Origin of the sequence: Streptomyces sp. NPDC058697, assembly GCF_042715345.1 — a bacterium.
Lineage (GTDB): Bacteria > Actinomycetota > Actinomycetes > Streptomycetales > Streptomycetaceae > Streptomyces > Streptomyces liliifuscus.
Window position 1 is genome coordinate 1 of sequence record NZ_JBHXSU010000004.1, and the last position, 55,755, is coordinate 55,755.

Annotated in this window: 52 protein-coding genes and 1 pseudogene; 24 read left to right on the forward strand and 29 right to left on the reverse strand. The window is 70.8% G+C overall.

Going from position 1 to position 55,755, the window contains the following annotated elements; translation table 11 throughout:
• Positions 1–93: 93 nt before the first annotated feature.
• The 4 genes from ACFWXQ_RS10855 to ACFWXQ_RS10870 are packed head-to-tail and all read right to left on the reverse strand — an operon-like array spanning position 94 to position 5,295.
• The gene (locus ACFWXQ_RS10855) at positions 94–1,857 is read right to left on the reverse strand and encodes an ATP-binding cassette domain-containing protein (RefSeq protein ID WP_386267996.1); all 1,764 of its coding nucleotides are present in this window, start codon (positions 1,855–1,857) and stop codon (positions 94–96) included.
• Positions 1,857–2,756: an ABC transporter permease gene (locus ACFWXQ_RS10860; protein WP_383954930.1), complete on the reverse strand. Its 900-nt coding sequence runs from the start codon at positions 2,754–2,756 to the stop codon at positions 1,857–1,859. The genes ACFWXQ_RS10855 and ACFWXQ_RS10860 overlap by 1 nt, the downstream gene beginning before the upstream one ends.
• The gene (locus tag ACFWXQ_RS10865; RefSeq protein WP_383954932.1) at positions 2,753–3,709 is read right to left on the reverse strand and encodes an ABC transporter permease; all 957 of its coding nucleotides are present in this window, start codon (positions 3,707–3,709) and stop codon (positions 2,753–2,755) included. Before ACFWXQ_RS10865 ends, ACFWXQ_RS10860 begins: the two co-directional genes overlap by 4 nt.
• A 2-nt stretch (positions 3,710–3,711) precedes the next feature.
• On the reverse strand, positions 3,712–5,295 hold the full coding sequence (locus ACFWXQ_RS10870) for an ABC transporter substrate-binding protein (RefSeq protein ID WP_383954934.1): 1,584 nt from the start codon (positions 5,293–5,295) through the stop codon (positions 3,712–3,714).
• 225 nt (positions 5,296–5,520) lie between these two features.
• Between ACFWXQ_RS10870 and ACFWXQ_RS10875 the strand changes: the two genes are divergently transcribed.
• Complete coding sequence (locus ACFWXQ_RS10875; protein ID WP_383954936.1) at positions 5,521–7,293, forward strand: ABC transporter ATP-binding protein; 1,773 nt, start codon at positions 5,521–5,523, stop codon at positions 7,291–7,293.
• Between the two features lie 122 nt (positions 7,294–7,415).
• Here the strand turns inward: ACFWXQ_RS10875 and ACFWXQ_RS10880 are convergent, their stop codons facing one another.
• Positions 7,416–7,898 (reverse strand): VOC family protein, encoded by a 483-nt coding sequence (locus ACFWXQ_RS10880; RefSeq protein ID WP_383954938.1) that lies wholly within the window; start codon positions 7,896–7,898, stop codon positions 7,416–7,418.
• A gap of 483 nt (positions 7,899–8,381) precedes the next feature.
• Here ACFWXQ_RS10880 and ACFWXQ_RS10885 point away from each other — a divergent pair, with 483 nt between their 5' ends.
• Positions 8,382–9,620, forward strand: a complete 1,239-nt coding sequence (locus tag ACFWXQ_RS10885) for an epoxide hydrolase family protein (RefSeq protein ID WP_386268000.1) — start codon at positions 8,382–8,384, stop codon at positions 9,618–9,620.
• Positions 9,617–10,417 (forward strand): class I SAM-dependent methyltransferase, encoded by an 801-nt coding sequence (locus ACFWXQ_RS10890; RefSeq protein ID WP_383950051.1) that lies wholly within the window; start codon positions 9,617–9,619, stop codon positions 10,415–10,417. Before ACFWXQ_RS10885 ends, ACFWXQ_RS10890 begins: the two co-directional genes overlap by 4 nt.
• A 79-nt stretch (positions 10,418–10,496) precedes the next feature.
• On the opposite strand, the gene ACFWXQ_RS10895 is transcribed toward ACFWXQ_RS10890, so the two are convergent.
• Positions 10,497–11,813, reverse strand: coding sequence for a DUF6777 domain-containing protein (locus tag ACFWXQ_RS10895; RefSeq protein ID WP_383950054.1), 1,317 nt, complete (start codon positions 11,811–11,813; stop codon positions 10,497–10,499).
• 164 nt (positions 11,814–11,977) lie between these two features.
• On the opposite strand from ACFWXQ_RS10895, the gene ACFWXQ_RS10900 reads away from it, so the two are divergent.
• Positions 11,978–13,255, forward strand: a complete 1,278-nt coding sequence (locus ACFWXQ_RS10900) for a streptophobe family protein (protein WP_383950056.1) — start codon at positions 11,978–11,980, stop codon at positions 13,253–13,255.
• 30 nt (positions 13,256–13,285) lie between these two features.
• A complete protein-coding gene (locus tag ACFWXQ_RS10905; protein WP_386268003.1) occupies positions 13,286–13,933 on the forward strand; it encodes a class I SAM-dependent methyltransferase in 648 nt (215 codons plus the stop codon).
• Between the two features lie 109 nt (positions 13,934–14,042).
• Here ACFWXQ_RS10905 and ACFWXQ_RS10910 read toward each other — a convergent pair whose 3' ends face one another.
• From ACFWXQ_RS10910 to ACFWXQ_RS10925, 4 genes are all read right to left on the reverse strand, one after another.
• Positions 14,043–15,044: a serine/threonine-protein kinase gene (locus ACFWXQ_RS10910; protein WP_383950062.1), complete on the reverse strand. Its 1,002-nt coding sequence runs from the start codon at positions 15,042–15,044 to the stop codon at positions 14,043–14,045.
• Positions 15,044–15,754: a hypothetical protein gene (locus ACFWXQ_RS10915; protein ID WP_383950065.1), complete on the reverse strand. Its 711-nt coding sequence runs from the start codon at positions 15,752–15,754 to the stop codon at positions 15,044–15,046. The genes ACFWXQ_RS10910 and ACFWXQ_RS10915 overlap by 1 nt, the downstream gene beginning before the upstream one ends.
• Before the next feature lie 19 nt (positions 15,755–15,773).
• On the reverse strand, positions 15,774–18,110 hold the full coding sequence (locus ACFWXQ_RS10920) for an FHA domain-containing protein (protein ID WP_383950068.1): 2,337 nt from the start codon (positions 18,108–18,110) through the stop codon (positions 15,774–15,776).
• 89 nt (positions 18,111–18,199) lie between these two features.
• Positions 18,200–18,610, reverse strand: coding sequence for a hypothetical protein (locus ACFWXQ_RS10925; RefSeq protein ID WP_143633933.1), 411 nt, complete (start codon positions 18,608–18,610; stop codon positions 18,200–18,202).
• 427 nt (positions 18,611–19,037) lie between these two features.
• Between ACFWXQ_RS10925 and ACFWXQ_RS10930 the strand changes: the two genes are divergently transcribed.
• Complete coding sequence (locus ACFWXQ_RS10930) at positions 19,038–19,421, forward strand: nuclear transport factor 2 family protein (RefSeq protein ID WP_383950071.1); 384 nt, start codon at positions 19,038–19,040, stop codon at positions 19,419–19,421.
• 93 nt (positions 19,422–19,514) lie between these two features.
• Complete coding sequence (locus ACFWXQ_RS10935) at positions 19,515–19,802, forward strand: DUF1905 domain-containing protein (RefSeq protein WP_383950074.1); 288 nt, start codon at positions 19,515–19,517, stop codon at positions 19,800–19,802.
• Positions 19,803–19,851: 49 nt separating this feature from the next.
• Here the strand turns inward: ACFWXQ_RS10935 and mgrA are convergent, their stop codons facing one another.
• Positions 19,852–20,856 (reverse strand): L-glyceraldehyde 3-phosphate reductase, encoded by a 1,005-nt coding sequence (mgrA, locus tag ACFWXQ_RS10940; RefSeq protein ID WP_383950077.1) that lies wholly within the window; start codon positions 20,854–20,856, stop codon positions 19,852–19,854.
• 113 nt (positions 20,857–20,969) lie between these two features.
• Here mgrA and ACFWXQ_RS10945 point away from each other — a divergent pair, with 113 nt between their 5' ends.
• Both ACFWXQ_RS10945 and ACFWXQ_RS10950 read left to right on the forward strand, forming a co-directional pair.
• A complete protein-coding gene (locus ACFWXQ_RS10945) occupies positions 20,970–21,881 on the forward strand; it encodes a LysR family transcriptional regulator (RefSeq protein WP_383950080.1) in 912 nt (303 codons plus the stop codon).
• A gap of 69 nt (positions 21,882–21,950) precedes the next feature.
• Positions 21,951–23,447, forward strand: a complete 1,497-nt coding sequence (locus ACFWXQ_RS10950) for a carotenoid oxygenase family protein (RefSeq protein WP_383950083.1) — start codon at positions 21,951–21,953, stop codon at positions 23,445–23,447.
• A 55-nt stretch (positions 23,448–23,502) separates the two neighbouring features.
• Here ACFWXQ_RS10950 and ACFWXQ_RS10955 read toward each other — a convergent pair whose 3' ends face one another.
• Positions 23,503–24,567 carry an adenosine deaminase gene (locus ACFWXQ_RS10955; RefSeq protein WP_383950085.1) on the reverse strand — a complete coding sequence of 355 codons (1,065 nt, stop codon included), beginning with the start codon at positions 24,565–24,567 and terminating at the stop codon, positions 23,503–23,505.
• Between the two features lie 43 nt (positions 24,568–24,610).
• Positions 24,611–25,042, reverse strand: coding sequence for a VOC family protein (locus ACFWXQ_RS10960; protein ID WP_383950088.1), 432 nt, complete (start codon positions 25,040–25,042; stop codon positions 24,611–24,613).
• A 175-nt stretch (positions 25,043–25,217) separates the two neighbouring features.
• On the opposite strand from ACFWXQ_RS10960, the gene ACFWXQ_RS10965 reads away from it, so the two are divergent.
• On the forward strand, positions 25,218–25,928 hold the full coding sequence (locus ACFWXQ_RS10965; protein ID WP_383950092.1) for a dienelactone hydrolase family protein: 711 nt from the start codon (positions 25,218–25,220) through the stop codon (positions 25,926–25,928).
• 109 nt (positions 25,929–26,037) lie between these two features.
• Here the strand turns inward: ACFWXQ_RS10965 and ACFWXQ_RS10970 are convergent, their stop codons facing one another.
• Together ACFWXQ_RS10970 and ACFWXQ_RS10975 are read right to left on the reverse strand one after the other, a co-directional pair.
• On the reverse strand, positions 26,038–27,135 hold the full coding sequence (locus ACFWXQ_RS10970) for a winged helix DNA-binding domain-containing protein (protein ID WP_386268009.1): 1,098 nt from the start codon (positions 27,133–27,135) through the stop codon (positions 26,038–26,040).
• Positions 27,136–27,254: 119 nt separating this feature from the next.
• On the reverse strand, positions 27,255–27,824 hold the full coding sequence (locus tag ACFWXQ_RS10975) for a DinB family protein (protein WP_383950100.1): 570 nt from the start codon (positions 27,822–27,824) through the stop codon (positions 27,255–27,257).
• 110 nt (positions 27,825–27,934) lie between these two features.
• On the opposite strand from ACFWXQ_RS10975, the gene ACFWXQ_RS10980 reads away from it, so the two are divergent.
• Entirely contained in the window at positions 27,935–28,951 is a 1,017-nt protein-coding gene (locus ACFWXQ_RS10980; protein ID WP_383950103.1) for a helix-turn-helix transcriptional regulator, read from the forward strand.
• On the opposite strand, the gene ACFWXQ_RS10985 is transcribed toward ACFWXQ_RS10980, so the two are convergent.
• The 4 genes from ACFWXQ_RS10985 to ACFWXQ_RS11000 form a co-directional block, all read right to left on the reverse strand.
• Positions 28,945–30,309, reverse strand: a complete 1,365-nt coding sequence (locus ACFWXQ_RS10985; RefSeq protein WP_383950106.1) for a phospholipase — start codon at positions 30,307–30,309, stop codon at positions 28,945–28,947. The two genes, ACFWXQ_RS10980 and ACFWXQ_RS10985, sit on opposite strands and share 7 nt — an antisense overlap.
• A 177-nt stretch (positions 30,310–30,486) precedes the next feature.
• The gene (locus tag ACFWXQ_RS10990; RefSeq protein ID WP_384079484.1) at positions 30,487–31,371 is read right to left on the reverse strand and encodes a glycoside hydrolase family 19 protein; all 885 of its coding nucleotides are present in this window, start codon (positions 31,369–31,371) and stop codon (positions 30,487–30,489) included.
• Between the two features lie 196 nt (positions 31,372–31,567).
• Positions 31,568–32,947, reverse strand: coding sequence for an aldehyde dehydrogenase family protein (locus ACFWXQ_RS10995; RefSeq protein ID WP_383954735.1), 1,380 nt, complete (start codon positions 32,945–32,947; stop codon positions 31,568–31,570).
• Between the two features lie 131 nt (positions 32,948–33,078).
• On the reverse strand, positions 33,079–33,525 hold the full coding sequence (locus tag ACFWXQ_RS11000) for a MarR family winged helix-turn-helix transcriptional regulator (protein ID WP_383954737.1): 447 nt from the start codon (positions 33,523–33,525) through the stop codon (positions 33,079–33,081).
• Between the two features lie 203 nt (positions 33,526–33,728).
• Between ACFWXQ_RS11000 and ACFWXQ_RS11005 the strand changes: the two genes are divergently transcribed.
• The 6 genes from ACFWXQ_RS11005 to urtE all read left to right on the forward strand — a co-directional run bounded on the left by ACFWXQ_RS11005 (position 33,729) and on the right by urtE (position 40,011).
• On the forward strand, positions 33,729–34,841 hold the full coding sequence (locus ACFWXQ_RS11005; RefSeq protein ID WP_383954739.1) for a substrate-binding domain-containing protein: 1,113 nt from the start codon (positions 33,729–33,731) through the stop codon (positions 34,839–34,841).
• Positions 34,842–35,147: 306 nt separating this feature from the next.
• Positions 35,148–36,371 carry an urea ABC transporter substrate-binding protein gene (urtA, locus tag ACFWXQ_RS11010; RefSeq protein ID WP_383954741.1) on the forward strand — a complete coding sequence of 408 codons (1,224 nt, stop codon included), beginning with the start codon at positions 35,148–35,150 and terminating at the stop codon, positions 36,369–36,371.
• A gap of 72 nt (positions 36,372–36,443) precedes the next feature.
• Complete coding sequence (gene urtB, locus ACFWXQ_RS11015) at positions 36,444–37,340, forward strand: urea ABC transporter permease subunit UrtB (protein WP_383954743.1); 897 nt, start codon at positions 36,444–36,446, stop codon at positions 37,338–37,340.
• The gene (gene urtC / locus ACFWXQ_RS11020) at positions 37,337–38,464 is read left to right on the forward strand and encodes an urea ABC transporter permease subunit UrtC (protein WP_383954745.1); all 1,128 of its coding nucleotides are present in this window, start codon (positions 37,337–37,339) and stop codon (positions 38,462–38,464) included. Before urtB ends, urtC begins: the two co-directional genes overlap by 4 nt.
• A 19-nt stretch (positions 38,465–38,483) precedes the next feature.
• Positions 38,484–39,308 carry an urea ABC transporter ATP-binding protein UrtD gene (gene urtD, locus ACFWXQ_RS11025; protein ID WP_383954747.1) on the forward strand — a complete coding sequence of 275 codons (825 nt, stop codon included), beginning with the start codon at positions 38,484–38,486 and terminating at the stop codon, positions 39,306–39,308.
• A gap of 7 nt (positions 39,309–39,315) precedes the next feature.
• Positions 39,316–40,011 carry an urea ABC transporter ATP-binding subunit UrtE gene (gene urtE, locus ACFWXQ_RS11030; RefSeq protein WP_383954749.1) on the forward strand — a complete coding sequence of 232 codons (696 nt, stop codon included), beginning with the start codon at positions 39,316–39,318 and terminating at the stop codon, positions 40,009–40,011.
• 30 nt (positions 40,012–40,041) lie between these two features.
• On the opposite strand, the gene ACFWXQ_RS11035 is transcribed toward urtE, so the two are convergent.
• The 7 genes from ACFWXQ_RS11035 to ACFWXQ_RS11065 all read right to left on the reverse strand — a co-directional run bounded on the left by ACFWXQ_RS11035 (position 40,042) and on the right by ACFWXQ_RS11065 (position 45,832).
• Positions 40,042–40,263 carry a hypothetical protein gene (locus ACFWXQ_RS11035; RefSeq protein ID WP_386268015.1) on the reverse strand — a complete coding sequence of 74 codons (222 nt, stop codon included), beginning with the start codon at positions 40,261–40,263 and terminating at the stop codon, positions 40,042–40,044.
• A gap of 205 nt (positions 40,264–40,468) precedes the next feature.
• A complete protein-coding gene (locus tag ACFWXQ_RS11040; protein WP_383947564.1) occupies positions 40,469–41,188 on the reverse strand; it encodes a DNA polymerase beta superfamily protein in 720 nt (239 codons plus the stop codon).
• Between the two features lie 176 nt (positions 41,189–41,364).
• Positions 41,365–42,546: an LLM class flavin-dependent oxidoreductase gene (locus tag ACFWXQ_RS11045; protein ID WP_383947567.1), complete on the reverse strand. Its 1,182-nt coding sequence runs from the start codon at positions 42,544–42,546 to the stop codon at positions 41,365–41,367.
• A 107-nt stretch (positions 42,547–42,653) separates the two neighbouring features.
• Positions 42,654–43,838, reverse strand: coding sequence for an SfnB family sulfur acquisition oxidoreductase (locus ACFWXQ_RS11050; protein ID WP_383947570.1), 1,185 nt, complete (start codon positions 43,836–43,838; stop codon positions 42,654–42,656).
• Between the two features lie 2 nt (positions 43,839–43,840).
• Positions 43,841–44,395, reverse strand: coding sequence for an NADPH-dependent FMN reductase (gene ssuE, locus ACFWXQ_RS11055; protein ID WP_383947572.1), 555 nt, complete (start codon positions 44,393–44,395; stop codon positions 43,841–43,843).
• Positions 44,396–44,460: 65 nt separating this feature from the next.
• Entirely contained in the window at positions 44,461–45,597 is a 1,137-nt protein-coding gene (sfnG, locus tag ACFWXQ_RS11060) for a dimethylsulfone monooxygenase SfnG (RefSeq protein ID WP_307528882.1), read from the reverse strand.
• Positions 45,598–45,748: 151 nt separating this feature from the next.
• Positions 45,749–45,832: a putative leader peptide gene (locus ACFWXQ_RS11065; RefSeq protein WP_359844138.1), complete on the reverse strand. Its 84-nt coding sequence runs from the start codon at positions 45,830–45,832 to the stop codon at positions 45,749–45,751.
• 137 nt (positions 45,833–45,969) lie between these two features.
• Here ACFWXQ_RS11065 and ACFWXQ_RS11070 point away from each other — a divergent pair, with 137 nt between their 5' ends.
• Positions 45,970–46,890 carry a LysR family transcriptional regulator gene (locus ACFWXQ_RS11070; RefSeq protein WP_383947576.1) on the forward strand — a complete coding sequence of 307 codons (921 nt, stop codon included), beginning with the start codon at positions 45,970–45,972 and terminating at the stop codon, positions 46,888–46,890.
• A gap of 49 nt (positions 46,891–46,939) precedes the next feature.
• Here the strand turns inward: ACFWXQ_RS11070 and ACFWXQ_RS11075 are convergent, their stop codons facing one another.
• Positions 46,940–47,128: a hypothetical protein gene (locus tag ACFWXQ_RS11075; protein ID WP_200400627.1), complete on the reverse strand. Its 189-nt coding sequence runs from the start codon at positions 47,126–47,128 to the stop codon at positions 46,940–46,942.
• 164 nt (positions 47,129–47,292) lie between these two features.
• Between ACFWXQ_RS11075 and ACFWXQ_RS11080 the strand changes: the two genes are divergently transcribed.
• Positions 47,293–48,822, forward strand: coding sequence for an SDR family oxidoreductase (locus ACFWXQ_RS11080; RefSeq protein ID WP_383947579.1), 1,530 nt, complete (start codon positions 47,293–47,295; stop codon positions 48,820–48,822).
• A 99-nt stretch (positions 48,823–48,921) separates the two neighbouring features.
• Positions 48,922–50,295, forward strand: coding sequence for a cryptochrome/photolyase family protein (locus ACFWXQ_RS11085; protein ID WP_383947582.1), 1,374 nt, complete (start codon positions 48,922–48,924; stop codon positions 50,293–50,295).
• A 47-nt stretch (positions 50,296–50,342) separates the two neighbouring features.
• Here ACFWXQ_RS11085 and ACFWXQ_RS11090 read toward each other — a convergent pair whose 3' ends face one another.
• Entirely contained in the window at positions 50,343–51,494 is a 1,152-nt protein-coding gene (locus ACFWXQ_RS11090) for a MerR family transcriptional regulator (protein WP_383947585.1), read from the reverse strand.
• A 112-nt stretch (positions 51,495–51,606) separates the two neighbouring features.
• Here ACFWXQ_RS11090 and ACFWXQ_RS11095 point away from each other — a divergent pair.
• A pseudogene (locus ACFWXQ_RS11095) lies at positions 51,607–52,221 on the forward strand (sigma-70 family RNA polymerase sigma factor); the annotation flags it as partial.
• A gap of 133 nt (positions 52,222–52,354) precedes the next feature.
• Positions 52,355–52,795: an SPW repeat protein gene (locus ACFWXQ_RS11100; protein WP_383947587.1), complete on the forward strand. Its 441-nt coding sequence runs from the start codon at positions 52,355–52,357 to the stop codon at positions 52,793–52,795.
• A gap of 94 nt (positions 52,796–52,889) precedes the next feature.
• Here ACFWXQ_RS11100 and ACFWXQ_RS11105 read toward each other — a convergent pair whose 3' ends face one another.
• Positions 52,890–53,675 carry an ArsR/SmtB family transcription factor gene (locus tag ACFWXQ_RS11105; protein ID WP_383947589.1) on the reverse strand — a complete coding sequence of 262 codons (786 nt, stop codon included), beginning with the start codon at positions 53,673–53,675 and terminating at the stop codon, positions 52,890–52,892.
• Between the two features lie 221 nt (positions 53,676–53,896).
• Here ACFWXQ_RS11105 and ACFWXQ_RS11110 point away from each other — a divergent pair, with 221 nt between their 5' ends.
• Together ACFWXQ_RS11110 and ACFWXQ_RS11115 are read left to right on the forward strand one after the other, a co-directional pair.
• Entirely contained in the window at positions 53,897–55,132 is a 1,236-nt protein-coding gene (locus tag ACFWXQ_RS11110; RefSeq protein WP_383947592.1) for an aminoglycoside phosphotransferase family protein, read from the forward strand.
• Positions 55,133–55,185: 53 nt separating this feature from the next.
• Positions 55,186–55,746 (forward strand): GNAT family N-acetyltransferase, encoded by a 561-nt coding sequence (locus ACFWXQ_RS11115; RefSeq protein WP_383947594.1) that lies wholly within the window; start codon positions 55,186–55,188, stop codon positions 55,744–55,746.
• Positions 55,747–55,755: the final 9 nt, after the last annotated feature.

Consider the following 55,755-nt stretch of genomic DNA (forward strand, 5'->3'; position numbering starts at 1 on the left):
AACCCGCCCCCCAACAAAAAACCCCCCCCCGGGGGGGGGGGGGCGCCCCCCCCCAAGGACGGGAATGGGTAGGGGCGGCGGGGGCGAAAATCCCTACCCCACCCCCTCCCACCGCCGAACCCGATGCCCATCCCCCCGGTCGATCCAGGGATCGTCCGGCTCCGCGGCGTCAGCCCAGTCCTCGACCCCGTCGACAACGGACCCCACCCCCGGCAAAGGCTCAAGCACGGCAGCCATCAGCTGCCGCGTATACGGATGCCCGGGCGCGGAGAACACCGCATCCGTAGGCCCCTCCTCCACCACAACCCCGTGCCGCAGCACAACAACCCGATCGGCAAGCCCCCGCACGACCGCCAGGTCGTGACTGATGAACAGACAGGCCAACTCCCGCTCCCGCCGCAGATCATCGAGCAGCCGCAGCACATCGGCCTGCACGGACACGTCCAACGCCGTCGTGATCTCGTCCGCGATCAGCACATCCGGCTCACCCGCAAGCGCCCGCGCGATCCCGATCCGCTGCCGCTGCCCGCCGGAGAGCTGCGCGGGCAACCGCTCGGCGAGAGCAGGCTCGAGACGCACGTCGGAGATGAGCTGCCGAGCCCGGTCGACGGCCTCCGCCCGGGAACCCACCGTGCCGAAGAACCGCAACGGCCGACGAACGGCATCACCCACCGAACGACGCGGATTGAGCGACGTATCGGCGTTCTGGAACACGAGCTGAACCCGCCGCCGGAGCGCCAACGGCCGCTTCCCGGCGGGCCGGGCGAGGTCACCCGACTCACGGCCGCCCGACTCACGGTCACCGGACTCGTGATCGCCGGCGCCGTCGCCGCCCGACTCATGAGTCATCGTGCCGCCGGACGGCGTCCGCAACCCCGCGAGAGCCCAGGCCAGCGTGGACTTGCCACTGCCCGACTCCCCCACCAGCGCGAGGACTTCACCGCGCCGGACATCGAAGGAGACACCGTCCACGGCACGAGCGGACCCGTAGTCGATCGTGACGTCCCGCGCGGACACGGCGACGGGAGCATCGCCGGACACGACGGCCCTCGGCCGCACCTCCCGCTCCCCCGCCACCCCCACGAGCGCGAGCCCCTCGTCGTCGAGCCGCGGCACACTCGCCAACAGCCGCCTGGTGTACGGGTCTTGGGGCGCCGCGAACAGCCGACCGGTAGGCGCGGCTTCCACAACCCGGCCGGACCGCAACACCGTCACCTCGTCGGCCATGTGCGCGACGACGCCGAGGTCGTGGCTCACCAACACAGCGGCGAGGCCGAGTTCGTCGCGAAGCGCTCCGATGAGGTCGAGGACCCCGCGCTGGGTGATGACGTCGAGCCCGGTCGTCGGCTCGTCGAGGACGAGGACCTTCGGACGGGCGGCGATCGCCATGGCGATGGCGACGCGCTGCTGCTGACCGCCGGAGAGCTCGTGCGGGTAGCGGCGGGCGAGTTCGGCGGGGCGGGGCAGCCGGACCTGTTCGAGGAGGTCCACGACGGGGACGTCGCCGCCCGCCTCCGCGATCTGCCGTCCGATCCGCATGGAAGGGGTGAGCGCGTGCCCCGCGTTCTGCGCGACCATCGCGACGGTCCGGCCCCGCAGGCGCCTCAACTCCCGTGCGGGCAGGGCGAACACGTCGGCTCCGCCAACGCACACGGAGCCGCCCGTCACGCGCGACCCGTGCCGCAGATGCCCCAGCAGCGTCGCCGCGACGGTCGACTTGCCACTGCCGGACTCGCCGACCAGCGCGTGGGTCTGCCCGGGCAGCACGTCGAGGGACACTTCACGCACCACGGGCACATCGCGCCCGCCCGAACGGTAGGCCACGGACAGTCCGTCCACCGACACGATCGCGGTCATCACGACCCCTCCCTGATCCGGTCGACGCCCCACGCCTTGGAGAGGCCGTCGGCCGCGAGATTGAGCCCCACCACGAGTGTGGCCAGGGCGATGATCGGTGCGAGGCTCGCCATCGGGACGACGGTGATGGCGGTGCGGTTCTCGGCGACCATCAGGCCCCAGTCAGGGGTGGGCGGATCGGCGCCGAAGCCGAGGAAGGACAGCGAGGAGATCAGCAGCACGACCCACGAGGCCCGCATCGCGAACTCGACGCACACCACGTCGGTGATGTTCGGCAGGATCTCTCGCCGCAGGATCGCCCAGGTGGACTCACCCCTGGCCCGCGCCGCGGTCACATAGTCCGCGGGCACGACCGCCAGCGCCGCGCCACGCACGACACGTACGACCTGGGGGACGTACACGACGGCGATCGCCAGGACGATGACCGAGGGCCCGGTGCCGAGAGCCGTGACGATGACCAGCAGCGCCAGGACCGACGGGACGGACAGCACCGCGTCCAGGACCCTGCCAAGCACGTCGTCGAACCAGCCGCCGCGCAGGGCTGCCGCACATCCCACGACCGTGCCGATCAGCAGCGTCACGAGGGTGGCTGCGACGGAGACCCCGAGGGCGTAGCGGCCGCCGTACAGGACGCGGGCCAGGACGTCGCGGCCGTACTGGTCGGTGCCCGCCCAGTGTTCCCCGCTCGGTCCGAGCAGCGCCTGGTCGGCGTTGTTGGCGATGGGGTCGTAGGAGGTCAACACCGGTGCGAGGAGCGCGATCAGGACGTGCACGGCGACGATCGCGAGGCCGATCGTGGCCGCCCGCGAGGAGCGCACCGTGCGCCAGGCGCGGGCCACGGCGGAGGGTGGTGCGACGGGGACGGCTGGTGCCGGCGCCGGGGTGTCGAGGGTGGTCATCGGGTCCTCCCGCGCGTACGGAGCTTGGGGTTGAGGGCCATGGCGCCCAGGTCGGCGGCGAGGTTGCAGATGACGTACACGACCGCGCTGATCAGTGCGATGGCCTGGATGACGGGCAGGTCCCGGTTCTGCACGGAGGCGAGCATCAGCTTGCCGATGCCGGGGTAGTTGAAGACGTTCTCGACGACCGCGACCCCGCCGGCCAGCCAGGCGACGTTCAGTGCGATGACGTGCAGCGTCGGGAGCAGGGCGCTGGGCAGTGCGTGCCGGGTGACGACCCGCCAGGTCGACAGGCCCTTGAGGCGGGCCGTGGTGACGTACTCGCTCGCCATGACGTCGATGACGGACGTGCGGGCCATCCGGACGATGTACGCGGCCATGACGACGGCGAGCGCGAGGGCGGGAAGCCAGACGGCGGGCATGAGTTGGCCGACGCTCGCCTCGGGGCCGTACAGGACGACCGCCGGGAACCACGGCAGTGCGACCGAGAAGCAGAGCACCAGGACGGTGGCGACGACGAACTCGGGGACGCTCATCCCGATCAGGCTGACCGTGGAGATGAGGTGGTCCGGCCAGCGGTCGCGGTACAGGCCCGCGAGGATGCCGAGGACGATCGAGCCGGTGACGGCGAAGAGGACGGTCACCAGGGCGATGAGCGCGGAGTTGCCGAGGTACAGGCCGACTTCGCCGCCGACCGCCTTGCCGGACACGAGGGAGAGGCCGAAGTCGCCGTGCAGGGCGCCGCCGATCCAGTCGGTGTACCGCTCCCAGGCGGGCTGGTCGAGTTTCAGTTTCTCGCGGAGGGCGGAGACGGCGTCCGGGGTCGCGTCCTTGCCGAGGACCTGGGTGGCGACATCGCCAGGCAGCGCCTGCACCGCGAGGAAGACGAGAACGGAGGAGAGGAACAGCGTGCCGATGGCGGCGCCCGCTCTGCGGGCTATGAAGGAGAACATGCTCAGGCCCCCTTCAGACCGATGCCGAGGTAGTCGAACTCGAAGCCGTGCTCGGCGTATCCGCGTACCTTGCGCGAGATGCCGACGAGCCGGTCGGCGAACATCGGGGTCATCGCGCCGCCCTTCTCGATGACGAAGGTCTGCGCCTCGCCGTACAGTTCGCGCCGCCGCTCGTCGTCGGTCTCCTGCCGGGCCCGGTCGAGCAGCGCGTCGAACGCCTTGTCCGACCAGGCGGTCTCGTTGTACGAGGAACCGCTGCGGAAGACCTGGGTGAAGAGCTGGTCTACGGGTCTGCCGGTGTACCAGTAGGTGGCCATGAGCGGCTTCTTCATCCAGATCTGCGTGTAGTACGAGTCCGCCGAGGCCGTCTTCACCCGGATCCGGATCCCGGCGCGCCGCGCCGAGTCCTGGTAGGCGAGGGCCATGGGCGTGAAGACCGGGTCGTAGGAGGACGTGTAGAGGTCGACGGTGAGGCCCTCGTGGCCCGCCTTCTTCAGCAGGTGCCGGGCCTGTTCCGGGTCGTGCTTCGGGTGGGCGGTGATGTGGGCGGGGTCGCTCGGCGGTACCGGGTTGTCCCAGCCGGCCGTGCCCGCGCCCTGCAGGGCGACCTTCACGACGTGCTCGGGGTCGTAGGCGAGTTTCATCGCCTGCCGGACGCGTACGTCGGTGAAGGGCTTCTCCGTGGTCAGCATCGGCAGCACGTACCACTGGGCGTTCTCGACGCGGGCGATCGTGGCGCGGTCGGAGGCTGCGACGACGCGGGCGGTCGCGAAGTCCAGGTTGGTCTGCGAGAGGAGGTCGACCTGCCCGGCGAGCAGGGCGTTCGAGCGGGCCGACATATCGGCGACGGAGTAGAAGTCGATGGCGTCCAGGACCGGGCGCCCGCCCCAGTGGTCCTCGTACGCAATGATCCGCCCCGGGCCCGCGGGCGTGAACGACTCCAGTTTGAAGGGGCCGGTGCCGACGCCCGTGCGGCCGATGCCTCGGGCACTGCCGTCGGGGATGACATAGCAGTTGTAGTGCGTGAGGAGGCTCGGGAACTCCGCGTTGGGGGTCTTCAGCGGCACGACGAGCGTGCGGGCATCGGGAGTTCGCAGCTTCTTTGTGTCGATGAGCGGGGCGAGGACCGCCGCCTGCGGGGACGCGGTCTCCTTGGTGAGGATGTGGCGCAGCGTGTACGCGGCGTCGGCGGAGGTGAGTTTCCTGCCGTCGTGGAAGGTGACGCCCGCGCGGATGCGGAAGGTCCAGGTGCGGGCCTTGGCGTCCGGTTCCCATGACTCGGCGAGGTCGGGGACCAGGTCGCCGTTCGCGCCGACGCGGACCAGGCGGTTGTAGAGGGCGCCCAGATACTCGTACGCGGACAGGGCGCTCGCCGGGTCGAGGGTCTCGGCGTCGGAGGCGGGCGGCCGGGCGATGCGGAGGGTGCCGCCGCGGTCAGGGGTGCCCGCCTTCGCGTCCGTGGGCAGCACGGGGGCGGCCGAGGCCCCCGTACAGCCGGTGAGCAGCCAGGACGCACCGAGCGACGCGGCGCCCGCCGTGGCCGCGGCGAGGACGGAGCGCCGTCCCGGGTGGTGGATGTCGGGCATGGACCGACCGTCCTTCTCGCTATTCGTTCAGCGGAACGATTGAGTGAAGTGCGTGAACGATAACCAGGCGACGGCTCCGCGCCAACCCTCGGAACCCGGAAATTAACCGGGGAAACCGAGCCGTTACGCGGCCTGAGGAAGCCCCGACCCGCCGGGTGTAGGTGATCGCGACAGGGGAAGAAAGCGCTTGCCACATCCGCCACTCCCTGGGGAGGGAAGGCCACCATGGCCTCGTGGGAGAAACCGCTCGACCACCGTTATCGGGGCGAGCACCCCGTCCGTACCCTCGTCTACCTGTTCCGCGCCGACCGCTGGAAGGTCGCCGCCGCGTTCGCCGTCTTCACGGTCAAACACAGTCCGATCTGGCTGCTGCCGCTGGTCACGGCGTCCATCATCGACACCGTCGTCCAGCACGGACCGATCGGCCGGCTGTGGCTGAGCGCGGGATTCATCCTCTTCATCCTGCTGATCAACATGCCCCTGCACCTGCTCTACGTGCGGCTGCTGTACGGCAGTGTGCGCCGCATGGGCACGGCCCTCAGATCCTCCCTGTGCACACGCATGCAGCAGCTCTCCATCGGCTACCACTCACGCGTCAGTGCGGGCGTCCTCCAGGCGAAGGTCGTGCGGGACGTGGAGACGGTCGAGCAGATGGTGCAGCAGACAGCCGAGACCGGGCTCGGCGCGGTCACCGTGCTCGCGGGCGGGCTCATCATCATCGCCATCCGCACCCCCGAGTTCGTGCCCGTCTTCCTGCTCGTGGTCCCCGTGGCGGCACTGCTCGTCGCGCGGCTGCGGACCCGGCTGCGCACGCACAACGAGGACTTCCGCCACGAGGTCGAGCACTTGTCCTCACGGGTGACCGAGATGACCCGGCTGATCCCGGTCACCCGCGCCCACGGTCTGGAGGGCAAGGCCCTGCGGCGCATGGACGGCACGCTGCGGAAGGTGCTCAACTCCGGACTGCGCCTGGACCTGCTCAACGGGCGCTTCGCCTCGCTGGCCTGGGTGTTCCTGAACGTGATCGGGGTGCTCTTCCTGACCGCGGCGGCGCTGGTCTCGTACTACGGCGTCTGGGGCGTCTCCCCCGGTGACGTCGTCATGCTCAGCGCGTTCCTCACGACGCTGACGAACTCCACGACCACCCTGGCGGGGCTCGCGCCGGTCATCACCAAGGGCCTGGAGTCCGTACGGTCCGTCGGCGAGGTCCTCCAGGCACCCGAACTGGAGGACAACGAGGGCAAGTCGCGGATCGACTCGCTGCGCGGTGCCGTGGAGTTCGAGGGCGTGGGTTATGCGTACGAGGATGCCGGCCGCCCTGCCGTACGGGACTTCGGCCTCTCCGTCGCGCCGGGCGAGACCATCGCGTTGGTCGGTGCTTCAGGAGCCGGGAAGTCCACGGTGCTCAGTCTCGTCATCGGGTTCATCCGGCCGACCTCGGGCCGGGTGCTGCTGGACGGCGCCGACATGAACACGCTGGACCTGCGGACGTACCGGCGCTTCGTGTCGGTCGTACCGCAGGAGTCGATCCTGTTCGACGGAACCGTGCGGGAGAACGTCGCGTACGGCATGGACGACGCGGACGCCGACGAGGCGACCGTGCGTGCGGCGCTGCGGGACGCCAACGCGCTGGAGTTCGTCGACCGGCTGCCGCGCGGGCTCGACACCGTGGTGGGCGAACACGGGGCGCGGCTCTCGGGCGGACAACGGCAGCGGCTGGCCATCGCGCGGGCCCTCATCCGCAATCCGCGGGTACTGATTCTGGACGAGGCCACCTCCGCGCTGGACACACAATCGGAGGCGCTCGTGCAGCAGGCACTGGCGCGGCTCATGCGCGGGCGCACCACCTTCGTGGTGGCGCACCGGCTGTCCACGATCCGGGGTGCGGACCGGATCGTGGTGATGGGGGACGGTGCCGTACGGGAGATCGGGTCGCACGAGGAGTTGCTGCGGCGCGGGGGTGCGTACACCGCACTGCACAGCGGCCAGCTCACCTGAGCCGGTGGGGCACGAAGACTCACCTGAGCCGGTGGGCGCGAGACCCCGCCCGGACCGGTGGGGCACAAGGCCTCACCAGGGTCCGCTGAGGCACGAGGTGGCCGGCCGCCTTGCCGGTCACCTCACTCGCCCGCGTAGGCCTTCTCCAGTTCGGCGACGTCGATCTTGTGCATCTTGAGCATCGCCTGCATGGCCCGGTCCGCCTTCTGCTGGTCCGGGTCGCTGATCATCTCGACCAGCCTGGTGGGGGTGACCTGCCAGGAGACGCCGAACTTGTCCTTCAGCCAGCCGCAGGGGCCCTCCTCGCCGCCGCCCTCGGTCAGCGTCTTCCAGTAGTGGTCCACCTCGGCCTGGTCGTCACAGCGGATCTCGAAGGAGATGGCCTCGTTGAACTTGAACTGCGGGCCGCCGTTGAGGGCGTAGAACTTCTGGCCGTTGGCCTCGAACTCGACGGTCAGTACGGAACCGGGCTCGCCGTGCCCCACCTCGCTGTAGCGGAGGATCGTGCCGATGCGGGAGTTCTTGAAGACCGAGACGTAGAAGTTCGCGGCCTCCTCGGCCTGGCCGTCGAACCAGAGGCATGTGGTGAATCCGTCGGTGGTCATGAGTACCTCCTGGGCGGGAACGCTCGCTGTCACTTCTGTAGACGGATCCTCGTGCGAAAACTCATCGGTGGCCCGGAGACCCGGTCCGGGCGGGTGACGCCGGGGGCCTGCGGCCCGGCCGTCGCGCCGCTCGCCACGGCGGCCTGGGCGGAGGCCTGAGCGGCTGCCGGAGCGGCTGCGCCGACCGGGCGGACGACCTCGGCCGTGGCGAGGGCGGGGCCGTCCGGGAGGGCATGGTCGACGCGTCCCTAGGAAGCCGCCGAGCGTTCGTAGGCCGCGGCCGGGCCGCCGGACGGCGCAGGCGGCCCTGGCGTGTGAAACCCAGGGTGAGGGTGGCACGCGAAGGGCGGGCGGCAGGCCCGCTCGGCGCCCCCGGCGCCCCCGGCGCCCCCGGTGGCCTGCCCTCGTGGCCGCCCGACCGGCCGGTGACCACGGCTTTTATTCACGCGACCGGGCGTCGATGCCGAACTAGCATGGCCCGCCATGACCTCCCCGCACGACGCCACGATCCGGCCTTTCGTCCTAGACATCCCCCAGTCCGACCTCGACGATCTGCACGCACGTCTCGATCTCACCCGCTGGCCGGACGAACTGCCGGGTGTGGCCTGGGAGTACGGGGTTCCGCGCGACTATCTGATGGAGCTCGTGCGGTACTGGCGGCACACGTACGACTGGCGGGCGGCCGAGGCGCGGCTCAACGAGTGGCCGCAGTTCACGACGACGATCGACGGAACGAACGTCCACTTCGCGCACATCCGCTCACCCGAACCGGATGCGACGCCGCTGATCATCACCCACGGCTGGCCGGGCTCGATCGTGGAGTTCCTCGATGTGGTCGGGCCGCTGACCGATCCGCGGGCCCACGGCGGCGACCCGGCCGACGCGTTCCACGTGGTGCTGCCGAGCATTCCGGGGTTCGGTCTGTCGGGGCCCACGCGGGACACGGGCTGGGAGCTGAGGCGGGTCGGCGCCGCGTTCGCCGAGCTGATGGACCGGCTCGGCTACCGGCGCTTCGGCGCGCAGGGCGGCGACTGGGGAGCGGGGATCTCCCGCGAGCTCGGCCGGGCCTTCCCCGACCGGGTGATCGGCGTCCATCTGAACCTCCTGCCGGGCGCCCACGCGAGCGCTGAGCCGACCCCCGAGGAGCTGGCGGCGCTGAGCCCGCGGGAGCGTGAGAACACGCTCGCCTCGTGGCGGCGCAACGAGGAGTGGACCCGCGAGCGACTGGGGTACGCCGCCGTGCAGATGACCCGGCCGCAGACCCTCTCCTACGGGCTCACCGACTCGCCCGTCGGCCAACTCGCCTGGATCGTCGAGAAGTTCAAGGAGTGGACGGACTCGCGCGAGCGCCCCGAGGACGCCGTGGACCGGGACCAGCTCCTCACGAACGTGATGCTGTACTGGCTGACCGGGACGGCGGGTTCGTCCGCGCGGATCTACTACGAGCGGGCGCACGCGGACGGTTGGGGCGCACCCGTGCAGCCGTCGACGGCTCCCACCGGGCTCGCCGTCTTCCCCCGGGACAACTTCATCCCGCTGCGGCATGTCGCGGACCGCACGGAGAACATCGTGCGGTGGACGGAGTTCGACCGGGGCGGGCACTTCGCGGCGATGGAGGAGCCGGAGCTGCTCATCGGCGATGTCCGGGCGTTCTTCCGTGGGCTGCGGCAGGACCGAAGTGACGGCGGAGAGCGGAGCGTTCGGGTCGGCGGTGCCGCATGACCCGTTCGCTGCGTGGCATCTTCGACGAGGACGCCGAGCTGTACGACCGGGCACGGCCCTCCTATCCGCCCGCCCTGGTCCAGGCGTTGGCCACCCGCGTGGGCCTCGACATGGACAGCCGGGTCCTCGAATTCGGCCCCGGTACCGGCCAATTGACGGTCCCGATCGCCGAGTTGGGCTGTCACGTCACCGCCGTGGAACTGGGTCCGTCGATGGCGGCGGTGGCGCGACGCAATCTGCGGGCCTTCCCACGGGCGCGCGTCGAGGTGGCCGAGTTCGAGCAATGGCCGCTGCCCCGGGAGCCGTTCGACCTGATGGTGGCCGCGACGTCGTTCCACTGGCTCGACCCCGCGACGCGACTCACCAAGGTGGCGGACGCGCTGCGCCCGGACGGGACGCTGGCCCTCGTCACCACGCACCATGTGGCGGGCGGCAGCCGCGACTTCTTCGTCGAGGTCCAGGACTGCTACGAGCGCTGGGATCCGGCCACGCCTCCCGGCCTACGGCAGTCGACGGACGCCGAAACAGCCACGGACACACGGGAGTTCGAGGTGCTCGGCCGGGTCGAGCCACTCCGCTTCCCACAGGAGATCACGTACACCACCCAGACGTACATCGACCTCCTGCTGACGTACTCGAACCACCGCGCGCTGGAACCGGCCGCGCGGAAGGGCCTGCTGGACGGCATCCGTGAGCTGATCGACACCCGCCACGGAGGCAGCGTCACGAAGCGTTACCTCCACGAGCTGATCCTGGTGCGGCGGGGCGAGGGCTCGCGGCGGGGCGGGGGCTACTGACCGACGCGTCGGCGCCCCCCACCTGGGCGCGGCCTTCGGCGCGGTGATCGGCGAGTAGTCCGCCGGAGCGGGCCGGCGCTCAGAGCTCCGGGGAGGTCGCGGCCGACTCCGGGGCGCTGTTGCTGGGGGCCGACTCCGTCGTGGTGTCGGCCGATTCCGAGTCGGAGGTCTCCGCCGACGGAGGCTCGGACGAGGGCGACTCGGTCTCCGGGGAGGGTGACGAGGGTGTCGCCGAGGACGTCTCCGGGCAGGGGCTCGAACCGTCGGGCGGCGCGGGCTCACCGGGAGGCACGGACACGCACGGCGAGGCGGAGCTCGGAGACAGCGAACTGTCGGACGGGGAGGGCCGGTCCGTCGGCGGATCCGTCTTCTGGTCCTTGTCCCCGGTGTCGCCCTTGTGCCGCTTGAACCAGTCGCCGCTGTCCGGGTCGTAGATCACGAAGACGTTGATGACCTGGGTCGCGGGCGCGACGACCACGACGTTCGACGGCCGGTACGACGGCCAGGAGTCGCCGGTCCGCTTGGGCGTGGACTTCAGCGCGACCGGCGGCGTCAGCGGGTTGCCGCACGCACACCGCACCCTCGGCACACCGCGGTCGTCGACGAGGACGGCGGTGCCGGCCTGCAGGACGGCCTGGTAGCTGGTGGCCTTGCCGTCGCGGTAGCCGTGGTTGGTTACGCGGGTGTCCATGCGCAGCTGTACGGGGGTGAGCGAGCGCAGATACGCGGGCACGCCGGAAGGCTGGAGGCCCAGGACCGAGGCGAATGCCTGGTTCTTGGCCGGGGCCTTCTGGAGCGCGGAGATCTGCTTCTCGACGTCGCAGCTGGCTGCCTTGCGCGTGCCGCCGTAGAGGCCGGGTGCCGAACCCTCCACACCGCGCGTCACGTTGCCGGACTCGGCGGTCTCCGTCGGCGAGGGCGTCACGGGCGGAGCGGAACTGTCCTCCGCGGTCGACTCGGTGAACGGGTCGGGGCCCGACTTGCCCGCGGCCTGGAGGAAGACCTCGCCGCCGCCCGCGCCCGAGGTGCCGCCGTCCGAACGGGTGAAGACGACGACAAGCGTGACAGCGACGACGATCGTGGCGGCGATGACGGCGACACGCGGGGCCGACTGCCACCAGGCCCGGTCGGGTCCCTTTCCGGGGCCCTGCCCCGGCTCGTCAGGACCGGACGGACCTCCGGGACCGCCTGGACCGTCACCGGAAGGACCCGAAGGACCTGAGGGACCCGACGGCCCGGAAGGACCGCCACCCGATCCGCCGCCCGAAGGACCCGACGGCCCCGAGGGGCCCTGGTCGCCCGGAGGCGGTGGCGTGGGGCTCGGTTGGGTCGGCCCCGACAAGGGGCCCGACGGAGGTCCTGTGGGGCGGCCGGACGACGGCGGTTCGACGCTCACGAGCTCTTCTTCCCGGCGTAGGGATCCCGAGGCACTTCTTACGTTTGGTGACGTTTTGCTACACAACGAGCCCATTGTGTGCTCCGGTCCCGTACCGCCCGCAAGCCGACGCGGTCGGCCCTCTCGGCGGGCGCGCCGCCGAAGGCCTGCTTAGCGTGGGCAGGGTGAGCCTCCAGACAGTCCCTGACCAGGCAGTGGCCCGCCACGGCTGGATCCACGCCCTGGTGACGGTCCTTGCGGGGCTGATCGCCATGATCGTGGTCGCCGCGCTCGGCCTGTGGGCCGCCGGGGCCGCCGATCTGCCGGACGGCGCGTTCCCCCGAGTCGTCGCGGCCACCGTGGTGGTGGCGGTCGGCGGCTCGATCGAGCTCACCGGAGACGCCGGAGCGATCGCCGAGACCAAGGCGGGGATGTCGGTCACGCCCCTGTCGGTGACCCTGGCCGGAGTCCTGGTCGTCGCCGCCGGATTCCTCCGGCCACTGCGGCACCGGGCCGTCGCGGGCGCCCCCGAACTGGCCGGCTGGGCGGCAAGGATCGCCGTCCTGTGGCTCCTCGCACTGACCGGTCTGGCGCTGTCGGCCCGCCAGACCTTCGCGATCTCGCTCGGGGAGGGCACGCTCTCCGACATCGGTGACCTCTTCGGGGCGTCCTCGCCACGGGTCGGATTCAAGGCGGACGTGCCCGTGACGCTGGCCTTCGGCCTGCTGTGGCTGGCGGGCGTCCTCGTCATCGCACTGCTCGTCTCGCCCAGGGCCCCGCTCCCGCCCCGCCTGCTGCGCTTCCAGGAGTCGGTACGGCCGGCCGCGTACGCCATGGTGGTGCTGCTGCTCGCCTTCGTGGCCCTGGGTGTCGTCATCGCGCTGGTGGTGGCGGTGACGCGCGGTCATGCGCCGGAGACGCTCGCCGTGGTCCTCCTCGGGCTGCCGAACCTCGTCTGGCTGGCCTTCACGATCGGTCTCGGCGCGTCCTGGGAGGGGCGCGTAGAGGGGCCGTTCGGGCTGCCGATGCCGCAGGTGCTGGACAGCGTGCTGCGGACGCCCGACATCTCGACCCTCAATCTGCGGACGCTCTCCGAGCAGGACGGCCGGGTGTGGTGGCTCGTGGTCGTCGACGCGGTGCTGCTGCTGGCCGTCGCGTTCCTGATGGCCAAACGCTCACCGGCCCGGACGCGGGCCTGGCAGCACGCCGTGCACATGGCGGTGGCGCTCGCCCTCACAGTCCTCACGGTCTGTCTCGTCGGCCGGATCGACGCGCACTACGGCCTGTCGCTGCTCGGGATCGGCGATGTCGGCGGCGGCCTGTCCGGCGAACTCTTCCTGCGGCCACAGCTGTGGGGGGCGATCGGCTTCGCCCTGCTCTGGGGCCTGGTCACGGGCTTCCTGGGCGCACTGCTCGCCTCTCGCGTACGCCACCACGGCGAGGTGGAGAACCCGAAGGCCTGATGTCAGTGGGGCGTACTACGGTACGCACCCATGATCGAACCAGACTTCCTGCGCACCACCCGAACGGCCTACGACGCCGTCGCCGGCCTCTATGCCGACCTCTTCGCCAACACCCTGGAGGACCATCCACTCGACCGGGCCATGCTCATCGCGTTCGCCGACCTCGTGCGGGCGGACGGCGGCGGTCCGGTCGCCGACCTCGGCTGCGGACCGGGCCATGTGACCGGGTTACTCCACTCATTCGGCCTGGACGCTTCGGGCATCGATCTGTCGCAGGAGATGATCGCGATCGCCCGGACCGCCCATCCGGAGCTGCGGTTCGAGGTGGGTTCGATGACCGCCCTGGACCTGGCGGACGGCAGCCTCGGCGGTGTTCTCGCCCGCTACTCGATCATCCACACCCCACCGGAGCAACTGCCGCCGGTATTCGCCGAGTTCCACCGGGTCCTCGCGCCCGGCGGCCGCCTGCTGCTCGCCTTCCAGGCCCACGACGACCCCTCGGAGCTCGCCGAGTCCTTCGACCACAAGGTGGCACTCGCCTACCACTGGTCCCCCGACCGCATCGCCGCCCTCCTGACCGAAACGGGCTTCACCGAGACGGCCCGCCTACGCCAAGTGGCCCCACCGGACGCCAAACGCGACTTCCCACAGGCTCACTTGCTCCTGAGCAAGGACTGAGTCCGTTGCCTTGCAAGTGGGCCCGCACAACAGCGCCCCGTAAGGGGCGCGGGGAACTGCGCGACCAGCCCAACTCAGCCCGCACAAACCCACCGTCCTCAGGCAAGCCTCACCGAGCCGAGCCAGGAAACACGGGCCGAGCCCACCCCGGCGGCTCGGGCGGCGGCCCAGGGTGCCGAGGGGCATCCGCAACCCGCAGGTCCACCTGTGTGGGGGCATGCCCACCCGCCACCACACCCGTCGCCGCCGTACGCAACGCAGTGACAAAGGCAAGACACGACTCGTACCGGTCATCAGGACTCTTGGCGAGCGCCTTCACCAGCACCCCGTCCACCGCCTCGGCGAGTTCGGGCCGCTGCGAGGTCAGCGTGGGCGGCTGATCGTACTGGTGGGCCCACAACAGCGCCATGTCGTCGTCCCGTTGGAAGGGCGGCCGGCCGGTCAGGGTCTCGTGGACCACGCAGGCAAGGCTGTAGACGTCACAGCGGCCGTCCACGGGACGGCCGGAGATCTGCTCGGGCGCCACGTAGTCGAGCGTCCCGACAAACTGGCCGACGGTCGTGAACCCGGTCAGGGACAGCGACTTCTTGGTGAGGCCGAAGTCGGTGAGGTAGACGTGCTCGGGATGGTCGCTGTCCGTGCCCGCCGCCACCAGGATGTTGCCCGGTTTGACGTCCCGGTGGACCAGGCCGTGGTCGTGGGCGGCATCGAGCGCGGACGCCACCTGGATGGCGATACGGGTGGCGTCCGCGATCGCCAACGGGCCCTCGCGGTCCAGGAGATGACGCAGGTCGCGACCGGCGACGTACCGCATGGCGATGTAGAGGACGCCGTCGGTCTCGCCCGCCTCGAAGACCGGCACGATGTGCGGGTGGTCGATCGCGGCGGCCACCCGTGACTCGTGCGTGAAGCGTTTGCGGAAGGTGTCGTTGCGGGCCAGTTCCGGGGCGAGCAGTTTCAGGGCGACCGTGCGGTCCAGGCGCAAGTCCTTGGCACGGTAGACGACGGCCATGCCGCCGCGGCCGACCTCGCGTTCGATCCGGTAGCCGGCGATCTGCTTGCCGATCAGGTCGGAGGGCCGCCCCGAGTACAGGCTCGTGTCGTGCGGCATCAGCCGTCACCGTCGCCCTTGACGAGCCGGGTGGGCGCGTGAGCGCTGTCCTCTCCGGGCTGGGGCGGTTCCGGACCCGTGGTGCCCACGACCTGCGTCGGTTCCGGCCCGATGCCCGGCACGACCTGAGTGGGCTCGGGGTCACTCGAAGCGGGCGGCTCGGGGCGGGCCGCCGCAGGCGGCTTGGAGCCCACCTCGTCGTGGGGCTCGGCTCCGGAGCCGCCCGGCGGTTCCGGTGTCGCGTACGTGCTCAGCCGGTTGCCGTCGCAGTACACCCACCGCTCGTGCTCGGCCTCGTACAGCCACACGGCCTCCCCGTCGACGACGATCCCGACCCGCATGCCCTGCGTACGGCCGTGGAAGTCCTCCCCGTCGAGGCGTCCGGCCGCCAGTTCCTCGACCGTCTGCCGGTAGCGGCCGACCGTCTCCTCGACGCGGGCGAGCAGGGGGCGCGGGTCGGCGGTACGGGCGAGGGGCTGTCCGGCGGCGGGCGGCTCCTGCGGTACGGCGAGCAGCAGGCGGCCGTCGACCCACGCGGACCAGCCGTTGGCGCACAGGACGTGCCCCCAGTCACCGCGCCGCTCGACGAGCCGGACCGGCAGGAGGGCGTCGAGCGGCACGGTGGGCCGGGTCGGGTCCGGGGCCTCCCAGGCGGGCAGGCCGTCCTGCGGGACCACGTGCGTGGGGCGGAAGTCCTCGGTCGTCGTCATCGCGCCTGCTTCCTGCGGGCTACTTCCGCATGACTTCGGGTTCGTGCCGCCTCAGCAGCCGGGCGACCAGATAGCCGAAGACGGCGGAGAGGACGACGAGCATGCCCATGTTGAGCAGCCACACGCCCACCGAGTGCTTGAACAGCGGGTCGGCGGTCAGGTCGCCCGGGACGAGCCGGGCCAGGCCGATGGTGCCCGCCATGGCGCCGAGCGCCCATCGGGACGGCACCAGCCAGGACAGCTGCTCGATGCCGGGGACGCCGTCGAGCTTCAGCAGCGCTCCGCAGAACACGACCTGGACGATGGCGAGGAGCACGAGCAGGGGCATCGTGACCTCCTCCTTGCGCACCAGGGCGGACACGAGGAGGCCGAGCATCATCGCGGTGAAGGAGAGCAGGGCGACGGCGACCGTGATCTCGACGAGTGGCGGCATGAGCACGCCCTCGCCGCCGGGCGCGTTCAGGTCGACGCCGAGCAGCGCCACCAGGGTCAGGACGACGGCCTGGAGGACGGTGATCGTGCCGAGGACGACGACCTTGGACATCAGGTACGCCGATCTGGACAGGCCGACGGCCCGTTCTCGCTGGTAGATCACCCGTTCCTTGACCAGTTCGCGCACGGCGTTGGCCGCGCCGGTGAGGACTCCGCCGACGCAGAGGATGAGCAGCGCGTTCATCGCCGTCTCCTGCGTCAGCTTGCTGCCGGACAGGGCCCGGGCCATGGCGCCCATGACGAACGGCAGGGCGATCATGATGGCGAGGAACGTCCGGTCCGCGCTCAGTGCCGCCGCGTACCGGCGCACGAGCGTGCCCAGCTGGGAGCCCCAGCTCTGCGCCTTGGGCGGGCGGGAAACCGTGCCCGGTGTCGGGGCGGCCTGGCCCATGTGCGGCTGGGCGGTGGAGTTGACGATGTACTGGCGGTGCTGGAGTGACGTCAGGTAGTCGCCTGCCCAGTCACGGTCACGGTCCCGCTCGAAGGCCTCGAACGCCTCCGGCCACTGTTCGTAGCCGAAGAAGGCGAGGGTCTCGTCGGGCGGCCCGTAGTAGGCGACCTTGCCGCCGGGCGCGAGTACCAGCAATCGGTCGCAGACGTCGAGGCTGAGGACGCTGTGGGTGACCACGATGACGGTCCGCCCGTCGTCGGCGAGGCCGCGCAGCATGTGCATCACGGAGCGGTCCATGCCGGGGTCGAGACCGGAGGTCGGCTCGTCGAGGAAGAGCAGCGAGGGCTTGGTGAGCAGTTCGAGGGCGACGCTGACGCGCTTGCGCTGGCCGCCGGAGAGGCTGTGGATGGGCTGCCCGACGCGCTGTTCCAGGCCCAGCTCGCGCACGACCTCGTCGACCCGGGCCCGGCGCTCGGCCTTCGCGGTGTCCTGCGGGAAGCGCAGCTGTGCGGCGTAGGTGAGGGCCCGTCGCACGGTCAGCTGGGCGTGCAGGATGTCGTCCTGCGGTACGAGGCCGATGCGCTGGCGCAGCTCGGCGTAGTCGCGGTAGAGGTCGCGGCCGTCGTACAGGACCGTGCCCCGGTCGGCGGGCCGCTGGCCGGTCAGGGCGTTGAGCAGCGTGGACTTTCCCGCGCCGCTTGGCCCGACCACGGCGAGCAGGCATTTCTCGCCGACGGGGAAGGAGACCCGGTCCAGGAGCGTCTTGCGGCCCTTGTCGACGGCGACCGACAGGTCCTGCACGTCGAGGGAGACCTCGCCGGTGTCGACGTACTCCTGCAGCTGATCGCCGACCAGGCAGAACGCCGAGTGGCCGATGCCGACGATGTCGCCCGCGTCGATGGCGGCCCGGGTGACGGGCTGCCCGTTGAGGAAGGTGCCGTTGTGGCTGCCCAGGTCGACGATCTCGTACGTGCCGTCCGGCAGGGCGCGCAGTTCCGCGTGCCGTCGGGACACGATCAGGTCGTCGACGACCAGGTCGTTGTCACCGCCGCGGCCGATGCGGACCATGCGGGCGGGCAGCGGGCGCACGGTCGTGGGCTGCCGGAAGGTGCCGGTCGCGGCGGGCAGGGAGACCGCGGAGGGGCGCTCGGGGGCGGGCGGAGGACGGTCGGCGAGCACGACGCTCGGGCCGTCGGCGGGGTTGCCGAAGCGGATGACGCTGCCGGGGCCGACGTCCCACTCGTGGACGCGGCGGCCGTCGGCGTACGTACCGTTCGTGCTGTTCTCGTCCCAGAGCGTCCAGTGATCGGCATTGGGCCGCAGGACCGCGTGGTGCCAGGAGACCCGGGCGTCGTCGATGACGATGTCGCTCAGCGGGTCGCGGCCGACGTGATAGTCGTGGTTCGGGGTCATCACCGTGGACCCCGTCTCGGTTTCGAGGACGAGTTCGGGCGCCGCTGAACGCTCTCCCATGCCTGAATTCTAGCTATTCGTCCACATGTGCGCCTGCCGCGTCCGGTCGGCGGGGCAACGCCCGAGCGGCTCCGCCGCGGGAGCGGGGATCAGGCGGCCGGCATGGACAGGAAGGGGAGGGTGCGCTGCATGCGCAGGGCGTCGACCGACTCCGCGAGCAGTTCGTACTCGGTGGTGTCGTCACTCGTGGCGATGCGGACCAGATGTCCCGCGGCCAGCTCCTCGGCGGCCAGCTCCTGCTGGAAGATGTCGCCGCACCACGCGCGCAGCACACCGGGCACGTCCGGGGCCGTGGCCGAGACGGGCATCATCGAGTTCGGGGGAAAGTACGGGGCGTCGGGGTTCGGATCGAGGCGCTCGGCCATCCATGACGCCCGGTCCCGTAACCACCACATGGCCAGCGCCAGGGTGGGCGCCCGGTAGGTGCCGAGCGGGACACCGACCCACATGCCTCCGCACACTCCGTACGCGGTGACATGGCAAAGGAATTCGTCGTGCACGATCGCTCCCCCATTGCATCCGCTTGCTGCCGGTCCGGCCTCTCTTTCCTGCGGCTCGCTGGTGGTGCACGATGGCGCTTTTCTTCGGTCGGTCCGCCGGGTGTGATCCACCGGCGGTTCCCGAGCCGTGCTCAGGGCTGTGAATAGCCCTAGCATTCAAGTATCGCCACTCCTGACACACTGTCACCATGCCATTCCAGCCAGTCTCCTGGCATATTCGCCGCGGTTACTGGCCGAAATGACACGGCCGTGGAGATCACGGTCCTCCGGATCATCACCCGAGAGGTCTCCGCGGGCATTACCCGAGGGGTAATCGACGGGTTCGGCGAGGCCCGGCATGGTTGCGGTACCGGATCCCGACAACGTCCGATCCGGGCCCTGACCAGTACGTTCGAGTACGTACGACCTCGATGGAGGCTGATCGCCCATGTCCGCGAACCAGGACCGCTACGCAACCGCCGTCGCCCGATACTTCGAGGCCTGGAACGCGGGCGGGGAGGAGGCCCTGACGAAGGCCGTGACCGCCGCCTGGACCGCGGACGGCACGTACACCGACCCGCTGACCGACGTCCGCGGGCACGACGGGATCGCCGCTGTGATCGCCGCGGCCCACGAGCAGTTCCCCGGATTCGAGTTCCGGCTCATCGGTGCCGTGGACGGGCACCACGACCTCGCCCGCTTCGGCTGGGAGCTGGTCGCCGTGGCGGACGGCTCGGCGCCGGTCGCCGGCTTCGACGTGATCACGCTGGGCGACGACGGGCGGATACGCAGCGTGCACGGATTCCTCGACCGGGTGCCCGCCGGGGCGTGACGCGGCTGCCGCGATGAGTTCTGCCGCGCCCGGTGGTCTCGTATAGGAGAGGCCATCGGGCCGGGAAAGACCAACGGGACAGCGGAGGGCATCATGAGCACGGACACCGAATTGGACCAGGAATTCACCGCGGAACTTCTGAAGAGTCCCGAGAAGGGCGGCTGGACCTATCTCGTCTGGCCGGAGTCCGTCGAATTCTTCGGCACGCGCGGCCTGGTCAAGGTCCGCGGGACGATCGACGGCCATCCCTTCCGGAGTTCGTTCATGGCCCTCGGCGACGGCACCCACAAGCTGCCCGTGAAGGCCGACGTCCGCAAGGCGATCGGCAAGGAGGCCGGGGACACGGTGACCGTGCGGCTGGAGGAACGCGTCACGGACTGACCCCCTCGCCCGCGGCTCGGGGGTCGGTCCGTCGGTCCGTACCTGGTACTCAGGCCTTGGACGCCTGCCGCACGATCTCGTCGATGCGGGCCAGCTCGTCCTCCGAGAACTCCAGGTTGCCCGTGGCCGCCACGCTGTCCTCCAGCTGCTGCGGGCTGCTCGCGCCGATCAGGGCGGAGGTGACCCGGCCGCCACGCAGTACCCAGGCCAGCGCCATCTGGGCCAGGGACTGGCCGCGGGACTTCGCGATGTCGGCCAGGGCGCGCAGGTTGCCGACGAGGTCGTCGGTCACCGTGTCGGCGCTCAGGAAGGGGCTGTCACTGGCGGCCCGCGAGCCCTCCGGGATGCCGTCGAGGTAGCGGCCGGTGAGCAGGCCCTGCTCCAGCGGCGAGTAGGCGATGGAGCCCACCTTCAGCTCGTCGAGGGTGTCCAGGAGCCCCTGCTCCTCGGGACGCCGGTCGAGCATCGAGTAGCGCGGCTGGTGGATGAGGAGCGGGGTGCCAAGATCGCCCAGGATGCGGGCGGCCTCGCGGGTCTGCTCCGGCGAGTAGTTGGAGACACCGACGTACAGCGCCTTGCCCTGCTGCACCGCCGAGTGCAGCGCGCCCATCGTCTCCTCCAGGGGAGTCTCCGGGTCGGGGCGGTGGGAGTAGAAGATGTCGACGTAGTCGAGGCCCATCCGGCCCAGGCTCTGGTCGAGCGAGGACAGCAGGTACTTGCGGGAGCCCCATTCGCCGTACGGGCCCGGCCACATCAGGTATCCGGCCTTGGTGGAGATGACCAGCTCGTCGCGGTACGGGCCGAAGTCCGCCTTGAGCGCCTCACCGAGGGCCGACTCGGCGGCGCCGGGCGGGGGCCCGTAGTTGTTCGCCAGGTCGAAGTGGCTGACGCCCAGGTCGAAGGCCCGGCGCAGGATCGCGCGCTGGGTGTCGACGGGCCGGTCGGGGCCGAAGTTGTGCCACAGGCCGAGGGAGAGCGCGGGAAGTTTCAGGCCGCTGCGTCCCGTGCGCCGGTAGGGCATGTCCGCGTAACGGTCGGTGTGTGCGGTGTACAACGCGTTCTCCAGAGGGGTCGGTACGGAGTGGACCGGTGTCCACTCTCGCCTGCCCGCTCGACAGCGGTCCAACAGGAGAATCGGATGGGATTCAGCGGATACGCTTCTCAATCATGGAATTGCGCCACCTGCAGCACTTCGTCGCGGTCGCCGAGGACCAGCACTTCACCCGGGCAGCGGAACGCCTGATGGTGTCCCAGTCGGGCCTGTCCGCGTCGATCCGCGCCCTGGAGCGGGAGCTGCGGGCCCCGCTGTTCGTCCGCACGACCCGCCGCGTCACGCTCACCGAGGCGGGCCGGGCCCTGCTGACCGAGGCCGAGCGGATCCTCGCACAGGTCCGCGCGGCCCAGGACGCCGTGGCCGCCGTACAGGGCGTCCTGCGCGGCACGCTCTCCCTGGGCACCGAGCAGTGCATCGCCGGGGTGCCGGTCGCGCAGCTGCTGGCCGCGTTCCGCAGACAGCATCCGGACGTGGAGATCCGGCTGCGGCAGGCCGGCTCGGGCGCGCTCGCCGAGGACGTCGCCGCGGGCCGCCTGGACCTGGCCTTCGCCGTGACGACCCGCGCCGACACGGAACAGCTCCGCTGTCTGCCCCTGACCAGCGAACCGATGACCGTGCTCTGCCATCCCTCGCACCGGCTGGCGACCGGCGGGCCCGTCACCCCGGACGAGCTCGGCGGCGAGCCCTTCGTCGACTTCCACCACGACTGGGGTCCGCGCCGCACCACCGACGCGGCCTTCGCGGCGGCGGGCGTGCACCGCACGGTCGCCCTGGAGGTCAACGACGTGCACAGCCTCCTCGACCTCGTGGAGGAGGGCCTCGGCATCGCCGTCGTACCGCGCCACTTCGCCCACAAGCGGCGCGCGCTGCCCGCACTCCCCCTCAAGGCCGACACCGAGACGCCGTACGAGACCGTGGCGATGCTGCCGCCCCCGGAGGCGACCAGTCCGGCCGCCCGGGCCCTGATGTCACTGCTCGAAACAGGGGGTCTGGCACCACCCCAGGAGGGGCTCCACCACTCCTGACCGGGCCCGGTCCCCCGCCGCAGACTCGTGCACATCGAACACGACAACTGCGGCACGGGGAGTGCGGAGATGACTGAGCACAGCCGACGGAACGTACTGCGCGGGGCGGCCGCCATCGCGGCGGCGGGCGGACTCGTAGGAGCGACGGGAGGACTCGCGGCAGCTGCTCCCGCCACCGCGAAGGAACGCCACTTCCCGTTCCTGGAAGGGGCGTTCGCGCCGGTCACCGAGGAACTGACCGCCTTCGGCCTCCCCGTCACCGGACGGATCCCGCGCGAGCTGAACGGCCGCTACCTCAGGAACGGGCCGAACGTCCTGGGCCTTGAGGACCCCCGCGCGCACCACTGGATGCAGGGCGACGGCATGGTGCACGGCGTCCGGCTGCGGGACGGCCGCGCCGAGTGGTACCGCAACCGCTGGGTCCGCTCCTCCCGCGTCGCCGAGAAACTCGGCGAGCCCTACCCGGGCCCGGTGCCGCCGGACGACTTCCCCTGCAACACCCACGTCATCGGGCACCGCGGGCGGGTCCTGGCCCTCCAGGAGAGCGGCCCTCTGCCGTACGAACTCGACTACGAGCTCAACACGGTGGGTACGTACGACTTCCGCGGCACCCTGGAGGGCGCGTTCACGGCGCACACCAAGCTCGACGCGGAGTCGGGCGAGCTGCACGCGATGACGTACTACCCGACCTGGAACCACATCCGGCACCTGGTGGTGAACGCCGCTGGGCGGGTCGTCCGGACCACCCGGATCCCGGTGTCGGACAGCCCGATGATCCACGACTTCGCGCTCACCGAGAAGTACGTCGTCATCTTCGACATGCCGGTCACCTTCGACCCGGCGGGCGCGGAGCGGGGCGACCTGGTGCCGTACGTGTGGAACGACCGGCATGCGGCGCGGGTCGGTGTGCTGCCGCGGGCCGGCGGCCGGATCCGCTGGATCGAGGCGGAGCCCACGTACTACTCGCACACCCTCAACGCCTACGACGAGGGTTCGTCCGTGGTCGTCGACCTCACGGCCATCGCGGCGCCCTTCTTCGTCGCGGGACGCGGCTCCGGCGGGCCGTACGGGGCCGGGACCCCGCGGCTGCACCGCTGGACGGTCGACCTCGACCGGGGCCGCGTACGCACCAAAGTGCTGGACGACCGGCCTCAGGAGTTCCCGCGCGTCAACGAGTCGCTGGTGGGGCGGCGGCATCGGTACGGGTACTCGGCGGCCTCCGCCGAGATGACGCTGGCGTATGTGACGCCCGACGGGAACCCGCCCGACCGCGTCTTCCGCAACGAGCTGATCAAGCACGACCTGTTGCGCGGTACGACTCGGGTGCACCGGCTGCCCCGGCACGCGGCGGCCGGCGAGCCGGTGTTCGTGGCCTCGGACCCGGCGGACCGCAGGGCGGCCGAGGACGACGGCTACACGCTGGCGTACGTGCACAATCCCGACCGGGGCGCGGCCGATCTGCTGATCCTGTCCGCCCAGGACTTCACGGGCGAGCCGGTGGCCCGGGTCCATCTGCCGGGGCGGGTGCCGCTGGGCTTCCACGGGAACTGGGTGCCGGACGCGTGAGAGCACGCGTGACGCCGGCCGGAACCGCCGAGCGGTCCGGCCGGCCTCACGGTGCTCAGAGCTCGTAGCCCGGCAGGACGACGTCCCGGATGAGGGCGGCCCGCTCGTCGAACGGGATGAACGCGCTCTTGAGGGCGTTGACCGTGACCGTGCGCAGGTCGTCGAGCGTCCAGCCCGCCTCGTCGACGAGCAGGGACATCTCGCGGGTCATGGTCGTGCCGGACACCAGCCGGTTGTCGGTGTTGAGGGTGACGCGGAAGCCCAGGTCGCGCAGGTGGGTGATCGGGTGGTCGGCGATCGAAGTGGCCGCACCCGTCTGGAGGTTGGACGTCGGGCACATCTCCAGGGCGATCCGGCGGTCGCGCACCCAGCCCGCGACACGGCCGAGCTTGCCGTCCACGATGTCCTCGGTGATACGGACGCCGTGGCCGATGCGCTGGGCGCCGCAGACCTGCAGGGCCTGGTGGATGCTGGGCAGACCGTGGGCCTCACCGGCGTGGATGGTGAACGGGACGTTCTCGACGCGCAGGTGCTCGAAGGCGGCGAGGTGGTCGGCGGGCGGGAAGCCGTCCTCGGCGCCCGCGATGTCGAAGCCGACGACGCCGGCGTCCCGGAAGGCCACGGCCAGGTCGGCGGCCTCGCGGACCCGGTCGAACATGCGCATCCCGCACAGCAGCGTGCCGACGCGGACCGACGTGCCGTGGGCCGCCGCCTTTGCCATACCGGCGGCCAGCCCCTCCTGCACGGTCTCGACGACCTCGGAGAGGGCCAGCCCGCCGTTGACCAGCAGTTCGGGGGCGTAGCGCACCTCGCCGTAGACGACACCGTCCTCGGCCAGGTCGAGCACGTACTCCTCGGCGGTGCGCAGCAGGCCCTCGCGGGTCTGCATCACGGCGAGGGTGTGCTCGAAGGTGGCTATGTAGCGGACCAGGTCACCGGAGTTGGCGGCCTCGTAGTACCAGGCGGCCAGCTCGTCCGGGTCGGTGGTGGGGAGCGTGTGGCCGACCGCGTCGGCGAGTTCGACGAGCGTGGTGGGGCGCAGGCCGCCGTCGAGGTGGTCGTGCAGCACGGCCTTGGGCAGCCGGCGAATGGTGTCGATGTCGATGCGGGACGCGGTCATGCGGTGTTTCCTCGGCAGATTGTCGGTGGGTGGGGAGCGCTGATCACTGGGCGGTTTCGCCGGGAGCGGCGGGCTGCGGGTCGGGCGCGGCGGGCTGCAGCAGGTCCCACCGGTTTCCGTACAGGTCCTGGAAGACGACGACCGAGCCGTACGTCTCGTGCCGGGGCTCCTCCAGGAAGGTCACGCCCGCCGCGGTCATCCGTGCGTGGTCGCGGGCGAAGTCGTCGGTGTGCAGGAAGAAGCCGACCCGGCCGCCGGTCTGGTCGCCGACCCGGCCGCGCTGTGCCTCGTCCTTGGCCCGGGCCAGCAGGAGCCCGGTGCCGGGCCCGCCGGTGTCCGGCTCCACGACGACCCAGCGGGACCCGTCGGGCCGCGGGGTGTCCTCGGCGAGCCGGAATCCGAGGGCCTCGGTGTAGAAGCGGATCGCCTCGTCGTAGTCGTCGACGACGAGGGTGACCAGGGCGACGCGTTTCATCGGAGCCTCTCGGGGAGTGAAGGGGCAGGACACGGGGTGGGTTATACGTAACACGCGAGGATACGGCATGGCGAGGCGCACGGACTCCCGCCCCGGGGAGGGAGGGGCCGCGTGCCGTCGCCGCACCCGCCTCCTGCATGCTGGGGTCAAGATCAAGCGACAGGAGTGACACACCATGTCCGAGACGCCCAGGTCGACCGGAGCCCCCGCCCACCAGAACGTCACGTTCCCGAGCGGCGGCACCACCGCGCACGGTTATCTGGCGCTGCCGCCGGCCGGACAGGGGCCCGGCGTCATCGTGATCCAGGAGTGGTGGGGCCTCACCGACCACATCGCGGACGTCACCGAGCGCCTGGCGAAGGAGGGCTTCGTGGCGCTGGCCCCCGACCTGTACGGCGGCAATGTCGCCCACGACAGCGCCGAGGCGTACCGCATGATGCAGGACCTGCCCGTGGCACGTGGCGTCGAGCTGCTCTCCGGTGCCGTCGACCACCTGCTGGCGATGCCCGAGGTCACCTCCGGGACCGTCGGCTCGGTCGGCTTCTGCATGGGCGGCGGTTTCGTCCTCTACCAGGCCGCCACCGACCCGCGCGTCCACGCCGCCGTCCCCTTCTACGGCGTCATCCAGGGCGAGACCCCCGACTTCTCCGGCCTCAAGGCGCAGATCCTCGGCCACTACGGCGAACGCGACTCGGCCATTCCGGTCGACTCCCTCGCCCCGCTCCGCGACACGATCCGCGAGCAGTCGGGCATCACCCCGGACTTCCGCGTCTACCCCGCCGACCACGCCTTCTTCAACGACGGCCGCCCCGAGGTCCACGACCCCGAGTCGTCGGCCCTGGCCTGGCGCAGCACGGTGGACTTCCTGCACGCACAACTGGGCTGACCGGAGCGGCGGTTCGGCGGTGCCGTGACGCGGGTCGCGAATGGACCCGCGTCACTCACGGGTGGGGTGCTCCCAGCGCTTCTGCCCCTCCTGTCCCTCCTGTCGCTTCTCAAGAAGACGCGGCGATCCGTACGCGATCGCTGTCGCCGTCGGAGAGGAACGCGGCCAACTCCCGCCCCTGCTCGGCCACATCGGTGCGGTCGGCCCGGGAGAGGCGGTACAGCGGGGTGACCAGCACGGTGTCCGCCTCCACGGTCCAGGTCGCGGCGACCCGGCCGTCGACCAGGACGACACGCGCGCCGGCGACCGACAGGCCGCGATGGGCGTCGTCGATGATCCGGCCGCGGTCGTGGTAGCCGAGGATCGCGTTGTCGAACGCGGGCAGGAACCGTGCCGGGGCGGGGGTTTCGGGGTCGGGGCGCGGTGCGTCGGGCAGGTCCAGCAGTTCCCGGCCCCGCTCGTCGCGGAAGGTCACCAGTTCCTCGCGTACGGCGGTGATCGCGGCCGGCAGTCCGGCGAGGCCGCACCAGGCGCGCAGGTCGGCCGAGGCGGCGGGGCCGAACGCGGCCAGATAGCGACGCACCAGGTCCTGGCCCACAGGGTCGGAGCCGCCCGGGGCCGGTGGGGCGATCTCGCGTCCGAGCCAGGAGGAGAGCGGGGCGTTGCGCACTCCCGCCCGGGTGCGCCACAGCCCGCGCGGGGGCAGTTGCACCATCGGAATGAGGGCGGCGACCAGGATCTCGCCCAGTGGCCGGGGTCCCGGCTTCGGCCAGCGGTCGGCGAGCGCCCGCGCGAGTTCGCTCATCGAGCGGGGCTCGCCGTCGGCCATGACGGCCCGGCCCGCCGCCGCGAGCTCGTCGAGATCCACTCCGGCCAGTTCGCCGCGGTAGACCCCGAGGACCCGTTGGCGCAGCATGGCGTCGTGGCGGGCCCGCCAGGCCAGGGCGTCGTCGGCGGTGACGAGGTGGACGGTGCGGCGCATCAAATGGGTGCGTACCACGCTCCGCCCGGTCAGCAGGTCCGAGAGCACCGCCGGGTCGAACGCGCGCAGCCTCGACCAGAGCCCGACGAACGGTTCCTGCGGTTCCTGCGCCTGCAGACCGCCCAGGTGCGCGACGGCGTCGAGCACCGGCAAGTCGGCGCGGTCGAGCAGCAACTGCCGTGCCAGCGTTGCCCGGTTGAGCGCCCGGGCGTCGAGAACGGTCATCGGGTCGCCCCCGGGGCCTGTCCGAACCTCATGGCGCGCTCTTCCCTTCGCATACGTACTGGATTCCGCGGTCGGGACCGGGTCGGGGCGGGGCCCGACCCGGTCGGGGTCCATCGGTGTCAGGTCGACTTCTGCCCGTCGAGCGTCTCGCGCAGGATGTCCGCGTGCCCGGCGTGCTGGGCGGTCTCGGCGATGACGTGCGTCAGCACCCGGCGCACACTGCGCACGGCTCCGGGCTCGTGCCAGGGCGCCTCCGGCAGCGGATGCGTCGCCGAGAGGTCGGGCACGGAGGCGATGATCTTCTCGCTGTGGGCGGCGACCTGTTCGTAACGCTCCACGATCCCGGCCAGCGTCTCGCCGGGCAGCATCAGGAAGTCGTTCTGGTGGTCGATCATCCACTGCGGGAACTCGCGTGCCGTACCGGCCGCGATGTCGGCCCAGGTGACGCCGTCGGGCAGGTCGTGGCGCATCGCCGACGGCCCGTCGACCACGAAGCGCAGCCATCCCTCCTCGATGGAGGCGACATGCTTGATCAGCCCGCCCAGGCACAGCGCGCTGGCGGTCGGGCGTTCACCGGCCTGCTCGTCGGTGAGCCCGCGCGCGGTGCTGGTCAGGGCGGCCCGCGCGGTCGCGAGCGCGGCGATCAGGTCGGTCCGCTCGGCGTCGGGAGTGGAAGGGGGCGTGGTCATGGCGGTCACAGTCATCGGTCCTCTGGCTCGTTCTCGTTGTTCGGTACGAGAACGACAGTCGCAGGAGAAGCGGCCAGGGAGTGTCCTCTACTCGGGGCAGTATGGGTGTCATGCCGAAGACATCAGCCCGACTGCTGTCCCTGCTCTCGCTGCTCCAGGCACGCCGGGACTGGCCTGGGGCGCTGCTGGCGGAGCGGCTGGACATCAGTCCGCGTACCGTGCGGCGGGATGTCGACCGGCTGCGCGAGCTCGGGTATCCCATCGTGGCCTTCAAGGGGCCCGAGGGTGGGTACCGGCTCGACGCCGGAACCGACCTGCCGCCGCTCCTGTTCGACGACGAGCAGGCCGTCGCCCTCGCCGTCGCGCTCCAGATCGCCACGACCACCGGCGCCGGCATCGAGGAGGCCGCGGCGCGTGCGCTGACCACCGTCCGGCAGGTCATGCCCGGGCGGCTGCGCCGCCGGATCGACATGCTCCAGGTCACCGCCGTCGGGCGATCCGCGGCCCGGACGGAGTCGCAGATCGACAGCGGCGTACTCATGGCACTCGGCGCCGCCGTCCACGCGCGCGAGGTGCTGCGCTTCGACTACGCCTCCCCACCGGGAGCCGGTGACGACGATCCCGCCATGAGGGCACCGCGCCGGGCGCAGCCCCATCACCTCGTCACCTGGGGCGGGCGCTGGTACCTCGTCGCCTGGGACCTGGACCGCGAGGACTGGCGCACCTTCCGCGCCGACCGGATCAACCCGCGTGTCCCTACAGGGCCCCGGTTCACCCCGCGCGAACTGCCCGGAGGTGACGTGGCCGCTTTCGTGGCGGGCCGGTTCCGGGGCTCGGACGGCTCCGGCGGCTCCGGCGACTGGCCCTGTCTCGGCGAGGTGATCCTCGATCTCCCCGCCGCCGAGGTGTCCCGCTACTCCCGCGACGGAGTCGTCGAGGAACTCGGCCCGGACCGCTGCCGGCTGGTCCTGGGTTCGTGGTCGTGGGCCGGCCTGGCCGCCGACATCGGCAGGTTCGACGCCGACATCGAGGTCGTCGGCCCGGCCGAACTCAGGGACGCCTTCGCGCAGTTGGCCCGCCGCTACGCGAACGCGGCGGCGGGCCCACTCGGCCAGAAGTGTCAGTAGGTGTAGGTGTTCAGCGTCGACACCGCGGACGCCGGGTTTCCGAGGTCGTAGTGGTCCACCGCGAGGAAGTTGGGCTTCTTGCGGGCCGCGGGCTGGCAGAAGCGCTGGGCCCGGTCGAGGAGCTTGGTGTTGTCGGTGGTCGTCGTGGAGGCGATCGCCGCGTCGCGGAAGTGGTTCATGACGAACAGCGGCTTGAAGGGCGGCGCCGTGGCGGTGAGGGGGATGTTGGTGTCGGCGCCGTACCACCGGCTGTAGCAGGACCAGTCGGAGCTGCCGAGTCCCGAGCCCATGGACCAGTAGTTCTCGACGGTCCACTCGCGCTGGTACATGACGCCGAAGCTGTCGCGGGTGAGACCGGCGGACTGGTCGGCGGAGCGGCTGTGGTCGGTGAAGATGAGGAGGCGGTCGTTGGCGGCGATGAGTTCCGACATCTTCGGCCAGCCCTTGGTGCGGACACCGGTCTGGTCGGGACGGTAGAGGACGTCGGACAGGCCGTTGACGCGGGCCAGTTCGCTGCGCAGGACGCCCGGGTCGACGTAGTCCTCCAGGAAGACGGTGACGAACTCGTTCGGGTTGGCCCTCAGGTAGTCGACCATGCGCTGGATGTCGACCCACAGCGCGACCGGCCGGCTGACGAGGGTGCAGCTGTTGTGGCAGAGGATCGCGCCGTCGGAGGTCTGGTGGATGTCCAGCATGAACCCGCGTACGCCGTCGGTGAGTTGCTGGTTGATTCCCCGGCTCTGGTTCGGGACGAGGTTGATGAAGGGTGGCGCGAATCCGCCGTCGACGCCGTTCGCGTAGGCGTTGTGGGAGGTGAGGAACGTGACCTGGTCCAGGGTGCGTTGGTCCGGGGACGGCATCGGGGACGTCGGTGACGACGTGGGAGTCAGGTACCAGGAGGCCAGGTTGCCCGCCGTGCCCAGGGCCAGCTGGGCGGGGTAGTTGGAGCCGGACGGCTTCGCGGCGACCGTCAAGTACTGGTCGGCGCCCGGGACTTTGAGCCGGTACTGGTCGGTTCCTGTCGCCGTGATCTCCCACGGGGCGTCACCGCTCGTACAGGCAACGGTTCTCGCCTGGCCGCCTGAGCGGCCGAGGCAGCTGCCCGCGGTGTCGGTGCTCTCCAGCACGTACGACGTGCCGCTCGACCGGAGTGTCCACTGCTGCCGGTCCTCGTTGCCCTTGGGGTTGCGCTGGAGGACCGCGCCCCCGCTGTCGGCGGCGTTCAGGCCGGTGACCGCGCTCTGCATGTAGAACACTCCTCCCGTCGGGACCGCCGCCGAGTGGGCGGGAGCGGCCAGGACGGAGGTGAGTGCCGCTCCGGCGGCGGTGAGGGCGAGCAGGGGGCGATGCATCCGCATGTCGGTAGGGGTCCCTTTCAGCAGCGCGACGGCGCCGGAAGCGGCAGCCGGGAAATGGGGGGTCTGCGCGGGACACTCAATCGGCTTGGTATGTACTGGTCAATAGCCCGACCGGCCGGACAGGGCGGCGACATCGAGCCGCCGCCCCACGGCCGCCGGGGATACCCGGGCGGTACCTCAGCAGTACAGGTTGTTGCCCGTCGTCGTGCCGAGGATCTGGGTGAACCGCGTGTAGTTGTTCACCCGGCTCTGCACCTGGGCGGGGTTCTTGCCGTCGCACTCCAGCGAGCCGTTGATGGAGCGGATCGTCTGGCCGAAGCCCGCGCCGTTGACCATCGCGTTGTGGCCGGTCATCGTGCCGGGGCCGTTCTGCGTGTTCCAGTACCAGAGGCCGGTCTTCCAGGCCACGGCGGCGTCGTTCTGCACCAGCCAGGGGTTGTTCAGGAGGTCGATGCCGAGCGCGTCGCCCGCGGCCTTGTAGTTGAAGTTCCAGCTGAGCTGGATCGGCCCGCGGCCGTAGTACGCGGCCTGGCCGGCCGGGCAGCCGTACGGCTGGCCCCAGTCGCAGTAGTGCGGGTAGTTGGCGGTGTTCTGCTCGACGATGTGGACCAGTCCGCCGGTCTCGTGGCTGACGTTGGCGAGGAAGGCCGCGGCCTCCTGCTTCTTCACCGTGTCGCTGCCGGTGTTCGCGAAGGCCGGGTAGGCGCTCATCGCGGCCTTCAGCCCGCTGTACGTGTAGAAGGAGTTCCGGCTCGGGAACATCTGGTTGAACTGCGTCTCGCTCACGACGAAGCCGGAGGGGTTGGTGCCTCCGTCACAGGCGTACGGCTCCCAGTACCAGGTGCTGATGGTGGGGTCGTAGCCCGGGTTGTCGTGCTCGGCTATGTAGGCCTTGCCGTCGGTGTAGCGGACGATGTTGCCGGTGACGTAGGACTTGCCGGCCACCCAGCTCGGGTAGCTCGAACAGGCCGCCGCGGACGCGCTCGACGCCGGCAGGAGCACCGGCGCGGCGCTTGCGAGCATGAGCGCGGCCACGAACGCGGAGATACGACGCCTCGACACAGGACCAACTCCTTCGCGGAGCACGGCCGCCCCTGTACGAGGGCAGAGCGAAGCGGAACCATGTGCGCACAGGCCGGTGTGACCGGCCACGGCGTACGGGGCGGCCGTGGTGGGGGGTGTGGAGGCACACTCAACTCCCTTGGTCTGGACCAGTCAAGGGTGTAGACCAGTCAACCCGCCCCGCGGCCGCTCCGGTTCAGCTCAGCGGCTTCTCCAGAACCGCCTTGCGGTGACTGAACGTCTCGATGGAGTAGCGGCCGTGGTAGTTGCCCATGCCGCTCTCGCCGACGCCGCCGAACGGCAGGTCGGAGACGGTGAGATGGGCGAGCGGCAGACCGAAGCCGAGGCCGCCCGAGGACGTTTCGGCGGCGAGCCGCTCGCGGGTGACGTCCGACTCGGTGAAGACGTACAGAGCCAGGGGCTTGTCCCGGTCGTTGATGAACTCGACGGCCTCGTCGAGCCCCGGCACCGTCACGATCGGCAGGACCGGGCCGAAGATCTCCTCGCCCATGACCGGCGAATCGGGGTCCACGTCGGCCAGAACGGTCGGCGCGATGTACTTGGTGGCGCGGTCGCTGCCACCGCCCACGACGACACGGCCGGAGTCGAGCAGCCCGCTGAGGCGGTCGAAGTGCCGCTCGTTGATGATCCGGCCGTACTCGGTGGAGGTGGCGGCGTCGGACCCGTACAGGTCCTCGACGGCCTTGGCCAGAACCGGTTCCAGGGCGCGGGCCGTCTCCGGGTCGGTGAGTACGTAGTCGGGGGCGACGCAGGTCTGCCCGGCGTTGAGGAACTTGCCGCGGGCGAGGCGGTCGGCGACGACGGACAGGTCGGCGTCCCGGTCGACGAACGCCGGGGACTTGCCGCCGAGTTCGAGGGTGACCGGGGTGAGGTGCCGGGCGGCGGCGGTCATGACGATGCGGCCGACGGTGCCGTTGCCGGTGTAGAAGATGTGGTCGAAGCGCTCGGCGAGCAGGGCCGTGGTCTCGGGAATGCCGCCCTCGACGACGGCGACCGCGTCGGTGTCGAGGTACTCCGGCAGGAACCGGGCGAGGAAGGCGGAGGTGGCCGGGGCCAGCTCGCTGGGCTTGACGACGACCGCGTTGCCGGCGGCGAGCGCGCCGACCATCGGGGCGAGCAGGAGCTGCGCCGGGTAGTTCCAGGGCGCGATGACCAGGACGACACCGAGCGGGTCGTACTGCGTCCAGGCGGTGGCGTCCTCGCCGAGGTGCGCGGGGACGGGGGCGGACTCAGGGCGCAGCCACTCGTCGAGGTGCTCCAGGGTGTGGTCGATCTCCCGTACGACGAAGTTGATCTCCGTGCGGAACGCCTCGGTGGAGCTCTTGCCCAGGTCGGCATGGAGGGCAGCGGCCAGGTCGTCGCCGTGCGTGGTGAGCAGCTCGCGCAGGCGGCGCAGCTGGGTGGTGCGCCATACGACGGGCTTGGTGCGGCCGGTACGGAAGGTGGCGCGCAGCCGGGCCACGACGTCGGCGGGCTGCTCGGGGGTGGGCTGGTTCACGGTGCCTCGCTGGTCGGAGTGGGCCGGTGGCCCGCGTGCGGTGGGGTCGAGCGGCAAGCTCGATGTATATGCCAACCATTTATACGGCATCATGATTCCGCACCACGCGAGGCAGGTGGCCATGAGCGTCACAGATCACACCGAGGGCGCAACGGCGGCTCGCGGCTAGGCCCTCCGGCGGCCGACACCTACACGGAGGACTCGGCCGCCGCCCCGTCGAGCGTGTCCGCCAGCCGGTGCAGCAGCCCCCGCAGCACTTCGTCGTCGCCGTCGCTCAGGACGGGCCACTGGGCACGGACCTCGCGGTCGACGCGCCGCCAGTGGTCCTCACCGCGCGGGGTGAGGTGGGCGAGGATGCGGCGCCGGTCGAGGGGGTCGACGCGCCGGTAGACGAGGTTCTGGTCGACGAGCTGGTCGACCAGTTTGGTGAGGGTCGGCGGCGGCAGGAAGGCCGCCTCGGCGACCGCCGCCATCGGGTGGCCCTCTCCGTCGGAGAGCAGGGAGAGCACACGCCAGGCGTCGAGCGAGCAGCCGTGCTCGTCCAGGGCGGCCTGCAGCCGGCGCGCCGCCAGCCGCTCGGCCCGCGTCAAGAGGTGCATGAGGTCCTGAGACCGACGCGGAGGTGGGGTCGGCATCCTTCTCCTCGCTCCCGGGGGTCAGCACATCGTACAAGTCCCGCCTCCCACAAGGATCTCCCACATCTGCCGCCGCACGCGCGCACCGCGCGCCAGGGCCCGGCCGCCGCACACCCTTCTAGCCCAGGTCTCCGGCGCCCCGGGCGCGGACCGTACCCCGAGACGGATTGGAGTTCACCGGACGTTCCCGGAATCATGCCCTCATGGTCCGGCTCGACCCGCCTCCGCTCGACTGGTTCACGGCCGACGACTCGGTCGTCAGCGTGGCGCTGGTCTTTCCCATGCAGGGCGCCGCGGGGATCTTCGGGCCCACGTGCGAGTTGTGCGCGCGGCTCGCCGCGGAGGAGGTCAACCGCTCGGGCGGGGTGCTCGGCAAGGAGCTGCGGCTGCTGCCGGTCGACGGCGGCGCCGAACCGCACCGCATCGCCGAGAACGTCGAGGCACTGGTCGACCTCGGCATCGTGCAGGGAGTCACCGGCTGGCACATCTCCTCGGTACGCCAGAAGCTGGCACCACGCATCGCCCACCGCGTGCCGTACGTGTATACGGCACTGTACGAGGGCGGCGAGGACACGGCCGGTGTGTTCCTGACGAGCGAGACCCCGAACGACCAACTGCGGCCCGCCGTGCACCTGTTGGCCCGTGAACACCGGGTGCGCCGGTGGTTCGTCGTGGGCAACGACTATGTGTGGCCCCGCCGTACGGCCAGGGCGGCTCACCGTTACGCGCGCGAGTCGGGCGGCGGCATCTGCGCGGAGGCGTATCTGCCGCTGGGTACGCACGACTTCGACGGGGTGCTGCGACGGATCGAGCGGTCGGAGGCGGACGCCGTGCTGATGCTGCTCGTGGGCAGCGACGCGGTCCGGTTCAATCGCGCGTTCGCCGCGTCCGGCCTCGACGAGCGCTGTCTTCGGCTCAGCACCCTGATGGACGAGAACATGCTGATGGCGAGCGGCCCCACGGCCACCGCCGGCCTCTACAGCACGGCCGGATTCTTCGCCTCCCTCGCCAACCAGGACACCCTCGACTTCCACGGCCAGTACGCCGGACGGTACGGAGTCGAGGCACCGGTCCTCGGCAGCCTCGGCGAATCCTGTTACGAGGGAGTCCTGCTGCTCGCCGCGCTCATCGACCGGGCCAGGACCCTCGACGTCTCCGCGATCGGCGCGGCGGCGGACACCGTCTCGTACGAGGGGCCGCGCGGGCTGCTCCATCTGCGGGGCAGCCATGTGCGCCAGCGCATCTATCTGGCGCGGGCGGACGGCGTGGACTTCGATGTCGTGGCCCAGCTGGATCTTCACGAAACCCGGCCTTGACATGCTCGCGCTTCCGCGAAGATACTTCCCGCAGGAAGTAATTAGAATGCCTCGGGCAAACTGTGAATTCATGCGAAGAATTCCGCCCCGGGCATTTTTTGTTTCCCGATGAGAGCCGGAAGATACCGCCGGGAAAGTACCGCGAAACACCTTCGAAACAGGGTGACTTGAGGCTGTGGACCGCACTTCAGGAGGAGGTTGTCCTCCCAGCCCGAGGGGGTTCTTTTGTCCAGCGGTTCCAGCGGTTCCAGCGGTTCCAGTCGTTTCCAGGGTTTCAAGGGGTCCGGTCCTTCGCGGCGCCGGGTGATGGGGGGCGCCGCCGCACTCACCGCCGTCGTCGTGCTCTCCGCGTGCGGCGCCAAGACCGACGCCGCGGGTGGCTCGTCCGACGCGGCCGCCAAGGCCGACACGAGCGGCGACACGGTCAAGGTCGGCCTGCTCAACTCGCTCTCCGGCACCATGGCGATCAGCGAGGTGACCGTACGCGACTCGCTGAAGCTGGCGATCGACGAGATCAACGCCTCGGGCGGAGTGCTCGGCAAGAAGGTCAAACCGATCAGCGAGGACGGCGCCTCCGACTGGCCGACGTTCGCCGAGAAGGCGAACAAACTCATCAAGGAGGACCGGGTCACGGCCACCTTCGGCTGCTGGACCTCCGCGAGCCGCAAGGCCGTGAAGCCCGTATTCGAGAAGAACAAGTCCCTGCTGTTCTATCCCGTGCAGTACGAGGGACTTGAGGAGTCCCCGTACATCTTCTACACGGGCGCCACCACCAACCAGCAGATCGTCCCGGCGCTCGACTACCTCAAGAGCCAGGGCAAGAAGAGCATTTACCTCGTCGGCAGCGACTACGTCTTCCCGCGCACCGCCAACAAGATCATCAGGGCGTACGCGAAGGCCAATGGCATGAAGGTGCTCGGCGAGGACTACGCGCCGCTGGGTTCCACCGAGTTCAGCACCATCGCCAACAAGGTGAAGGCGTCGAAGGCCGACGCTGTCTTCAACACCCTCAACGGCGACTCGAACGTGGCCTTCTTCAAGGAGTACAAGTCGGCCGGTCTGACCGCGAAGAGCATGCCGGTGGTCTCGGTGTCGATCGCCGAGGAAGAGGTCAAGTCGATCGGATCGCAGTACCTGGCGGGGCAGTTGACGGCCTGGAACTACTACCAGACGACCGCGGGCGAGGCGAACACCAAGTTCGTGAAGGCGTACAAGGCCAAGTACGGCCAGGACAAGCCGACCAGTGACCCGATGGAGGCCGCGTACACCTCGGTCTACCTGTGGAAGGCGATGGTCGAGAAGGCCAAGTCCTTCGACCCGGAGAAGGTGAAGGCGGCCTCCGACGGCATCACCTTCGACGCACCCGAGGGCGAGGTCACCGTGGACGGCGCGAGCCAGCACATCTACAAGACCGCCCGGATCGGGAAGATCGGCACCGACGGGCTGATCGAGCAGGTGTGGGACTCCGGCAAGGCGATCAAGCCTGACCCGTATCTGAAGGGCTACTCCTGGGCCTCCGGCCTCTCCTGACCGACCGTCACGTTCGGGCCGGCCTTCGGAAACGAGGGCCGGCCCCGCGTCCCGCCTCCCCGGAGCCGCCGTATGACCGTGATCCTCGGTCAGACCTTCACCGGCATCAGCATCGGTGCCGTCCTGCTGCTCATCGCGCTCGGTCTCTCGCTCACCTTCGGCCAGATGAACGTCATCAACATGGCCCACGGCGAGTTCATCATGGCTGGCGCCTACACCACGTACGTCCTCCAGAAGTCCATCTCCAGTGCGGGGCTCTCGCTGCTCGTCGCGCTGCCGGTCGCCTTCCTGGTCGCCGGAGCACTCGGCGCACTCCTTGAGTGGGTGCTCATCCGCCGACTGTATCTGCGGCCGCTCGACACGCTGCTCGTCACCTGGGGTGTCTCGCTGATGCTTCAGCAGGCGGCCCGGGACATCTTCGGCGCTCCGAACGTGCAGACCCGCGCGCCCGATCTGCTCACCGGGAACATCACCGTCATCGGCGGCGACGATCCGCTGACCTTCGCCAACAGCCGCCTGTTCATACTGGGGTTGGCGATCACGGCGGTGGTGGCACTGTCGCTGACGCTGCGGCTGACTCCGCTCGGCCGCCGGATCCGCGGGGTCGTGCAGAACCGGGATCTGGCCGAGGTGTCCGGCATCTCCACCTCGCGGGTGGACCGGACCGCGTTCTTCCTCGGGTCCGGGCTCGCCGGTGTCGCGGGCGTCGCGCTGACACTGGTCGGTCCCATCGGTCCCACGATGGGTACCAACATCATCATCGACGCGTTCCTGGTGATCGTGGTCGGCGGCATCGGACAGCTCAAGGGGACGGTCATCGTCGCCTTCGTCCTCGGTGTCCTGCAGGCCGTCCTGGAGTACTCCACCACCGTCAGCGTCGCGAAGGTGCTCGTCCTCGTGGCCATCGTCGCGTTCCTCCAGTGGCGGCCCCAGGGGCTGTACACGCTGCGTACGAGGAGTCTCGTATGACCCTGCTCCCCCTGCTCAAAGGCCGGTCGGCGCGCGCCTGGGCCGGATTCGCCGCGGCCGCGCTCGCCCTGTTCGCCGTGGCCCCGCTGGCACTGTCGGACTTCCGGCTCGGGCTGCTCGCGAAGTACCTGTGCACCGCGATGGTCGCCGTCGGCATCTGTCTGGCCTGGGGCCGCGGCGGGCTGCTCACGCTCGGGCAGGGTGTGTTCTTCGGGCTCGGCGGCTACGCGATGGCGATGCATCTGAAGATCGCCGACGCGGGTCCTGGCAACCTTCCCGACTTCATGCAGCTGTACGGCACGGCCACCGAACTCCCTTGGTGGTGGCGGCCGTTCGAGAACCCGCTCTTCGCGCTCGCCGCGACCGTGCTGCTGCCGATGGCCGTCGCCGCAATCCTCGGTTCGTTCATCTTCCGCCGCCGGGTGAAGGGCGCGTACTTCGCGATCCTCAGCCAGGCGCTCGCCGCGGCCTTCGCGATCTGGCTGATCGGCCAGCAGGCCACGACCGGCGGCACCAACGGACTCACCGACATCCAGGGCTTCTTCGGCTACGACCTCAACGACCCGGTCAACCAGCGGATGGTGTACTTCGTCATCGCCGCCGCGCTGTTGCTGCTGATCGCCCTCGCCCGGCAGCTGATCCACAGCCGCTACGGCGAACTCCTCGTGGCCGTACGGGACTCGGAGGAGCGAGTGCGCTTCCTCGGGTACGACCCGGCGAACGTGAAGCTCGTCGCGTACGTCGTGGCGGCCGGCATGGCGGGGCTCGCGGGCGCGCTGTTCGTGCCCGCGGTCGGCATCATCTCCCCCGCGATGATCGGCATCGTGCCGTCGATCGAGTTCGTCATCGGTGCCGCGGTCGGCGGCCGGGCGAGCCTGGTCGGCGCGGTGCTCGGCGCGGTCGGGGTGGCCTGGGCGAAGACGGCGCTGTCGGAGGAGTTCCCGGCGGCCTGGACCTACTTCCAGGGGCTGCTGTTCATCGTGGCCCTGGCGTTCCTGCCCGGTGGTCTCGCCTCGCTGGTGGGGATCGTACGGCGGCGCAGGTCCTCGCGCGCGACCGGGGACGCGGCCGGCGGCGGGACCGGGGAAAAGACGCCGGCCCTTCCTCTTGGAGAAGCAGCATGAGTGCTCTTGGAGACGCAGCATGAGTGAACTCTCGGGCCTTGAGATACGCCGACTGCGGGTGTCCTTCGACGGGTTCACCGCCGTCGACGGTGTGGACCTCGACGTGCGGCCGGGCGATCTGCGCTTCCTGATCGGACCCAACGGCGCGGGCAAGACCACGCTCGTCGACGCCGTCACGGGTCTCGTGAAGGCCGAGGGCTCCGTGCTCTTCGGCGGCGCGGAGCTGCTGGGGCGGAGCGTGCACACCATCGCCCGGTCGGGGATCGGCCGCACGTTCCAAACGGCGACTGTCTTCGAGGAGTTGACGGTCCTTCAGAACCTGGACATCGCGGCCGGTGCCGGACGGGGCATGCTGACGATGCTGCGGCGCCGCAAGGGCGTGCCGGAGCCCGTCGCGCGTGCGCTGGAGACGGTCGGGCTCGCGGAGCTGGCCGACTCCCCCGCCGGGACGCTCGCGCACGGGCAGAAGCAGTGGCTGGAGATCGGCATGCTGCTCGTGCAGGACGTACGGCTGCTGCTGCTCGACGAGCCGGTCGCCGGGATGAGCCACGACGAACGGCAGGCCACGGGCGAGCTGTTGGAGCGGATCAGCGAGGAGCGGACCGTGGTCGTCATCGAGCACGACATGGACTTCATGCGGTCCTTCGCGCGCAGCGTCAGTGTGCTGCACGCGGGCAAGGTGCTGAGCGAGGGCACGGTGGCCGAGGTGCAGGCCGATCCCAAGGTGCAGGAGGTGTACCTCGGCCACGCGGCGGCCCAGGACGCAGAGTTGATCCTGCCGGACGAGCCCGAGCCCGCGGGTGGCGTCGCGCCCAGTGCGGCCGTACAGGAACAGGAGGCGTGAGGCGGACATGAAGCTGGAGATCGACGACATACGGGTCGGCTACCACCGCAGTCTCGTCCTGCACGGAGTCTCCGTGCAGGTGCCTGACGACGGGGTCGCCGCGGTGCTCGGACACAACGGCGCGGGCAAGAGCACACTGCTGCGGGCGGCAGTTGGGCTGCTCACCCCGTCGAGCGGTGCGATCCGTCTCGACGGCGAGGACATCACCCGCCGCAAGCCCCACGAACGCGTGGCACGCGGCATGGCCTACGTGCCGCAGGGCCAGCAGGCCTTCCCCCATCTCACGACGGCCGAGAACCTCCAGCTGGTCGCGGACGGCCGCAAGCGCGGCAGGACGGCGATCGACGAGGCGCTCGACCTGTTCCCCGCGCTGAGGACTCTGTCGGGGCGGCGGGCCGGGCTGCTCTCCGGCGGTCAGCGACAGCAATTGGCCATCGCCCGGGCGCTGGTGACGGAGCCTCGGATTCTCCTCCTCGACGAGCCGACCGAGGGAATCCAGCCCTCGGTCGTGGCCGAGATCGAGGAGACCATCCTCGCGCTGGCCGCCCGCGGCGGGCTCTCGGTCCTCCTCGTCGAACAGCACGTCGGCTTCGCGATGCGGGCGGCGCAGCGGTACTACGTCCTGGAGGCCGGGCGCGTCACGTCGTTCGGCGAGGGCGGTCAGGAGGCGGAGCGGTCGGTACGGGAGGCACTGAGCGTGTAGCGGCTCACTCCAGGTTGAGCGTGCAGCGGCTCACGCCACCTGGAGTTCCGTCCTGCGGCGCTCCAGGTGGGCGCGCTCGGCCAGGTTCTCGGTGAGGGCGATGGCCGCCTCGTACGCCGCTGCCGCCTCCGTCGGCCGCCCGGTGCGCCGCAGCAGGTCGGCCCGTACGGCGTGGAAGGCGTGGAAGGCGCGGTAGCCGTCGAGATCGAGGGCGTCGACTAGGGCGGGGCCGCCTCGGCGCGCCGAGCTCACGCGTGGACTCGCGGCGCGGCCGGTCGACGGCCCGGCCCGCTTCCTCGGCGAGGTCGATGCCACCGAGGAAGCGGACGAGGACGGCGACCGCATGGCCGTATTCCGCGCGGAATACGGCCTCGACGGCGCGGTTCGAGGTCGTCGGACCTCAGTACTCAGTCCCCTGCCCTCAGCCCTCGGCCTCGCCCACGAGAGAGCTTTTCGGTCACCGCGCGGGCGCACGCGCCGGTGTGGGGTCCGGCGTGTAGTAGTGAGCCCGGACCCGGCGCAGCCACGCCTCGACGGGCGCCTCGTCGGGCTGCTCCGGCAGGGCGCTCCGGGTCTCGTCGAAGGCCGCCTCGTACCGCTTGAGCAGGGGCAGCGCGGCCATGGCGTCGGCTGCCACCTGTTCGCCGAAGCGGTGGTACTCCTCCGGGTTCTCGACGCGGATACTCACGCGGCCGGTGGCGTACAGCTCGAAGCCCTGGTGGCAGAGGCGGCGCAGATGTCGGGCATGCTTGGCAGTGCGCTTGCGGGTGTCCGCGGAGAACGAGCTGTCGCCACGGTCGTAGAGCCGCTTGAACTGCTGGGTGGCGTACCCGAGATAAGCGTCGCGGACGCGCTTCGCGGACAGCAACGTGGTGCGGATGCCGATGAGTTCGTCACCCAGCGGGGTGCGGACCTCGTACAACTCGTCGGGCAGCCACACCAGTTCGGTGACCGTCGGGTTGCCGCGCAGGGCGAGTCGGCACCACTTGGCCGCCTCGTGGAGGGTGCTGTCCGGCTTGGTCGTGACGTGGGACTCCTTCGGCGGGTGCAGGCCGTGGAGGTCGTCGGTGGGGGCGGCGAACATGCCGAGGCGGTCCACGTCCGAGCCCTGGTGGGCCAGGCCATAGGCGGTGGAGCCGACAATGCCGGACAGCAGGATGTTGTTCTTGGCGGTCACGGCGTCGCCCCTCTCCTCGCCGCCTCGCTGCCTTGTGCGAGCCGGGCGGCTCACACAAGGTCATCACCCGGGGGGCGGCTGCGTACAGCGATTTTCGCGGGTGCGAGGTGGCGGCGTTCCGGGGGCGCAGGGCAACGGCATTCCGGGGCGCCGGGCGACGACTGCGCCCCGGAACCTCAGCTCGCGAACGGCACCTGTGCCGCGGGGGCCGGCCGCTCGGCGAACGGGTGCCGCCACAGGCCCTGCGCGGCGAGCCGGGGCAGGACGCCCTCGCCGAACCAGTACGCCTCCTCCAGGTGCGGGTAGCCGGACAGGACGAACTCCTCGATGCCGATGGCCTGGTACTCCTTGATCCGTTCGGCGACCTCGTCGTGGCTGCCGACCAGGGCGGTGCCCGCGCCGCCGCGCACGAGGCCGATGCCGGCCCAGAGGTTGGGGTGGATCTCCAGGCCGGTGGGGGTCCCCCCGCTCGAGCGAAGCCGAGAGTGGGGGAGGTTGCCGCCGCCGTGCAGGGCGAGCATCCGCTGCTGGCCCTCGGACTCGCTGCGGGCGAGACCGGCCTGTACGGACTTCACGGTCTCCGGGTCGAACCCGGCCAGCAGCCGGTCCGCCTCCGCCCACGCCTGCTCGGAGGTGTCGCGGGTGATGACGTGCAGCCGGATGCCGAAGCGGACGCTGCGGCCCTCCTTCTCGGCCAGCGCGCGGACCCACGCGATCTTCTCGGCGACCTGTGCGGGCGGTTCGCCCCAGGTGAGGTACACGTCCACGTGCTTGGCCGCGACCTCGCCCGCGATGGGCGAGGATCCGCCGAAGTAGATCTCGGGGACCGGGTCGGGGACGCGGGCGAGGCGGGCGTCCTCGACCTGGAGGAACTCACCGGACAGGTCGACGGTCTTGCCCTCCCACAGGTCCCGGACGATCTGCAGGAATTCGCCGGTACGGCGGTAGCGGGCGTCCTTGTCGAGGAAGTCGCCGTAGGCGCGCTGCTCGTGGCTCTCGCCGCCGGTGACGACGTTGAGGAGGAGCCGTCCGCCGGACTGGCGCTGGAAGGTGGACGCCATCTGCGCGGCGAGCGTCGGGGAGACGAAGCCCGGCCGGAAGGCGACCAGGAACTTCAGCCGCTCGGTGTTCTGGCTGACCATCGCGGTGGTCAGCCAGGCGTCCTCGCACCAGGCGCCGGTGGGCGTGAGCGCTCCGACGAAGCCCAGATCCTCCGCGGCGCGGGCGATCTGGCTGAGATAGGCGACCGTCGGCGGCCGGTCCCGGCCGGACACCGTGGCCGGGGTGCCGTGGCCGCCGCCGACGACATGGCGGCTGTCGCCGTTGGTGGGCAGGAACCAGTGGAAGGTGAGGGACACGGGTCCGTTCTCCGATCGGGGCGGGTGCTGGTGGGGTGCCGTGGACGGCGGGGTGCTGTGGACGGCCTTTCCGTCTCGGGGGAGCCCGGTCTCGGAAGAGCCCGGTATCAGAGCAGTCCGTGCCGTGGAGGCAGCGTGCCGTTCAGTACGTACCGGCCGATGTGCTGGATCTTCCAGCGGGCCGGGTCGTGCAGTGTGTGGGTGCGGGCGTCACGCCAATGCCGGTGCAGATTGAGGGAGTTGAGGGCGGACCTGGTGCCGGACACCTCGAAGAGTGCGCCCGACACCTCGACGGCGGTCCTCGCGGCGTGCGCCTTCGCGGCGGCCACGGCGATGGACGCCTCGGCCGCCGAGGTCTCCGTGAGGTCGGCGCGGGCCGTGTCGACCGCCCGGGCCGCCGCGCCGAGCAGTGCCTCGGTGGCCCGCACCTGAATGGCGAGCTCTCCGAAGCGCTGGATGAGCAGCGGATCCTCGGCGGCGGACTCGACACCGCTCTCGAACCACGGGCGGCTCTTCGTTCGGACGAACTCCACGGCCTCGGCGAGTGCGCCCGCCGCGATCCCGGCGTCGATGGCGGCGTGCAGCAACTGGGCGACCGCGCCGTGGAGTTGGGGGCCCTGGAAGGTGAGGTGGTGCGGGAGGACCCGGTCGGCGGGCACGGGTACGGCGTCGAGCCCGACGGTGCCGCTGGCGGTGGTGCGCTGGCCCATGCCGTCCCAGTCGTCGACGACCGTGAGGCCTTCGGCGTCCCGGGGTACGTACGCGACGTGCAGGTTGTCGTCCTCGGCGCGGGCGAGGACGGGGATCCAGTCGGCGAAGAGGGCGCCCGTGGAGTAGTGCTTGACCCCGGTGAGGACGTACGAACCGTCCGGGGCCGGCTCCAGTCGGGTGCGGATGTCCTGGACGTGCTTCGTGCCGGCCTCCGACTGGGCGTTGCCGAAGCGTCGCCCCGCCAGCACCTCGCTGAAGAAGAACGCCCGCTGCTCCGGGGTTCCCTGACGGCGGATCACATTGACGTAGACGAAATGGCTCTGGGGGATCTGGGCGAGGCTGGCGTCGGCCGAGGCGAGGAGCCGGAAGATCTCGGCGAGGGTCTCCTGGCGTACGTCGGCGCCGCCGTGCTCGGCGGGCACGGTGGCGGCGAGCAGGCCGGAGTCGGAGAGCCGGTCCAACTCCTCGCGGGGAAGCCTGCGTTCGGCGTCCCGTCGGGAGGCCTCGGCCCGGAACTCGTCGGCCAGTGCGGCGGCGACGGTCAGGGCCTCGGCATCACCGGTGATGATCTTGGCCGACATGGTCAGCCCGCCGCGGCCAGGATCGGCGTACGGCCGAGGGCCTCGGAGAACTGGTCGAGCACCTGGGTCAGTGCCTCGGCGGCCGCGGGGGCCACGGTGAGTCCGCCGTCCTCGCCGACCGCGATGTCCTTGTCGAGGGTGAACCAGCCCTGGACGATGTGCCGGGCGCCCATGGAGCTGAGCACCGGGCGCAGGGCGTAGTCGATGGCCAGCACATGTGCGGTGGTGCCACCGGTGGCCAGCGGCAGCACGGTCTTGCCGGTGAGGGCGTATTGCGGGAGCAGGTCGAGCAACGCCTTGAGGACGCCGGAGTAGGCGGCCTTGTAGACGGGGGTGCCGATGACGATGCCGTCGGCGCGGTCGAAGAGCGCGGTGGCCTCGACGATCGCCGGATGCCTGAAGTCGGCGCCGAGCAGGGCATCGGCGGGGATCGTACGGACGTCGAGCGGGACCACCTCGTGACCCTGCGCGGTCAGCCGGTTGTCCAGGTGGCGCAGAAGCCGGTTGGTGCGGGAGGAGGCGGAGGGGCTGCCGGAGACGGACAGGACGGTGGCCATGGGTCCTCTTTCGGGACGAGGGGCGCCTCCGTGCGGGAGGTGCCTCGGAGTGAAGAAGCGGGCGCTCACGCGTGGACGGGGGCGGACTCCGGCTCGGTGTCCGGGAGTTGGGCTTCCAGTTCGCGCACGAGGGGGAGCACGCGGCGGCCGAAGTACTCGACCTCCTCGTGGTAGTGGAGGAAGCCGAGCAGCAGAAGGTCGACGCCGAGGCGCTTGTACGCGACGATCCGCTCGGCGATCTGTTCCGGGGTGCCGATCAGCCCCGTACGGAAGCCGTCGTTGTACTGGACGAGGTCCTCGAAGGAGGAGTCCTGCCACATGCCCTTGCCGTCCGCGGCGGACTGTCCGGCCTGCTTCACGGCGGCGCCGAATCCCTCGACGGCCTCGCGGTCGGCGTGGGCGACGATCTCGCGGAGGGTCTCGCGGGCCTCGGCCTCGGTGTCGCGGGCGATCAGGAAGCCGTTGAGGCCGAACTTCGGTGCGGTGCGGCCGACTTGGGCTGCCGATGCCCGTACGTCCGCGAGCTGTTCGACGACCCCGTCGAAGTCCTTGCCGTTGGAGAAGTACCAGTCGGAGACCCGGCCGGCCATCGCGCGGGCGGCGGTGGAGTTGCCGCCCTGGAAGATCTCGGGGTGCGGTCGCTCGACGGTGTTGAGGGGCTTGGGCTTGAGGGAGAAGTCGCGCAACCGGTAGAAGTCCCCTGCGAGTTCGGTGTGGTCCTCGGTCCAGATCTGGCGCAGGGCCTGGATGAACTCCTCGGAGCGGCGGTAGCGCTCGTCGTGCTCCAGCCAGGGCTCGCCGAGGGCGGTGAACTCGCCCTTGAACCAGCCGGATACGACGTTGACGGCGAAGCGCCCGTTCGACAGGTGGTCGGCGGTGGCGCCGAGTTTGGCGAGGACGCCCGGGTGCCACAGGCCGGGGTGGACGGCGGCGATGACCTTCAGGCGCTGGGTGGCGAGCAGCAGGGCGAGGCTGAAGCTGGTCGATTCGTGCTGGAACTCGGCGCCGTAGCTGGCCATGTAGCGGACCTGGCTGAGGGCGTAGTCGAAGCCGTTGTTCTCGGCGAGGACGGCGAGTTCGCGGTTGTACTCGTAGCCCCAGTCGGTGCGCTGCTCGATCTTGCTGGTGACCAGGCCGCCGCTGACATTGGGCACCCAGTAGGCGAAGCGGACGGGGTCTGCGGACGGGTTTTCGGCAGGCATGCGGAACTCCTGTTGCGGGGAATTCAGGCAGGCCGAATTCGGCGAGAGGCGGTGCGTCTGCCGAATTCGGGCGGCGGAAAGCGACTCACGGCTTCACGGCAGCCATGGGCGTCGGAGAAGAGGGGGTGAGAGGCGCAGCGGATCCGGTGGATCAGGCCGCGGAGCAACAGGCGGCACTGGAGACACGCGCAAGGTCGACATGGCGTCGCCGCGTGAGGTCCAGTCGCATCATCATGTTCTCGATCGTGGCAGCCGTCGGTCGGGACCGTCAAGGAATACCCGATCGGTCTCGCATCGCGGACCGGCGAATTTCACGAAGGCGTGACAGGGCAGCCCTTGAACAGGGCGGTGCGCGCGCAGCATTCTGCTGGGGTGCGAATAGAGCAGCTGGAATACATCACGGCCGTCACCCGCCTCGGTTCACTGCGCCGGGCCGCCGAGGAACTCCACCTGTCCCAGCCCGCGTTGAGCGAGACCGTACGGAATCTGGAGCGTGAACTCGGGGTCGACCTACTGGAGCGCAAGCGGTCGGGCGCGAAGATGAGCGCGGAGGGCCGGGAGCTGCTGCCGCACATCATCAACGTCCTCGACGCGGTGGACCGGCTGCGGGGCGCGGCGGGCGAGCAGCACCGCATCAGTCGCATGGTGCGCGTCGGCACGGTGAACGCGGCGACGGTGCCGCTGCTCATTCCGGCCGTACGGGAGTTCCGCGCGACGCATCCGGCGACGCAGGTGGAGGTGGTCGGCACCCAACAGTCGGAGATCCACCGGACCCTGTTGGAGGGCGGCTTCGACCTCGGTCTGGTGAACCATCTGGAGGGTGACGACGTGGCCGCCGACTTCGACTCCACGGAGCTGCTGCGCGGGCGGCCGGTGGTGTGCGTGCGGCCCGACAGTCCGCTCGCGTCGCTCCCGGTGGTGTCCGTGTCCGACCTGCTCGCCGAACCGCTCATCGCGATGCGCTCCGGTTATGTGATGCATCGATACGTCCACCGGCTGCTGGGCGACCGTGAGCCGTCCTTCTCCTACTCCACCGACGGCGCGGAGATGGGCAAGCTGATGGTGGCGGAAGGGCTGGGTGCCACGGTGCTGCCCGACTTCAGCGTGATCGACGATCCGCTGGAACGGCAGGGCTCGATCGTCTGCCGTCCGCTGTCCGACGACTCGACGCGGGTGCTGCTGATGCTGCAGCGGCGCAAGGCCGACTCGGTGCCGCGGGCCGCCCACGATCTGCACGAGGCCTTCGTGGCCCGGGCGGCGGCACTCGGGGGAACGGTGACCGGCCGGCCGTGACGCGACGCCCGCCGGACTAGGGCCTGAGGCGGCACCCGCCGGTACGGGATCAGTCCTCGTCGCGCGCCGGGACCACCACGAGGAAGGCGTCCGACTTCAGGTCCATCACGACCGCCGCGGGCTGCCCCTCGGCGCGACGCCGTGCCGCGTACTCCTCCGCGGGCCACGATCCGCGCGGGGCTCCCGCGGGAAACCGCTCCAGCACCTTCGCGCCCATGACGGCAGCCACCTCCAGCATCGACCAACGAGTCTCTTCCTGGACTTCGTCTGCCCCCGATCTGCGCGGACATGTGCCGACGCCCGCGACCCGGATGGCCCCAGTGGCCCGGTCGGCGCATCCAAAGGGGCCTTCACCAGGGAAGTGTTCAGGAGGGGGACAACGACACGGAAGGCTGAGAACTCATGAGCGGTGACGTCGCCGAAGGCGGACTGCGGTGCCTGGTGACGGGCGCGACCGGGTACATCGGCGGCCGGCTCGTCCCGGAGCTCCTTGCCGCCGGCCACCGGGTGCGCTGTATGGCCCGCTCCCCCGGCGCCCTCCGCGACCATGAGTGGGCGGGCGACGTCGAGGTGGTGCGCGGGGACGTCACGGACCCCGAGTCCGTCGCCGCGGCGATGCGGGACATCGACGTCGCTTACTACCTGGTGCACGCGCTCGGCACGGGCAAGGGTTTCGAGGAGACCGACCGCAGGGCGGCGCGCACCTTCGGGGAGCGGGCCCGCGCGGCCGGCGTACGCCGGATCGTCTATCTGGGCGGACTCACTCCCGCCGGGGTGCCGGAGGAGGAGCTGTCACCGCATCTGCGGTCCCGGGCCGAGGTCGGCCGCGTCCTGCTGGACTCCGGGGTGCCGACGACCGTGCTGCGCGCGGCGGTCATCATCGGCTCGGGTTCGGCCTCCTTCGAGATGCTGCGCTACCTCACCGAGCGCCTGCCGGTGATGGTCACTCCGAGCTGGGTCCGTACGCGGATCCAGCCCATCGCGGTACGGGACGTGCTGCGCACGCTGGTGGGCGCAGCACGGATGCCGGAGGACGTCAGCCGGGCCTTCGACATCGGCGGCCCGGAGATCCTGACGTACCGGGAGATGATGGTCAGATACGCGGCGGTCGCGGGTCTGCCCCGAAGGCTGATCGTGCCGGTGCCCGTCCTGACGCCCCGGCTCTCCAGCCATTGGGTCGGGCTGGTCACGCCCGTACCGAACTCCATCGCACGCCCGCTCACCGAGTCGCTGCGCCACGAGGTCGTCTGCCACGAGCACGACATCGCCCGGCATGTGCCCGACCCGCCGGGCGGGCCGATCGGCTTCGAGGAGTCGGTGCGGCTGGCCCTGCAACGCGTCCGGGAGGCGCGGGTCGCCACGCGCTGGTCGTCCGCCTCGGTGCCGGGTGCCCCGAGCGACCCGCTGCCCACCGACCCCGACTGGGCGGGCGGCAGCCTCTACACGGACCGCCGCGAGCTGACGGTCGACGCCCCGCCCGAAGCCCTGTGGCGGGTCATCGAGGGCATCGGCGGTGACAACGGCTGGTACTCCTTCCCCCTCGCCTGGGCCGTGCGCGGTTGGCTGGACCGGCTGGTCGGCGGGGTGGGCCTGCGCCGAGGACGCCGCGACGCGGCACGCCTGCGGGTCGGCGACTCGCTCGACTTCTGGCGGGTCGAGGAGATCGAACGGGGGCGCCTGCTGCGGCTGCGCGCGGAGATGCGGCTGCCGGGTCTCGCGTGGCTGGAGATGTACGTCGACACGGACGAGGCCGGCCGTGTCCGTTACCGCCAGCGCGCCCTCTTCCATCCGCACGGGCTGCTCGGCCACGCCTACTGGTGGAGCGTGTCGCCGTTCCACGCGGTCGTGTTCGGCGGCATGGCCCGCAACATCGCACGGACCGCGGCCAGGACGGAGCCCGCTGCCGCGCGGCTCGGCACGCCCGGTGGCTGACGCCCATCGTCCCTTCCTGTCCCGCCCCGTCCCCTCCGCTCCTCCTCTCCGCTCCTCCCCTCCGCTCCTCCGCCCGTCCCGCAATTCCGGAGTCATGCCATGAACGTCTCGGTCGTCCTGTTCACCTCCGACCTGCGGCTGCACGATCATCCGCCGCTCCGCGCGGCGCTCGACGGCTCCAGCGCGGTGGTACCCCTGTTCGTCCGTGACCGGGCCGTCGACGAGGCCGGATTCGCCGCTCCCAACCGGCTGGCGTTCCTCGCCGACTGTCTGCGGGATCTCGACGCGGGACTGCGTGCGCGCGGCGGCCGCCTCGTGTTCAGGACCGGCGACGTCGTCGACCAGGTGTGCAAGGTGGTCACTGAGACGGACGCCGACGATGTGCACATCGCGGCCGGTGCGAGCGCCTACGCCCACCTTCGCGAGGAACGGCTGCGCACCGCCCTGGAGTCGGAGGGGCGCCGGCTGCACGTCCACGACACGGTGATCACCGCGCTGGCACCGGGGACCGTTACCCCGGCCGCCTCGGACCACTTCGCCGTCTTCACGCCGTACTTCCGCCACTGGGCGCGCCAGCACTTGCGTGATGTGCTCGGCGCACCCCGCGCCGTGCCCGTACTGGAGGGCATCGGTTCGGAAGCACTCCCCCGGCGTGAGGATCTGTCCGGACTGTCGGAGGGGCTGGCCGCAGGCGGCGAAGCAGAGGGCAGGAAACGGCTCACGGCCTGGGTGCGGGGCGGGCTCGGCTCGTACGAGGACCGCCACGACGACCTGCCGGGGGACGCCACCTCGCGCCTCTCCCCGCACCTGCACTTCGGCACGCTGTCCCCCGTCGAGCTCGTCCACCGGGCGCGGAAGGCGGACGGACCGGGCGCCGAGGCGTTCGTACGGCAGCTCGCGTGGCGGGACTTCCACCATCAGGTGCTTGCCGCGCGGCCGGACGCCGCCACGACGGACTACCGCACCCGGCGCGACCTGTGGCGGTCACCGGCGTCAGCCGCGCGGGACATCGATGCGTGGAAGGAGGGGCGGACCGGTTATCCCGTCGTCGACGCGGCCATGCGCCAACTGCGGTACGAGGGCTGGATGCACAACCGGGGACGCCTGCCGACCGCGAGCTTCCTCACGAAGACGCTGTACGTCGACTGGCGGGTCGGCGCCCGTCACTTCCTCGACCTGCTGGTGGACGGCGACATCGCGAACAACCAGCTCAACTGGCAGTGGGTGGCGGGAACCGGCACCGACACCCGGCCCAACCGGGTCCTCAATCCGGTCCTCCAGGGCAAGCGGTACGACCCCGCCGGCGCGTACGTCAGGCGCTGGGTGCCCGAACTCGAAGGGCTCGACGGGGCTGCCGTGCACGAGCCGTGGAAACTCAAGGGGCTCGAACGCGCCGCCTACGACTATCCCGGCCCGATCGTCGAACTCACCGACGGGCTGGCCCGTTTCAGACATGCTCGCGGGCGGGCTTGAGGATCCACCGGTCCGTCAAGCCGCCGACCCGCCATTCCGCAGAGCCGTCAGCCCGCCGGGCCCGGCACGCTGTTCTCGTAGCGAGCCGTGAGGACGGCCAGTGCGTCATGCAGGCTCGGCGGCCGGAGCATGCCCTGCGCCGATCGCCCTGCCCATCCCGGGCCGCCCAGCACGAGCGTCGGATGTCTGCGGGCTCCCTTCACGCCCCAGTGCGTGGCGGCCAGGTGGCGGGCCAGCGGGACGCTCGCCGTGGAGCGTGCCTGGGCCCACAGGACGACGGCCGAGGGCCCCAGGCGCCGTACCGCCGCGGTGAGCGCCTCCGCGGGCACGGCCGCGCCGAACATCCGGGTGGGCAGGCCGTGTTCGGCGAGTCCGGCGTTGAGCGCCTCCAGCGGCAGGGTGTGCTGCTCGCCGGGTACGCAGGCCAGGAGCACCGGCCCCGCGGCGGTCTCCGGCGTGCACGGTCGCGGGGCCGGGGTGACCCGGCGGAGCGTGGTGGAGATGTGCCAGGACAGCAGGTGCTCGACCTCGACATAGCGGTCGCCGGACGACTCCCATCTGCGGCCGACGGCATGCAGCGTCGGAACCATCACGTCCTGCCAGGCGACCGTGAGGCCGTAACGCTCGACGGCCGACGTCAACCGGCCGTCCACGGCCGGGGCGTCGAGCCGGACAGCGGCCCGGGCCAGTCCACGGCACTCCTTGCGGAGGTCGCCGGGGAGCCGCAGGCCCGCCGTGGGTTGCCGGTTGCCGTCGGCGAGTGGGCGCTCGTGGTCGGCGAGTTGGCTCTCATCGTCGGTCCGGTCGGGCAAGGGCGAGGGCGAGCCGATCGTCTCCTTGGCGGCCTTCTCTGCGGCGTGCCCCTCTTTCGAGCCATTCGGAGTCGCCGCGTTGACGGCCCTCTCGTCGACAGCCCTCCGCATCGCGGCGCGCGCCGCCTCGGCGGGCGGGACCCCGGCGGAGGTCAGCCGGCACATCGCCTCCAGCATCGCGACGTCCCGGCTCGTCCAGCGGCGGTGGCGTCCGTCGGCGCGGACGGCGGGGCCCAGGCCGTAGCGACGGTCCCACGAGCGCAGCGTGGTCGGCGACACCCCGAGCCGGCGGGCCACTGTCCCGGTCGTCATGCCCGTACCGGCCGCCTCGACCGCGTTCGGAGAGGTGTCGTCCGGGCGGTTCCGCCCGCCCGTCGGCTCGTACATGGGCCGACTATACGACGCAGAATCGATGCGCATTGATCACCTCACGGCCCGGCTCCGACGATGGCCGCACCGGGGCACGACGTGAGGAGCCATGGTCATGACCGGACGTGCGATGCCCGAACCGCCGGTGGTCCCGGTGGAGGGTGATACCCCCTCATGGGTTCGTTCGAAGGAGTCGTTCAGCGACCAGGAGCCGCTCACCGACGAGGAGTTGGCCCGCCGCCTGGCCGACGGCGACGAGGCCACTCTGGCCGCCGTCCACCACAGGTGGTCCGCGCTGGTCCACACGCTCGCCCGGCGTGCGCTGGGCGACGCGAGGGACGCCGAGGACGTCACCCAGCAGGTCTTCCTGGGGGTGTGGCGCGGCCGTCACGGTTACCGGCCCGAACGCGGCGCGGTCGCGGCCTGGATCGTGGGCATCGCCAAACACAGGATCGCCGACGCGCTGGCGGCCAGGACGCGCCACGCGGAGCTCGTCGCCCGGGCGGGAGCCGTCCTGGTGCTCGGCGATCCCGCGGACAATCAGCCCGAAGCGGTCCTCGACCGGATCCTGATCCGGCGGGAGATGGCGAGGCTGCCCTCGGCCCAGCAACGGGTCCTGCGGCTGACGTTCTACGAGGACCTCACCCAGGCCCAGATCGCCCAGCGCACCGGCTGGCCGCTGGGGACGGTCAAGAGCCATGCCCGACGCGGGCTGTACCGGCTGCGTCACTGTCTGCGTACGGACTACTCAACTCCCGCCTCCTCCGACCCGCTCACCTCTACACATAAAGAAAAAATAAGAGCAGAATGTACATACGCGGCGTCTACCGCAAACCGCACAGTCGCGGTCAGGCCTGCAGAGACAAAGGAGTCGAGTCATGGCCAACGTCTCGAACACCAGAGGTGACATAGCCAGCCACCCTGATGTATCCGAAATGCGGGATCGCTACGCCCGCATGCTCGGTGGTCGCGATGTGGCGCTCGTGGACGGACCGGTGTTCCTGCTCGGTCTGTACTGCGCCACCTCCCCGTGGATACTCCACTACACGACCAGCCAGCCCGCACTCGTGACGCACAACCTCATCATGGGCATCGCGATAGGCGTCCTGGCCCTCGGATTCACCACCACCCCGACCCGGATGTACGGCCTGAGCTGGGCCATGTGCGCGATGGGTACGTGGATGATCATCTCGCCGTGGATCGTCGGCGAGAGCCCCGACGCGGGCGTCGTGCTCAACAACATCATCATCGGCGTTCTCGCCGTGGTGCTGGGGTTCATCTGCGCGGCCACGTCCGCGAAGAGCACATCGCAGACGTAGCAGGACGTCTGCACCGATGAGGACCGTCGGCCGGTCCGCGCGTCCACACACCGCGGGCCGGCCGACGCACGCCGGGCCGGGCGGAGTCTCGGCGCTACGGCACCAGCCACGGCTCCTGCGGCAGCGGGCTGCCGGTCTCCAGGAGCGACTTCAGGTTGGCGAGGACGGCGGGCCAGCCGGCCGACACCTCCTTGACCGCGGTCTCGTCGGCGAGGTCCTCGTGCGTGACGGTGAGCCGGACGATCCCGCCGTGCGGCCGGATGTCGTAGGTGACCCTGGAGTACTTGTCCTCCTGCCCCTCGTCCTCGGGCGCGGCCCAGGTGGCCACCAGCCGGGTGGGCCGCTCGCTCTCCACGACGGTGCCGACCACGTCGGCGATCCCCGATCCGTCGATGCGCCGGTGCTCCCACCGGGATCCGGGGCGCCAGTCCTCGGAGACGTTGCTGTGGCCCCAGTACGAGGCCGTCAGGTCGGCGTCGGTGAGCGCGTCCCAGACTTTCTCGGGCGTACTGGCGATGTAGGTGACGTACACGAATGTCGGCTTGTCGCTCATGTCTTCCTCGGCTCGTCGTTTGACCGCACTGAGCACGCGCAGGCGCGGGCGCTCGAACTTGTCGATCCAGCGCTCCTGGATCTCGTGGAGCGGTACGGGGTTGAGGTAGTGCAGCTTTTCCCGGCCCCGCCGCACCGTGCTGACCAGGTTGGCCGCCTCCAGGACGGCCAAGTGCTGGGTGACCGACTGGCGGGTCATGTCGATGTGCTCGCACAGCTCTCCCAGCGTCTGTCCGCTGTGCTCGTGCAGCCTGTCGAGCAGCCGTCTGCGCGTCCCGTCGGCCAGGGCCTTGAAGACCTGGTCCGTCTCCGCGCCCTTGCCCGGCACTGGCCCACCCTCCGGCTCTGGTTCCTCGTCCGATCGCACACTCAACGTTATGCAGGCAATTGCCTGCATGTCAATCGCCCGGCGCTGTCCACCGTCGCGTCCGGTGCCGCCTTTGCCATCCCGTCGGTGCCGCCTGCCGTCCCGTCTTGTGCCGTCTGCCATCCGGGGTACCCCGGCGATATTCGCTGGCCGCGGGCGGGCGGCTCGCTCAGACTGTCGCGGTGAGCCGAACTTTCAGTGCGTGGGTGACGTCGGGTGAGGACTTTCTCGGCGCCGTCGGCCCCTTCTCCGTCGACGTACCGTGGTGGTCCGAGGTCGAGCCGGTCGTTCAGCGCCTTCAACAGGCGCTCGGGGTGCGGGTGTTGGTGGTCCGCCTACTGTCTGTCGACGGCGGGGAGGGCGGGCGCGACGGCCATGTGACGTACCACGTCGAGGCATTGGAGCGCCCGGGCGTACTGCTCCAACTCCCGGCGGATCCAGGGATGTTGTACGGGCTCGACCCGCTGCGGGCGCCCTGGGCGCGGATCGACGGACTCCGGGAGCTGCTCGACTGGTCGACGCGCACGCTGGCCGGGAGAGGCAGGCCGGTGACCGGGCCGGTGGAGCAGCGCCGCACCTGGAACCTGGCCGGGCTCTTCCGGCTGCCCACCGACCGGGGTCCGGTCTGGCTCAAGGCCACTCCGCGTTTCGCCTCGGACGAGGCGGAGGTCATCGCCACGTTCGCCCGCGTCGATCCGGGTCTGGTCCCGACCGTCCTCGGCTCGGCCGACGGGCGCCTCCTGATGGAGCACATCCCCGGCGAGGACTGCTGGAAGGCGTCTGCGGACACCGCCGCCTCCGGAGTGCGGCGCTTCGTCGCGGCGCAGGCGGCCCTCGCGGTACGACCAGAGGAACGGCCCGCGAGCCTGCCGGACCGTCGTACGTCCGTCTTCGCCGAGCGGGTCCGGGAGTTGCTCGACGGCCCCGTCTCCGCCGAGCTGACCGCCCAGGAGCGCGACGTGGCACGGGAGTTGACGGACCGTTGGCGGCTGCTCGACGAGTGCGGGCTGCCTGACACGGTCGTGCACGGTGACTTCCACCCCGGCAACTGGCGCAGCGACGGCGGGCCGCCGGTGGTCGTCGACTTCGCCGACGCGCACTGGGGCAACCCGGTCCTGGACGCGCTGCGCGTGCACGACTTCCTTCCCGAGGACGTACGAGCGGGAGCCGCGCGCGTCTGGGCGGACGCGTGGCTGGAGCAGGTGCCGGGCAGCGATCCGGCCCGCGCCCTGACCGTCGCCGAGCCGCTCGCGCATCTCGCGTACGCGGTGCGCTACCAGGAGTTCCTGGACGGCATCGAGCCGTCGGAGCGGATCTACCACCAGGACGATCCCGTGTCGGTGATCCGCGAGGCCGTGCGCCGCGCGACCGCTCCCGACCTGGGGCTCGCCGATCTGGGGCGCTCCGTCGTGCGGTGAGCGACACTCACGCGCCCTTGGCCGCCCGTCCGCGCGCGAGGCAGGATCGCCTCATGGACAGCCTGCCGACACTCGCCCCGCCTCCGTACCTGCGGCTCGAAGGAGAGGGTATTCACCTGCGCGAATGGTCCGAGGAAGACATCCCCGCCCTGGTCGGGCTGTACGACGACCCGGAGATCGCACGGTGGACGCCGGTGGCCTCGCCGTTCGACTCGTTGGCGGCGCAGGTCTATCTCAGCGAGGCCCAGGAGGCGCGGGCGCAGGGACGCAAGGTGCAGCTCGCGATCACCACGGACGGGGTCCTGCCCCAGGGCGAGGTGCTGCTGTTCCGCAGCAAGGCCGACGAGCGGGACGTCGAGATCGCCTACGGGGTCGGAGCCGCCCACCGGGGCCGGGGTCTTGCCTCCCGGGCCGTCCGCCTCCTCTCGGAGTACGCGGTGCGCCACACGGGAGCGCGGCGCGTGCTGCTGTGCATCGAGGAGGGGAACGGGGCCAGCATCGCCGTCGCCCGGTCCACCGGCTTCACGCTCACCGACGACGAGCCCGTCCTGCGGACGGCACGCGGACGGCAGATCGCCCTGCGGACATGGAGCCTCACCGGCGACGCCGCGTAACCGTTCGGG

Coding starts and splice junctions, on each gene's coding strand:
- ACFWXQ_RS10855 (WP_386267996.1), bottom strand. CDS start 1,857: ATGACCGCGATCGTGTCGGTGGACGGACTGTCCGTGGCCTACCGTTCG.
- ACFWXQ_RS10860 (WP_383954930.1), bottom strand. CDS start 2,756: ATGACCACCCTCGACACCCCGGCGCCGGCACCAGCCGTCCCCGTCGCA.
- ACFWXQ_RS10865 (WP_383954932.1), bottom strand. CDS start 3,709: ATGTTCTCCTTCATAGCCCGCAGAGCGGGCGCCGCCATCGGCACGCTG.
- ACFWXQ_RS10870 (WP_383954934.1), bottom strand. CDS start 5,295: ATGCCCGACATCCACCACCCGGGACGGCGCTCCGTCCTCGCCGCGGCC.
- ACFWXQ_RS10875 (WP_383954936.1), top strand. CDS start 5,521: ATGGCCTCGTGGGAGAAACCGCTCGACCACCGTTATCGGGGCGAGCAC.
- ACFWXQ_RS10880 (WP_383954938.1), bottom strand. CDS start 7,898: ATGACCACCGACGGATTCACCACATGCCTCTGGTTCGACGGCCAGGCC.
- ACFWXQ_RS10885 (WP_386268000.1), top strand. CDS start 8,382: ATGACCTCCCCGCACGACGCCACGATCCGGCCTTTCGTCCTAGACATC.
- ACFWXQ_RS10890 (WP_383950051.1), top strand. CDS start 9,617: ATGACCCGTTCGCTGCGTGGCATCTTCGACGAGGACGCCGAGCTGTAC.
- ACFWXQ_RS10905 (WP_386268003.1), top strand. CDS start 13,286: ATGATCGAACCAGACTTCCTGCGCACCACCCGAACGGCCTACGACGCC.
- ACFWXQ_RS10910 (WP_383950062.1), bottom strand. CDS start 15,044: ATGCCGCACGACACGAGCCTGTACTCGGGGCGGCCCTCCGACCTGATC.
- ACFWXQ_RS10915 (WP_383950065.1), bottom strand. CDS start 15,754: ATGACGACGACCGAGGACTTCCGCCCCACGCACGTGGTCCCGCAGGAC.
- ACFWXQ_RS10920 (WP_383950068.1), bottom strand. CDS start 18,110: ATGGGAGAGCGTTCAGCGGCGCCCGAACTCGTCCTCGAAACCGAGACG.
- ACFWXQ_RS10930 (WP_383950071.1), top strand. CDS start 19,038: ATGTCCGCGAACCAGGACCGCTACGCAACCGCCGTCGCCCGATACTTC.
- ACFWXQ_RS10935 (WP_383950074.1), top strand. CDS start 19,515: ATGAGCACGGACACCGAATTGGACCAGGAATTCACCGCGGAACTTCTG.
- ACFWXQ_RS10945 (WP_383950080.1), top strand. CDS start 20,970: ATGGAATTGCGCCACCTGCAGCACTTCGTCGCGGTCGCCGAGGACCAG.
- ACFWXQ_RS10950 (WP_383950083.1), top strand. CDS start 21,951: ATGACTGAGCACAGCCGACGGAACGTACTGCGCGGGGCGGCCGCCATC.
- ACFWXQ_RS10955 (WP_383950085.1), bottom strand. CDS start 24,567: ATGACCGCGTCCCGCATCGACATCGACACCATTCGCCGGCTGCCCAAG.
- ACFWXQ_RS10960 (WP_383950088.1), bottom strand. CDS start 25,042: ATGAAACGCGTCGCCCTGGTCACCCTCGTCGTCGACGACTACGACGAG.
- ACFWXQ_RS10965 (WP_383950092.1), top strand. CDS start 25,218: ATGTCCGAGACGCCCAGGTCGACCGGAGCCCCCGCCCACCAGAACGTC.
- ACFWXQ_RS10970 (WP_386268009.1), bottom strand. CDS start 27,135: ATGACCGTTCTCGACGCCCGGGCGCTCAACCGGGCAACGCTGGCACGG.
- ACFWXQ_RS10975 (WP_383950100.1), bottom strand. CDS start 27,824: ATGACCACGCCCCCTTCCACTCCCGACGCCGAGCGGACCGACCTGATC.
- ACFWXQ_RS10980 (WP_383950103.1), top strand. CDS start 27,935: ATGCCGAAGACATCAGCCCGACTGCTGTCCCTGCTCTCGCTGCTCCAG.
- ACFWXQ_RS10985 (WP_383950106.1), bottom strand. CDS start 30,309: ATGCGGATGCATCGCCCCCTGCTCGCCCTCACCGCCGCCGGAGCGGCA.
- ACFWXQ_RS11000 (WP_383954737.1), bottom strand. CDS start 33,525: ATGCCGACCCCACCTCCGCGTCGGTCTCAGGACCTCATGCACCTCTTG.
- ACFWXQ_RS11005 (WP_383954739.1), top strand. CDS start 33,729: ATGGTCCGGCTCGACCCGCCTCCGCTCGACTGGTTCACGGCCGACGAC.
- urtA (WP_383954741.1), top strand. CDS start 35,148: ATGGGGGGCGCCGCCGCACTCACCGCCGTCGTCGTGCTCTCCGCGTGC.
- urtB (WP_383954743.1), top strand. CDS start 36,444: ATGACCGTGATCCTCGGTCAGACCTTCACCGGCATCAGCATCGGTGCC.
- urtC (WP_383954745.1), top strand. CDS start 37,337: ATGACCCTGCTCCCCCTGCTCAAAGGCCGGTCGGCGCGCGCCTGGGCC.
- urtD (WP_383954747.1), top strand. CDS start 38,484: ATGAGTGAACTCTCGGGCCTTGAGATACGCCGACTGCGGGTGTCCTTC.
- urtE (WP_383954749.1), top strand. CDS start 39,316: ATGAAGCTGGAGATCGACGACATACGGGTCGGCTACCACCGCAGTCTC.
- ACFWXQ_RS11050 (WP_383947570.1), bottom strand. CDS start 43,838: ATGTCGGCCAAGATCATCACCGGTGATGCCGAGGCCCTGACCGTCGCC.
- ssuE (WP_383947572.1), bottom strand. CDS start 44,395: ATGGCCACCGTCCTGTCCGTCTCCGGCAGCCCCTCCGCCTCCTCCCGC.
- sfnG (WP_307528882.1), bottom strand. CDS start 45,597: ATGCCTGCCGAAAACCCGTCCGCAGACCCCGTCCGCTTCGCCTACTGG.
- ACFWXQ_RS11065 (WP_359844138.1), bottom strand. CDS start 45,832: ATGATGATGCGACTGGACCTCACGCGGCGACGCCATGTCGACCTTGCG.
- ACFWXQ_RS11075 (WP_200400627.1), bottom strand. CDS start 47,128: ATGCTGGAGGTGGCTGCCGTCATGGGCGCGAAGGTGCTGGAGCGGTTT.
- ACFWXQ_RS11080 (WP_383947579.1), top strand. CDS start 47,293: ATGAGCGGTGACGTCGCCGAAGGCGGACTGCGGTGCCTGGTGACGGGC.
- ACFWXQ_RS11085 (WP_383947582.1), top strand. CDS start 48,922: ATGAACGTCTCGGTCGTCCTGTTCACCTCCGACCTGCGGCTGCACGAT.
- ACFWXQ_RS11090 (WP_383947585.1), bottom strand. CDS start 51,494: ATGTACGAGCCGACGGGCGGGCGGAACCGCCCGGACGACACCTCTCCG.
- ACFWXQ_RS11100 (WP_383947587.1), top strand. CDS start 52,355: ATGGCCAACGTCTCGAACACCAGAGGTGACATAGCCAGCCACCCTGAT.
- ACFWXQ_RS11115 (WP_383947594.1), top strand. CDS start 55,186: ATGGACAGCCTGCCGACACTCGCCCCGCCTCCGTACCTGCGGCTCGAA.